Annotated in this window: 50 protein-coding genes, 1 pseudogene and 1 other annotated feature (2 of these 52 cut by a window edge); of the genes and pseudogenes, 13 read left to right on the forward strand and 38 right to left on the reverse strand. The window is 63.5% G+C overall.

The annotated features are described in order from the left end of the window. From LRS11_RS17175 to LRS11_RS17185, 3 genes are all read right to left on the reverse strand, one after another. Positions 1-82, reverse strand: partial view of a L,D-transpeptidase family protein gene (locus LRS11_RS17175; protein WP_260494104.1) — the 5' end (the start) only. It extends 890 nt beyond the left edge of the window; 82 of the gene's 972 nt are visible here — the first part of the coding sequence; its start codon is at positions 80-82; its stop codon lies off the left edge, out of view. A 119-nt stretch (positions 83-201) separates the two neighbouring features. After that, positions 202-486, reverse strand: a complete 285-nt coding sequence (locus tag LRS11_RS17180; RefSeq protein ID WP_182833781.1) for a hypothetical protein — start codon at positions 484-486, stop codon at positions 202-204. Positions 487-541: 55 nt separating this feature from the next. Further along, entirely contained in the window at positions 542-1,162 is a 621-nt protein-coding gene (locus tag LRS11_RS17185) for an arylesterase (protein ID WP_260494105.1), read from the reverse strand. 10 nt (positions 1,163-1,172) lie between these two features. Here LRS11_RS17185 and LRS11_RS17190 point away from each other — a divergent pair, with 10 nt between their 5' ends. Genes LRS11_RS17190 through greB form a run of 3 tightly spaced genes read left to right on the forward strand, consistent with a single transcriptional unit; the run spans position 1,173 to position 4,865 of the window. Then, the gene (locus LRS11_RS17190; RefSeq protein WP_260494106.1) at positions 1,173-1,856 is read left to right on the forward strand and encodes an ABC transporter ATP-binding protein; all 684 of its coding nucleotides are present in this window, start codon (positions 1,173-1,175) and stop codon (positions 1,854-1,856) included. Further along, positions 1,856-4,360, forward strand: coding sequence for an ABC transporter permease (locus LRS11_RS17195; RefSeq protein WP_260494107.1), 2,505 nt, complete (start codon positions 1,856-1,858; stop codon positions 4,358-4,360). Before LRS11_RS17190 ends, LRS11_RS17195 begins: the two co-directional genes overlap by 1 nt. 7 nt (positions 4,361-4,367) lie before the next feature. Next, positions 4,368-4,865 (forward strand): transcription elongation factor GreB, encoded by a 498-nt coding sequence (gene greB, locus LRS11_RS17200; protein ID WP_260494108.1) that lies wholly within the window; start codon positions 4,368-4,370, stop codon positions 4,863-4,865. 49 nt (positions 4,866-4,914) lie between these two features. Here greB and LRS11_RS17205 read toward each other — a convergent pair whose 3' ends face one another. Beyond that, entirely contained in the window at positions 4,915-5,226 is a 312-nt protein-coding gene (locus LRS11_RS17205) for a class I SAM-dependent methyltransferase (protein ID WP_260494109.1), read from the reverse strand. 181 nt (positions 5,227-5,407) lie between these two features. Here LRS11_RS17205 and thpR point away from each other — a divergent pair, with 181 nt between their 5' ends. The 3 genes from thpR (at position 5,408) to LRS11_RS17220 (ending at position 8,211) form a co-directional block, all read left to right on the forward strand. Beyond that, on the forward strand, positions 5,408-5,947 hold the full coding sequence (gene thpR / locus LRS11_RS17210; RefSeq protein WP_260494110.1) for an RNA 2',3'-cyclic phosphodiesterase: 540 nt from the start codon (positions 5,408-5,410) through the stop codon (positions 5,945-5,947). A 244-nt stretch (positions 5,948-6,191) separates the two neighbouring features. Then, a complete protein-coding gene (locus LRS11_RS17215) occupies positions 6,192-7,133 on the forward strand; it encodes a triacylglycerol lipase (RefSeq protein ID WP_260494111.1) in 942 nt (313 codons plus the stop codon). A 52-nt stretch (positions 7,134-7,185) separates the two neighbouring features. Continuing rightward, the gene (locus LRS11_RS17220) at positions 7,186-8,211 is read left to right on the forward strand and encodes a lipase secretion chaperone (protein WP_260494112.1); all 1,026 of its coding nucleotides are present in this window, start codon (positions 7,186-7,188) and stop codon (positions 8,209-8,211) included. Between the two features lie 60 nt (positions 8,212-8,271). On the opposite strand, the gene LRS11_RS17225 is transcribed toward LRS11_RS17220, so the two are convergent. Beyond that, complete coding sequence (locus tag LRS11_RS17225) at positions 8,272-8,706, reverse strand: DoxX family protein (protein ID WP_260494113.1); 435 nt, start codon at positions 8,704-8,706, stop codon at positions 8,272-8,274. Positions 8,707-8,821: 115 nt separating this feature from the next. Then, the gene (locus LRS11_RS17230) at positions 8,822-10,246 is read right to left on the reverse strand and encodes a transglycosylase SLT domain-containing protein (RefSeq protein WP_260494114.1); all 1,425 of its coding nucleotides are present in this window, start codon (positions 10,244-10,246) and stop codon (positions 8,822-8,824) included. Between the two features lie 229 nt (positions 10,247-10,475). On the opposite strand from LRS11_RS17230, the gene LRS11_RS17235 reads away from it, so the two are divergent. Further along, a complete protein-coding gene (locus LRS11_RS17235; protein ID WP_260494115.1) occupies positions 10,476-11,282 on the forward strand; it encodes a TatD family hydrolase in 807 nt (268 codons plus the stop codon). On the opposite strand, the gene LRS11_RS17240 is transcribed toward LRS11_RS17235, so the two are convergent. The 7 genes from LRS11_RS17240 to LRS11_RS17270 form a co-directional block, all read right to left on the reverse strand. Next, complete coding sequence (locus tag LRS11_RS17240) at positions 11,283-12,080, reverse strand: acyl-CoA thioesterase II (protein ID WP_260494116.1); 798 nt, start codon at positions 12,078-12,080, stop codon at positions 11,283-11,285. A 97-nt stretch (positions 12,081-12,177) separates the two neighbouring features. Further along, a complete protein-coding gene (locus tag LRS11_RS17245; protein WP_260494117.1) occupies positions 12,178-12,957 on the reverse strand; it encodes a CHAD domain-containing protein in 780 nt (259 codons plus the stop codon). Positions 12,958-13,047: 90 nt separating this feature from the next. Then, complete coding sequence (locus tag LRS11_RS17250) at positions 13,048-15,036, reverse strand: DUF3488 and transglutaminase-like domain-containing protein (RefSeq protein WP_312026979.1); 1,989 nt, start codon at positions 15,034-15,036, stop codon at positions 13,048-13,050. Continuing rightward, positions 15,033-15,989 (reverse strand): DUF58 domain-containing protein, encoded by a 957-nt coding sequence (locus LRS11_RS17255; protein ID WP_260496943.1) that lies wholly within the window; start codon positions 15,987-15,989, stop codon positions 15,033-15,035. The genes LRS11_RS17250 and LRS11_RS17255 overlap by 4 nt, the downstream gene beginning before the upstream one ends. A gap of 2 nt (positions 15,990-15,991) precedes the next feature. Further along, positions 15,992-16,909, reverse strand: coding sequence for a MoxR family ATPase (locus tag LRS11_RS17260; protein WP_260494118.1), 918 nt, complete (start codon positions 16,907-16,909; stop codon positions 15,992-15,994). A gap of 80 nt (positions 16,910-16,989) precedes the next feature. Next, positions 16,990-17,598, reverse strand: a complete 609-nt coding sequence (locus tag LRS11_RS17265) for a flavin reductase family protein (RefSeq protein WP_260494119.1) — start codon at positions 17,596-17,598, stop codon at positions 16,990-16,992. Positions 17,599-17,602: 4 nt separating this feature from the next. After that, positions 17,603-17,887, reverse strand: coding sequence for a hypothetical protein (locus LRS11_RS17270; RefSeq protein WP_260494120.1), 285 nt, complete (start codon positions 17,885-17,887; stop codon positions 17,603-17,605). 201 nt (positions 17,888-18,088) lie between these two features. Here LRS11_RS17270 and LRS11_RS17275 point away from each other — a divergent pair, with 201 nt between their 5' ends. Then, the gene (locus LRS11_RS17275; RefSeq protein WP_260494121.1) at positions 18,089-19,096 is read left to right on the forward strand and encodes a patatin-like phospholipase family protein; all 1,008 of its coding nucleotides are present in this window, start codon (positions 18,089-18,091) and stop codon (positions 19,094-19,096) included. 48 nt (positions 19,097-19,144) lie between these two features. On the opposite strand, the gene LRS11_RS17280 is transcribed toward LRS11_RS17275, so the two are convergent. From LRS11_RS17280 to kdpF, 6 genes are all read right to left on the reverse strand, one after another. Next, a complete protein-coding gene (locus LRS11_RS17280) occupies positions 19,145-19,837 on the reverse strand; it encodes a response regulator (RefSeq protein ID WP_260494122.1) in 693 nt (230 codons plus the stop codon). 102 nt (positions 19,838-19,939) lie between these two features. Then, positions 19,940-22,591, reverse strand: a complete 2,652-nt coding sequence (locus LRS11_RS17285; RefSeq protein WP_260494123.1) for a sensor histidine kinase KdpD — start codon at positions 22,589-22,591, stop codon at positions 19,940-19,942. Further along, entirely contained in the window at positions 22,588-23,163 is a 576-nt protein-coding gene (gene kdpC / locus LRS11_RS17290) for a potassium-transporting ATPase subunit KdpC (RefSeq protein WP_260494124.1), read from the reverse strand. The genes LRS11_RS17285 and kdpC overlap by 4 nt, the downstream gene beginning before the upstream one ends. A gap of 155 nt (positions 23,164-23,318) precedes the next feature. After that, complete coding sequence (gene kdpB / locus LRS11_RS17295) at positions 23,319-25,379, reverse strand: potassium-transporting ATPase subunit KdpB (protein WP_260496944.1); 2,061 nt, start codon at positions 25,377-25,379, stop codon at positions 23,319-23,321. 12 nt (positions 25,380-25,391) lie between these two features. Then, a complete protein-coding gene (gene kdpA, locus LRS11_RS17300; protein ID WP_260494125.1) occupies positions 25,392-27,092 on the reverse strand; it encodes a potassium-transporting ATPase subunit KdpA in 1,701 nt (566 codons plus the stop codon). A gap of 8 nt (positions 27,093-27,100) precedes the next feature. Beyond that, complete coding sequence (kdpF, locus tag LRS11_RS17305; RefSeq protein ID WP_260494126.1) at positions 27,101-27,190, reverse strand: K(+)-transporting ATPase subunit F; 90 nt, start codon at positions 27,188-27,190, stop codon at positions 27,101-27,103. A 288-nt stretch (positions 27,191-27,478) separates the two neighbouring features. Here kdpF and LRS11_RS17310 point away from each other — a divergent pair, with 288 nt between their 5' ends. From LRS11_RS17310 to xopAW, 3 genes are all read left to right on the forward strand, one after another. Continuing rightward, positions 27,479-28,222, forward strand: coding sequence for a response regulator (locus LRS11_RS17310; RefSeq protein WP_260494127.1), 744 nt, complete (start codon positions 27,479-27,481; stop codon positions 28,220-28,222). Next, positions 28,222-29,247: an ATP-binding protein gene (locus LRS11_RS17315; RefSeq protein ID WP_409519741.1), complete on the forward strand. Its 1,026-nt coding sequence runs from the start codon at positions 28,222-28,224 to the stop codon at positions 29,245-29,247. Before LRS11_RS17310 ends, LRS11_RS17315 begins: the two co-directional genes overlap by 1 nt. A 180-nt stretch (positions 29,248-29,427) precedes the next feature. Beyond that, positions 29,428-30,213: a XopAW family type III secretion system calcium-binding effector gene (gene xopAW / locus LRS11_RS17320; RefSeq protein WP_260494128.1), complete on the forward strand. Its 786-nt coding sequence runs from the start codon at positions 29,428-29,430 to the stop codon at positions 30,211-30,213. A gap of 81 nt (positions 30,214-30,294) precedes the next feature. Here the strand turns inward: xopAW and LRS11_RS17325 are convergent, their stop codons facing one another. The 16 genes from LRS11_RS17325 to sdhC all read right to left on the reverse strand — a co-directional run bounded on the left by LRS11_RS17325 (position 30,295) and on the right by sdhC (position 49,578). Continuing rightward, complete coding sequence (locus LRS11_RS17325) at positions 30,295-31,869, reverse strand: YdgA family protein (RefSeq protein WP_260494129.1); 1,575 nt, start codon at positions 31,867-31,869, stop codon at positions 30,295-30,297. Between the two features lie 257 nt (positions 31,870-32,126). Next, positions 32,127-33,209, reverse strand: coding sequence for an AI-2E family transporter (locus LRS11_RS17330; RefSeq protein WP_260494130.1), 1,083 nt, complete (start codon positions 33,207-33,209; stop codon positions 32,127-32,129). 58 nt (positions 33,210-33,267) lie between these two features. Continuing rightward, positions 33,268-34,071 carry a DUF4892 domain-containing protein gene (locus LRS11_RS17335; protein WP_260494131.1) on the reverse strand — a complete coding sequence of 268 codons (804 nt, stop codon included), beginning with the start codon at positions 34,069-34,071 and terminating at the stop codon, positions 33,268-33,270. Between the two features lie 7 nt (positions 34,072-34,078). Next, complete coding sequence (locus LRS11_RS17340; protein WP_260494132.1) at positions 34,079-34,741, reverse strand: glutathione S-transferase family protein; 663 nt, start codon at positions 34,739-34,741, stop codon at positions 34,079-34,081. Between the two features lie 50 nt (positions 34,742-34,791). Continuing rightward, positions 34,792-35,655 carry an alpha/beta fold hydrolase gene (locus tag LRS11_RS17345; protein WP_260494133.1) on the reverse strand — a complete coding sequence of 288 codons (864 nt, stop codon included), beginning with the start codon at positions 35,653-35,655 and terminating at the stop codon, positions 34,792-34,794. After that, on the reverse strand, positions 35,652-36,458 hold the full coding sequence (locus tag LRS11_RS17350; RefSeq protein ID WP_260494134.1) for an alpha/beta fold hydrolase: 807 nt from the start codon (positions 36,456-36,458) through the stop codon (positions 35,652-35,654). The genes LRS11_RS17345 and LRS11_RS17350 overlap by 4 nt, the downstream gene beginning before the upstream one ends. A 136-nt stretch (positions 36,459-36,594) precedes the next feature. Continuing rightward, entirely contained in the window at positions 36,595-37,908 is a 1,314-nt protein-coding gene (gene brnQ / locus LRS11_RS17355; protein WP_260494135.1) for a branched-chain amino acid transport system II carrier protein, read from the reverse strand. A 289-nt stretch (positions 37,909-38,197) separates the two neighbouring features. After that, a complete protein-coding gene (gene sucD / locus LRS11_RS17360) occupies positions 38,198-39,085 on the reverse strand; it encodes a succinate--CoA ligase subunit alpha (protein ID WP_260494136.1) in 888 nt (295 codons plus the stop codon). After that, the gene (gene sucC, locus LRS11_RS17365; protein ID WP_260494137.1) at positions 39,085-40,251 is read right to left on the reverse strand and encodes an ADP-forming succinate--CoA ligase subunit beta; all 1,167 of its coding nucleotides are present in this window, start codon (positions 40,249-40,251) and stop codon (positions 39,085-39,087) included. Before sucC ends, sucD begins: the two co-directional genes overlap by 1 nt. 202 nt (positions 40,252-40,453) lie before the next feature. Further along, positions 40,454-41,890: a dihydrolipoyl dehydrogenase gene (gene lpdA, locus LRS11_RS17370; protein WP_260494138.1), complete on the reverse strand. Its 1,437-nt coding sequence runs from the start codon at positions 41,888-41,890 to the stop codon at positions 40,454-40,456. A 67-nt stretch (positions 41,891-41,957) separates the two neighbouring features. Then, positions 41,958-43,175: a 2-oxoglutarate dehydrogenase complex dihydrolipoyllysine-residue succinyltransferase gene (odhB, locus tag LRS11_RS17375; protein WP_260494139.1), complete on the reverse strand. Its 1,218-nt coding sequence runs from the start codon at positions 43,173-43,175 to the stop codon at positions 41,958-41,960. A gap of 73 nt (positions 43,176-43,248) precedes the next feature. Continuing rightward, entirely contained in the window at positions 43,249-46,080 is a 2,832-nt protein-coding gene (locus LRS11_RS17380) for a 2-oxoglutarate dehydrogenase E1 component (protein WP_260494140.1), read from the reverse strand. A 242-nt stretch (positions 46,081-46,322) separates the two neighbouring features. Continuing rightward, positions 46,323-47,042: a succinate dehydrogenase iron-sulfur subunit gene (locus tag LRS11_RS17385; protein WP_173206192.1), complete on the reverse strand. Its 720-nt coding sequence runs from the start codon at positions 47,040-47,042 to the stop codon at positions 46,323-46,325. Between the two features lie 11 nt (positions 47,043-47,053). Next, positions 47,054-48,826, reverse strand: coding sequence for a succinate dehydrogenase flavoprotein subunit (gene sdhA, locus LRS11_RS17390; RefSeq protein WP_260494141.1), 1,773 nt, complete (start codon positions 48,824-48,826; stop codon positions 47,054-47,056). A gap of 3 nt (positions 48,827-48,829) precedes the next feature. Then, the gene (gene sdhD / locus LRS11_RS17395; RefSeq protein WP_173206186.1) at positions 48,830-49,198 is read right to left on the reverse strand and encodes a succinate dehydrogenase, hydrophobic membrane anchor protein; all 369 of its coding nucleotides are present in this window, start codon (positions 49,196-49,198) and stop codon (positions 48,830-48,832) included. Then, positions 49,192-49,578, reverse strand: a complete 387-nt coding sequence (sdhC, locus tag LRS11_RS17400; RefSeq protein ID WP_173206183.1) for a succinate dehydrogenase, cytochrome b556 subunit — start codon at positions 49,576-49,578, stop codon at positions 49,192-49,194. The genes sdhD and sdhC overlap by 7 nt, the downstream gene beginning before the upstream one ends. Before the next feature lie 349 nt (positions 49,579-49,927). On the opposite strand from sdhC, the gene gltA reads away from it, so the two are divergent. Together gltA and LRS11_RS17410 are read left to right on the forward strand one after the other, a co-directional pair. After that, complete coding sequence (gltA, locus tag LRS11_RS17405; protein WP_260494142.1) at positions 49,928-51,217, forward strand: citrate synthase; 1,290 nt, start codon at positions 49,928-49,930, stop codon at positions 51,215-51,217. 158 nt (positions 51,218-51,375) lie between these two features. Continuing rightward, positions 51,376-52,598: pseudogene (locus LRS11_RS17410) on the forward strand (IS3 family transposase). Beyond that, positions 51,654-51,770: a sequence feature (AL1L pseudoknot), on the forward strand. It overlaps the preceding pseudogene by 117 nt. Before the next feature lie 212 nt (positions 52,599-52,810). On the opposite strand, the gene LRS11_RS17415 reads toward LRS11_RS17410, so the two are convergent. The 3 genes in view from LRS11_RS17415 to LRS11_RS17425 are tightly spaced (at most 27 nt apart) and all read right to left on the reverse strand, a layout consistent with a single transcriptional unit that may run on beyond the window. Then, positions 52,811-53,716, reverse strand: coding sequence for a tetratricopeptide repeat protein (locus tag LRS11_RS17415; RefSeq protein WP_260494143.1), 906 nt, complete (start codon positions 53,714-53,716; stop codon positions 52,811-52,813). 27 nt (positions 53,717-53,743) lie between these two features. Beyond that, positions 53,744-54,646, reverse strand: coding sequence for a tetratricopeptide repeat protein (locus LRS11_RS17420; RefSeq protein WP_260494144.1), 903 nt, complete (start codon positions 54,644-54,646; stop codon positions 53,744-53,746). After that, positions 54,627-56,640, reverse strand: partial view of a phospholipase D-like domain-containing protein gene (locus LRS11_RS17425; RefSeq protein ID WP_260494145.1) — the 3' portion only. Its footprint extends 206 nt past the window's final position; 2,014 of the gene's 2,220 nt are visible here — the last part of the coding sequence; its start codon lies off the right edge, out of view; it ends in the stop codon at positions 54,627-54,629. Before LRS11_RS17425 ends, LRS11_RS17420 begins: the two co-directional genes overlap by 20 nt.

Here is a 56,640-nt window from a genome sequence, read left to right on the forward strand (position 1 = left end):
GCTCCAGGGCTGCTACGGGGCCCGCCAGGCAAAAACTGGCGAGAGTCAGGTTACGGGCGACGGCAGGAACGCGCGACAACATCCGGAAATCCTTGGCATGAATGGCTGATAAATAGAGTCGGAATTGTACACCGGCAATGCTGGGGCTGGGAGACCCTGCAAACCCGTGAAAAACAATTCGACGAGCTAGCCAAACCCTGCCTACAAGGCTTCAGGCCAGATCGAGCGCTCGCCTCGACGCTGAGCCTCCAGCACGCTCTTGCAAGCCTGGCAGAGGCGCTTGTCGCGCAAGCTGGTCTTGTCCACTGCGCGCATCACCGGCAAGGCAGGTAGCAGACCACCACAGAGCGTGCGATCGGCGAAGCCCTGCAGCTCGAGTTGACGAGCGACCAGGTGTACACGCGCTTCGCGGCAGGCGAACAGGTCGAGCTGTTCGTCCGGCACGATCAATTGATAGGCATGCAGGGACCAGGCAGGGCGCGGCATTGGGAGCTCCGAGAGGGGTCGCCACGATAGCCGAAAGGCTGCGCACGGGGAAGACTCAGAGCAAGGGTTGCAGCTGTGGCCAGACGTTATCCAGCAGGCGTTGCTGGGCGCTCACGGTCGGGTGGATGCCATCGGCCTGCATCATTCCGGCCACACCACCAACGCCCTCGAGGAAGAGCGGTACCAGCGGCACCTGTTTTTCCGCTGCCAGATTGGCGTAGACCGCGGCAAAGGCTCGCGTATAACGCTGCCCGTAATTAGGTGGTAATTGCATGCCTAGCAGCAGCACCTTGGCCCCGGCTGCACGCGAGCGATCGACCATCACCGCAAGATTCTGTTGCAATTGCGCCGGCGCCTGTCCACGCAGTCCATCGTTGCCGCCCAACTCGATAATCACCAGCTCCGGCTGATGCTGTGCAAGCAGCGTGGGCAGGCGCGCGAGGCCGCCAGCACTGGTATCACCGCTGATGGAAGCGTTGACCACTGACTGCGGGAAACCAGCCTCGGCCAGGCGCTTTTCCAGCAGGGCAACCCAGCCCTGACGGGTATCCATGCCAAAAGCGGCGCTGATACTATCGCCCACGACCAGCACGCTGCCGGCCATGGCGCCCTGGGGCCACAACACCTGGGCCAACAACAGTAGTGCAGCAGCACCGCTTACCCACCATGCACGCATCGGACTCTCCATGAGCGCTAGCATTCTTTCTGCGCGGCACCTTAGCAAAGTGGTACCCAGCACGGAAGGCGAGCTGAGCATCCTGCACGACCTCAGCCTTGAGCTGAACCGTGGCGACAGCCTGGCCATCGTCGGCAGCTCCGGCTCGGGCAAGTCCACCCTGCTCGGCCTCCTCGCCGGTCTCGACCTGCCTAGCAGTGGCGACGTGGAACTGGCCGGACACTGCCTGACCCATCTGGATGAAGATCAACGCGCACGCGTTCGCGCCGAACATGTGGGTTTCGTCTTCCAGTCCTTTCAGTTGCTCGACAACCTCAATGCCCTGGAAAACGTCATGCTGCCGCTGGAACTGGACGGCCGCCGCGATGCCCGCGAGCGTGCCCGCGACCTGCTGGAGCGGGTCGGCCTGGGTCAGCGCCTGACTCATTCACCCCGCCAACTGTCCGGCGGCGAACAGCAGCGCGTCGCCATTGCCCGCGCCTTTGCCGCCGAGCCGGCAGTGCTGTTTGCCGACGAACCGACCGGCAACCTCGACAGCCACACGGGCGAACGCATCAGCGACCTGCTGTTCGAGCTGAACCAGGAGCGCGGTGCGACCCTGGTACTGGTCACCCACGATGAACGCCTGGCGCATCGTTGCCGGCGTCTGATTCGCCTGGAAGGCGGCCGTCTGGTCGACACCGTGGAGCCCTGATGCGCGCCCTGCCGCTGTCACGCCTGTTCGCCCTGGCCGTGCGCCAGTTGCTGCGCGATGCCCGTTCCGGCGAGCTGCGCGTGCTGTTCTTCGCCCTGCTGATCGCCGTGGCCTCCAGCACTGCCATCGGTTATTTCAGCGCGCGCCTGAATGGCGCCATGCTGCTGCGTGCCACCGAGTTTCTCGGTGCCGATCTGTTGCTCTCCGGCAGTGCGCCGGCTACGGCCGAACAGATCGAAGCCGGCCGCCAACTGGGCCTGGACCATGCGCAAGTGGTCGAATTCTCCAGCGTGATCGCCACCGATCAGGGCATCCAGCTGGCCAGCGTCAAGGCCGCCAGCGCCGGCTATCCGCTGCGCGGCGAGCTGAAAAGCGCAGCGGCGCCCTATCAGCCCGAACAGCCCGGTACAGGACCGGGGCCCGGCGAAGCCTGGGCGGAGGCCCGGCTGTTTGCCGCGCTGGACCTGAAGATCGGCCAATCGATTGAAGTCGGCAACCTGCCACTGCGCCTGACCCGCGTACTGACCTACGAACCGGATCGCGCCGGCGATTTCTACAGCCTCACCCCGCGGGTACTGATGCACCTGGACGATCTGCCCGCCACCGGCGTTGTGCAGCCCGGCAGCCGAGTGCGCTACCGCGAATTGTGGCGCGGCGACGAGCAAGCCCTGCAGCGCTACCAGGATGGCTTGCAAGCTGGCCTGGCGGCGCACCAAAGCATTGAGGATGCGCGCTCCGGCAACCGCCAGATCGGTGGCGCACTGGGCCGTGCCGAACGCTACCTGAACCTGGCCAGCCTGGCTGCCGTGCTGCTTGCCGGTGTTGCTGTCGCCTTGTCGGCTGCGCGTTTCGCGGCCCGGCGCTTCGATAGCAGCGCACTGTTGCGCTGTCTGGGCTTGTCACGCCGCGAAGCCCTGAGCCTGTTCGCCTTGCAGCTAGCGCTGCTCGGTCTGCTGGCCTGCATCGCTGGCGCAGTGCTCGGCTGGGCTGGCCAACTGATCCTGTTCAAGCTGCTCGCGGGTCTGCTGCCGTCCGGCGTACCGCCTGGTGGCGCCCTGCCCGCCCTGGCCGGCATGGCCACCGGTTTGGTGGCATTGGCCGGTTTTGCCCTGCCGCCGCTGGCCGCCCTGGGGCGCGTGCCGCCATTACGGGTACTACGCCGCGATCTGCTGCCGGTACCACCGAGTTCCTGGCTGGTCTATGGTGCGGCGCTGCTGGCCCTGGGCCTGATCATGTGGCGCCTGAGCCTGGACCTGAAACTGACCCTGGCCCTGCTCGGTGGCGGCTTACTCACCACCCTGCTGCTGGGCGGCCTGTTGCTGCTCACGCTGCGCAGCCTGCGCCGCTTGCTGGCGCGTGCCTCATTGCCCTGGCGTCTGGGTCTGGGCCAGTTGCTGCGTTACCCGCTGGCCGCCGCGGGGCAGGCACTGGCATTCGGCCTGATCCTCCTGGCCATGGCGCTGATCGCCCTGCTGCGTGGCGAGTTGCTGGATACCTGGCAGGACCAGTTGCCCGAACAAGCGCCCAATCACTTCGCCCTCAATGTGCTGCCAGCGGAAAAGGAGGCCTTCGCCGCGCGTTTGGCCGAGATCTCGCCGCAGCCAGCCCCGCTCTATCCAATAATTGCTGGGCGCCTGACCGAGATCAACGGCGCGGCGGTCAAACAGATCGTCAGCAAGGACAGCACCGGCGACCGCGCGGTAAGACGTGACCTGAGCCTGACCTGGTCGGCTGAACTGCCGAGCGGCAACGAACTGGTCGCCGGCCAGTGGTGGACGACTGACACGACCGGGCCAGTGCCGGGCGTCTCGGTGGAGTCCGAGTTGGCCGAAAGCCTGCAACTGCAGCTCGGCGACCTGCTCACCTTCGATGTCGGCGGCCTGCAACGCCAGGCCCGTGTCAGCAGCCTGCGCAAGGTCGAATGGGACAGCTTCCAGCCGAACTTCTACATGATCTTCGAGCCCGGCACCCTGCAGGACCTGCCTGCCACCTACCTGACCAGCTTCTACCTGCCGCCCAACAGCGAGCAGCAACTGGTGGAGCTGGCGCGCGCCTTTCCGGCGGCCACCCTGCTGCAGGTCGAAGCACTCCTGGCGCAACTGCGCAGCATCCTGGCCCAGGTCACCCTGGCCGTGGAGTACGTCTTGCTGTTCGTCCTGGCGGCGGGCCTGACCGTGCTGTTCGCTGGCCTGCAATCCACTCTGGATGAACGCATCCGCCAAGGAGCCCTGCTCCGCGCCCTGGGCGCCGAACGCCGCCTGCTTATCGCCGCGCGGCGCACCGAGTTCGCCCTGCTCGGCGCCACCAGCGGCGTGCTGGCTGCGCTCGGCTGCGAACTGGTGAGCCTGCTGCTGTACCGCTTCGTCCTCGATCTACCCTGGCAGCCACATGCCTGGCTGCTGCTATTGCCGTTGATTGGCGCACTGCTGGTGGGGACTGCCGGTGTACTCGGTACCCGCCGTGCCCTCAACGTCAGCCCTTTGGCCGTACTTCGCGATACATGAGAGCTGCATGAGCCGTTACCGCCCGCCGCGCACCGCCGGCACTGCCCTGATCACCCCGGAAGGTGAAGCGCGCCTGCGTGCAGAACTGCACGAGCTCTGGCATGTGCGTCGTCCCCAGGTGACCCAGTCGGTCAGCGAGGCGGCGGCTCAGGGCGACCGCTCGGAAAATGCCGAGTACACCTACGGCAAGAAGATGCTGCGGGAAATCGACAGTCGCGTGCGCTTCCTGACCAAGCGTCTGGAAAGCCTCAAGGTGGTCGACAGCCGCCCTGCCGACCCGAACAAGGTCTACTTCGGCGCCTGGGTGACCCTGGAAGATGACAATGGCGACGAGACCCGCTATCGCATCGTCGGCCCGGACGAACTGGACCTCAAGCAGGGACTGATCAGCATCGACTCGCCGCTGGCCCGAGCACTGATTGGCAAGGCGCTGGATGCCGAAGTGCGGGTACAGGCACCGGGCGGCGAGCAGACCTTCTATATCACCGCGATCGACTATCCCTAGGGTCTTTTGCCATTTCGTTCACGGCCGCGACGGCAACAGACCCTAGAGCTCAGCGCAGGCTGATCAGGCCCTGGCGGGCGACCCGTACCAGTTGTTCGATCAGCTCGGCATTCACCGGTTGCGCCTCGCCACCGACCACCACCAGATCGAAGCCGTTGCTGGGTAACTGCGCCAATGCTTCGGCGTCTGGCGAGGCGAACTTGATGAGAAAATTACGCGCTCTCGGCCAATGTTTGGGCCAGCCTTCGAGGCTCTTGAGCAGACGCGGTTGATGGCTGCCGACCAGCAGCACATGCGGATGACGGTTGACCGCGGTACGCGGCAGGGAGGAAAAATACAGATGAGGGCGCGGGCAATTCATGGTTACAGTCTCAGCCTCGTAATCCCGCCGGACTGCGGTGAGAGGCGACACCGGCCAGCGCTTTAGCGGTATTTGCCCAACCGGGCGGCGCCCCGCAAGTTGCTCTTAAATCGGCGCCATGGGGTGATGCTAGAAATCCTCGTACCGCTCTGTCAAGCCGCATGCAGACCCGGAGGCCCATGTGTCAGCAGAGATCGAACCGCGCTTGCGACTGTTCTTTGCCCTGCCCCTGCCGCCGGCACTGCGTCTGCAGGTCGAAAACTGGCGCAATGGTCTCGCCATCGAAGGGCATCTGCTGGCCGGCAGCGACCTGCACCTGACCCTGGCTTTTCTGGGCTCCCAGCCGTGCAGCAGCCTTGCACGGCTCAAGCGCCTGGCTGCCGGCTTGCACGCGCAGCAATCCTTCTGTCTGTGCCTCGATCGGCTGCAGTGCTGGCAAGGCGGTCTCTTGCATCTGGCGCCTGGCCAGGTGCCCGCCGCGTTGCTGGTGTTGCAGCAGAACCTGCACGCCGCATTGGCACAGGCCGGTTTTTCGCTCGAAACACGCCCCTATTGCCCGCACCTGAGCCTGGCACGCGGCAGTCGACTGCCTGCGCTTGTCAGCCCTTGTGCATTCTCCTGGCAGGTCGAGCATTTCGCCCTGTTCGTCTCGCACCAACAGGCCGATGGCAGCCGCTACCAGCTCATCGGGCAATGGCCACTGCAGCTACGGACAAGCTGATCGGCCCCGTCTGAGCGCGCGGATTCCCATGGGGCGTTTCCCCAGGTAACAACTGACTTCATGCAGGCAACCCCGGCGAAATAGTGGCCTAAATTTGCAAACGGCCGTTTAGAGCCTTCGCTCTAATAATCTGACTGTTTGGCACATTTCCTGCCCTTCAAGCCGCAGCTGAAGTGCCTACCCAGGATGGATATGGCTGGCTGAACTCAGGGAAAACTGCCACATCACTGTTTGAGAGCACCCAATGAATAATAAGAAGACCCTGCTCGCCCTCTGCATCGGAACCGGAATCCTCCTGTCCGGCCAGGCCGAGGCCGGCCTGTTCGGCTCCACCGGCTACACCAAGACCAAGTACCCGGTCGTCCTGGCTCACGGCATGCTGGGCTTCGACAGCATTCTCGGTATCGACTACTGGTACGGCATCCCCTCGTCGCTGCGCTCCGATGGCGCCAGTGTCTATGTCACCGAAGTCAGCCAGCTGAACACCTCCGAACTGCGTGGCGAAGAGCTGCTGGAACAGGTCGAGGAAATCGCTGCCATCAGTGGCAAGGGCAAGGTCAACCTGATTGGTCACAGCCATGGCGGCCCGACCATTCGCTACGTCGCTGCCGTACGCCCGGATCTGATCGCCTCGGCCACCAGCGTCGGCGCGCCGCACAAAGGCTCCGACACGGCCGACTTCATTCGCCAGATCCCACCAGGTTCGGCCGGTGAAGTGATTGTTGCCGGTATCGTCAACGGCCTCGGTGCACTGATCAATTTCCTCTCGGGCAGCTCCAGCACTTCGCCGCAGAACGCCCTGGGTGCCCTGGAATCGCTGAACAGCCAGGGCGCAGCGGCCTTCAACGCCAAGTACCCGCAAGCCATCCCGACCAGTGCCTGCGGCGAAGGCGCCTACAAGGTCAACGGCGTCAGCTACTACTCCTGGAGCGGCAGCAGCCCGCTGACCAACTTCCTCGACATCAGCGATGTGCTGATGGGCGCTTCCGCACTGACCTTCGACGAAGCCAACGACGGCCTGGTCGGCACCTGCAGCTCGCACATGGGCAAGGTGATCCGCGACAACTACCGGATGAACCACCTCGACGAGGTCAACCAGACCTTCGGCCTCACCAGCCTGTTCGAGACCGATCCGGTCACCGTCTACCGCCAGCACGCCAACCGCCTGAAAAACGCCGGTCTGTAATCAGCCTGCCGGGGCCTTCGGGCCCCTTTGGCGCGCCTCTTCGAGTATCGACGTGAATCGAAAACTGCTATTTGCCGCCCCCCTGGTAGTCGGAGGCAGTATTGCACTGACGCTCTACCTGAACCCCGCCACCGACCTCCCGACACCGGCCAATACACCTGCGACGTCGACAGCCGTTAGCCAACCTGCGGCGACGATCGACAGCAACACGCAAGCTGCGCCAACCAGCACCCAGGACAATGCACCCTATGCCCTGCCCCCTTCCTTCAGCGGCACCACAGTAGACGGCCAGTTTCGCGTCGACAGCGCCGGCAACCTGCTGATCAGCGAGGATATCCGGCGGATATTCGACTACTTCCTCAGTGCCCTGGGTGAAGACTCGCTGCAGCACAGCGTCAAACGCCTGCAGACCTACATCACCAGCCAGCTGGCAATGCCCGCCCGTGAACAGGCGCTGGTCCTCCTGGAACAGTACCTGCAGTACAAGCAGCAACTGGTCCAGCTGGAAAAGGACCTGCCGCAGATGGCCAGCGTGGATGCCATGCGCCAGCGCGAGCAGGCCGTCCAGGCCCTGCGCGCTTCGCTGTTCAGCGCCGAGGCGCATCAGGTGTTCTTCGGCAACGAAGAGGCCTACAACCAGTTCACCCTGCAGCGCCTGGCCATCCGCCATGACCAGAGCCTGAGCGATGACGAGAAAGCTGCAGCCCTCGACCAGTTGCGCAATGGCTTGCCGGAGTCCATGCAGGAGCTGATCGTGCCGCAGTTGCAGACCGAGCTGCGCCAGCAGACGTCAGCCTTGCAGGCGCAAGGTGCCAGCCCGCAGCAGATCCAGCAGCTGCGCCTGCAACTGGTCGGTGCCGAAGCCACCGCACGCCTGGAGGCGCTCGACCAGCGCCGCCAGCAGTGGGCGCAGCGCCTCAACGACTATCGCCGCGAGAAGGCGCTGATCGAAGCCAACAACGGCCTCAGCAGCAGCGACAAGGCGGCAGCCATCGACAGCCTGGCTGCAGAACGCTTCGACGAGCAAGAGCGCCTGCGCCTGGCCGCAGCCGAAGAGCTGGCCAGCGCCCGCGAATAGACACCCTGAGGTAGAAACGACGAGGCCCGCAAACGCGGGCCTCGTTCATTGCAGAAGGACTCAACCGGCGATGCGGCGATCCAGCGACAGCTTGCCGGCCCCTTCGATGACCAGGGTGGCACTGATCAGCGCCAGGATCATCGCGTACTCATAGCCATTGGCGCTCATGAAGAAGCCATTGACCCAGTGCACGCTGAAGATCGCGACCAGCATGGCAACCAGCAGGGAGATCGCGGCCGGGCGTACCAGCAGGCCGACCACCAGGGCCAGGCCACCGAAGAACTCGGCGCTGCCAGCCAGGGCTGCCATCAGGTAGCCGGGGGTGATGCCGATGCTTTCCATCCACTGAGCCACGCCGTCCAGGCCGTAGCCGCCAAACCAACCAAACAGCTTCTGGGCGCCGTGAGCGGCGAAGGTCAGACCGGTGACGATGCGCAGCAGGGTGATGCCGTAACCGGCTTGGGTGGAGAGAGCGGTTTTGATCAGTGCGTTCATGCCAGTGCGTCCTTTAGTGCGAGAAGTGAGAGTTAGCGGTTGCTGAACAACAGATTAGATGAATTTATCGATTTAAATAGTGTAAATTTGCGCTAATTTAAATCGAATAAATTGATCATTTCCGCGTACTCACTTTTTGCCCTTGCGGCTCGATCAGATAGCGCTCGCGGTCATAGGCCAGGTAGTACTTGTTCACGCTGCTCACGTAGCTGACCACGCCCATGCCCAGCTGCTCCATGGCGATACGCTCGACCTGGAAGAACCAGCGATTGGGGTCCAGCCCCCGGCGCCGCGCCTCGGCACGCAGGCTTTGCACCCGCTGCGGGCCCATGTTGTAGGCGGCCAGGACAAAGGCCATGCGCTCTTCCTCGGCGATCTGCCGGCTGGAGAAGAACTCGCGGCGGATGCGCGCCATGTAACGGGTGGCAGCCAGGACATTGCTGTCCAGCGCATGGATATTGCCAACCCCGACGCTGCGCGCCGCTGCCGGGGTGATCTGCATCAGGCCGGTGGCACCTGATGCTCCGCGCGCCGCCGGATTGAGGGTGGACTCCTTGTAGGCCACCGCAGCCAGCCGCAACCAGTCGAGATCCTGCTGCTGGCCGTGTTTCTGCAGCACCTGACGGACCTTCTCCAGACGCTGGCGATCATTACCCGTGAGTGGGTTACGCACTTTGTACATACGGCGGTAGACGCGCTGGAAGGTGGCGTCCTGGTCGGCCGGCTGGCGGTAGCTGGCCAGGAACCGATCGATACTGGCGCGCAGCATCAGAGCATCGCGACGCACGAACCAGCTCATGTCAGCCTTCTGCCCCACCAGCAGATGCCTCTCGATACGCAATCTGGGCAACACCTTGCTCCAGCGCTCGGCAATCGGCAGCTCTACGGCTGTCCAGGGGTAGATGCCGGCCTGGACCATCTCCAGCACATCCTCCACGGCGAGACTGGGATCAGCCCACTCGACCACGATCGGCGGCTGCTTGCGTTCGGCCAGGCGCTGGTTCACCTCGCGCAGGGCTTCGCCAACGGCACTGCCCGCCGGCAGAACCAGGCTGCGCCCGGCCATGTCCTCGAGTTTGCGGTAATGACGATTGCCGCGGTTCCCCACCACCACAATCGCCACATCCTGGCGGATCGGCGCACTGGCAGTGACCCTGCGCCCGGTATGTGGGGCCAGCAATTCTCCCGGCGCAACCAGATCACCCTGGCCCTTCTGCAAGGCTGCGAGCAGTTGATCCTTGGGCAACGGGATGATCTTCAGGCGCAGGTTGCGGCCGTCACGGGCATTGCCATTGAGGTATTGCTCGAAGGCGCGCAGGCGATGGCGCTCGACGCCTATCGCCTGGCCCTTCACCTCACCGGAGCTGTTGCGGCTCTGGTTGACCAGCACGCGCAACTCGCCACTCTTGCGCACCTCGGCCAGATCGCGCAGCGGCAGATCAGTGCCACGCACCTCGGCCGGCGAGCTGGCCAGACGCGCCTGGACAGGCATGGGCAGCCAGACCAGGCAGCAGAACAGAAGCAGTAGCGCGCGGGTCATCCGGCCTCCGGGTTAAGCCAGGCACAGCACACGCCTGGCCGACTGAGAGCGCCCGCATGTCGGCAAGTTCCGGCAAACGGGGGCGCGGAGAGTGTCACAGACACCCGATGCTCGCCACTCGAAGCTGGTAATCAACTTGAAATATCATAAATAACCCAATGAAATTATTGGCTTTATTGATAAATATCGAGCTCTGCTATGCTGCCCGGCGCAGCCCGGAGGTAGCACCATGCAACTCATCGACATCGGCGTCAATCTGACCCACCCCAGCCTGGCCCGGCAACGTGACGAAGTGCTCGCTCGCGCCCAGGCTGCCGGCGTGTGCCAACTGGTCCTGACAGGCACCAGCCTGGAAGAAAGCGAACAGGCCCTGGCCTTCTGTGAAGAACTGGACGGCACTGGCCAGCGCCTGTTCAGCACCGCCGGCGTACACCCGCACGATGCCAGCCAGTGGAACGCCGACAGCAGCCGTCAGTTGCGCGCCTTGCTGGCGCAAGCGCCGGTGCGCGCGGTGGGCGAATGCGGGCTGGATTTCAACCGCGATTTCTCCCCTCGCCCGCTGCAGGAAAAAGCCCTGGAGGAGCAGCTGGCCCTGGCGGTCGAACTGCAGCTGCCGGTGTTCCTCCATGAGCGCGACGCCAGCGAGCGGCTGATCGCCATCCTCCGCGAGTTTCGCGACCGCCTGCCGGCGGCGGTGGTGCACTGCTTCACCGGCGAGAAAACCGCGCTGTACGGCTACCTCGACCTCGACCTGCACATCGGCATCACTGGCTGGATCTGCGACGAACGCCGCGGCACTCACCTGCACCCGCTGGTGCGCGAGATCCCGGCCGGGCGGCTGATGCTGGAGAGCGATGCGCCGTTCCTGCTGCCACGCAGCCTGCGGCCCAAACCGAAGAGCGGGCACAACGAACCGGCGTTTCTAGGCGAGGTGTTGCGTGAGGTCGCCCTGCACAGAGGCGAAAGTCAGGAGGCGCTGGCAGCGCATACTACTGCCAGCGCGCGGGCATTCTTCGATCTGCCGCTAATCGATTGATCAGCCGAACACCGTCACCGTCTGCCGGCTGAGGGCCAGCAGCTCGCCCGAGGGGCTCCACAGGCCGGCGGCGATATGTCCGTAGCCATCGCGAGCATGTTCGATCTCGGCGCGGTACAGGCACCAGTCGTGGGTGGTCAGCTTGGCCACCGGCTGGACGAACTCGATGGTCCAGGTCAGCGAGCTGCCCGGGGTCGGCGTCTTCAGGTGCGATAGCGGGATCGGCGGCCAGGCATCGACCAGGGCCAGCAGGTGGGTCTCGCTGATCTTGTCGTAGGACACATCGCTGCGCAGGCGTACCCAGCCGCCCATCTCGCGCGAGGTGTTGCCGCTGAACGGCATGCCGCCCAGGCCCCAGCGCATAGCCAGGAAACGGGTGAACTCGGGGGTGACGCCGGCGATGTAAGGCAGCTCCTGGCACTCCTCCACGGGCTTCATCGCCGGCGCTGGCACGGCAGGAACATCGATTGCCGACGGGCGCGAGGCACCAAAGCTGCCCTGCATCAGGGCCACCACTTCACCGTTCTGCACCGCGCGGCCCAGCACCTGGCTGACCGCCTTGCCTTCACGCAGTACTTCGACCTCGAACGCCACCGCCTCGCCCATCAGCAGCGGACCGACAAAGGTGATCGACAAGGAACGCACCGGGCGCCCGGCCGGCACCTTGGCGCGCATGGCTTCATAGATCATCGCCGCGACCAGGCCACCGAACGTGGCCCGGCCCTGGCCCCAGAGCGGCGGCACTACAACGTGTTGCGGGCGGTTATGCACCGCCTGGATCAGTTCAGCAAAGGTCATGCAGCAGTCTCCTGTTATCTGTGCAACAGCTTAGGAGAAAAGCGCCCTGCTGCGGGAGGGGCGTTCTAGACAATTCAGCCGCGAAATTGCCGTCTATTCAGTCTTGCTGCGGCACTGCCGGAAAGTGTTCGCACAGTGCCTGCAAGGCCTGGTCGGCCTGTTGTTCGGCTTCATCCAGTTGACGCTGCCAGAGCGCGGCACAAGGTTGCAGGTCAGGCTCACTGGGCAAACGCGCCAGCCATTGCAGGTGATCGTGCCAATCGCCCAGCGCGCCCTGGGCCAGGCGCAGGCCACTCAGTGCGCTGGCCGAGAGGTCGCTACGGCGTGGATAGGCCTCGGCGCAGTAACGCAGACGCTTGATCAGCAGGCGCAGGCGATGGCGGTCATGGGCCGGATCGCGCAATGCCGCCGCCAGTTGTTGCGCCTGGCTCGCCAGGTACTTGCACACGCGCTTTCGGCCCACCTGCCACTCGCCCTTGCCGACGGCCTCGCGACAGTTTTCTGGCCAGTCGTCGAGGAGGATGAACAGGCGCTGCAAGGCCAGACTGTCGAGCAAGCGGACGTAACCTGGCGCCAGCTGGTTGCGCCGCTGCCGCGCCAGGTGGTCATAACCCAGGCGCTGCAGCTCGCCGGCCAGCACTTCGAGGTCGCGCAGCGGCCCGCTGATTTCCCCGAGCGCGGCGGCGGCCTGTTCCAGTTGCGCGCAAAGCGCCTGCCGACGCAGTGGGCGCAACAGGCTGCGCAGCTTGCGCAAGGCGATGCGCAGGTCATGCAGGGCTTCGTCGTCCGTCTGTGCCTGCAAACGAGCACAACAGGCATAAAGCCGCACCTGCAGGCTCAGCACCTGGCTTTGCAGCTTGTTCAGTAATTCCGTCACTCTGCCCTCCCTGAAAGCATTTGCTCGCAGCCGTGGCCATTTTGCCGCTGCTGCCGTGAGCAGCAAGTGGCCAATGGTCGCACGCTTGCTTTAACTAACGTGGCTCCTGCGCCAAGGCAGCACGCGGCGCAACTGGCGCAACGCTGCACGCAACTCGTCAGGCGCACTGGGCTGGCCGGCATAGCGCTGCGCCTCGTAGATCCGCGCAAAGGCCTGGATGGCCTCGGCCTGGACCGGCAACTGGCGCGCCGCACGCAGGGCAAAGGCGCGCATGCCTTCACCGCGCTGGCGGATCACTGCGTGGCGCGCCAGGGCCCGCTCGAAACCGCGTAGCAAACGCTGTTGTGGATCGCGCTCGCGGCGCCAGGGTTTGAACAGCCAAAGCGCTACCAGGCCCAACAGCAGCCCACCACTGCCGACCAGAGCCAACGCCAGACGCTGCCAGTCGAGGGTGCCGAACCAGCGCTGCAACAGGTGCAACTGCTGCTCACCGCGGTAACCGAGTACCCAGCGCTGCCAGCCGTAGTTGATGTTGTCCCAGGTCAGGCGCAAGTCGTTCAGCCAGCCGACATCGCGATAGCGCAGCAGCGACAGTGGCGACTCTTCGAGGAAGCTCTGTTCCTCGGCGAGGGCCTGTTCCAGGCCCAGCTCGATACGTTCGGGCGCCACCTGGAAAGTCGGATCGACGCTGATCCAGCCCTTGCCGTCCTGCCAATATTCGACCCAGGCATGGGCGTCGAACTGGCGCACGGACAGGTAGTTACCGGCCGGATTCAGCTCGCCGCCCTGGTAACCGGCCACCACCCGCGCCGGAATGCCGGCCGCGCGCAGAACGAAGGTCATGGCGCCGGCATAGTGGGCACAGAAGCCCTTGCGCGTGCGAAAGAGGAACTCGTCGATACTGTCGGCGCCTACCGGCGGCGGTTTCAGGGTATAGCCATAGGGTTCGCGGTTGAAATGCTGCAACAAGGCCGCGACCAGCGCCTCGTCCTGCTCGTGCTTGCCGCGCAACTCATCGGCCCAGGCGCGGCTGCGCGGATCGCCCTGCGCGGGCAGTTGCAGGGCACGCCGAGCCACTCCAGGCGGGAGCTCTGCCTGACGCAGCGCCTGCGGCCAGGAAGTGACCTGATAGAGCAGGTTCTGCACCACTGGCTGGCGATTCTCCAGGCGGAAGTCGCTCATCTGGCGCACACCGTCCTGATTGCTCAGGCCGACGTCCAGGGCGAACAGCCAGGGCTTGCCACTGGGCTGCATGACGATGCTGTAGTCCAGCGCCGGGCCTTGCTGGCGCCAGTCGGCACCGCCAATCTGTTTAGCGCCCTCCGATTGCGACCAGCGCCGGCCATCGAAGTGTTCCAGGGTCAGCGCGCGCCAATACAGCTCGCTGCGTTCCGGCATCGGGCTGCTGAAACTGGCGCGGAAGGCCAGGGCATCGGAACGACTGAGTTCGGCGATATCGGCCGGCGCCATGCTGTCGGACAGGCCGGTAAAGGCCTTGTTCGGGTTGGGCAGGCTCCACAGCGGGCCCAGGCGCGGAAAGAACACGAACAACAGCAGCATCAGCGGCAAGGCCTGTAACTGCAGGGTGACGGCCAGCTTCAGGGTGGCCCGCGGCTGCACGGCCACCCCGCTCTGCTGCAGGCCGATCAGCGCGGCCAGCAAGGCGGTGACCGGCAACAGGCTGTACAGCGCGGCGAGCAGGCTGTCATCGAACAGGTAGGCGGTCACCACCACGAAGAAGCCGAGGAAGATCAACACCAGGGCATCGCGCCGGCTGCGCATTTCCAGCAGTTTGAGGATGAAGGTCGCCACCAGCAGCAGGACGCCGGCATCCAGGCCGATCAGGCTGCCGCGCGAGAGGAACACGCCCGCGGCGGTGGCCAGCAACAGACCGACCCGCACCAGGGTGCCTGGATAGGTGGCGCGCATGCGGAACACCTGGATGCGCCAGCCGGCGCAGAACAGCCACAGGCCGATGATCCACGGCGGCAGGTGCAACAGGTGCGGCAGGATCACCAGCACCTGGGCCACCAGCAGCCAGGTCAGGGCAATCCGCGGAATTGGTTGGATGCTGCTCATGCGGCCACCCCGTACAGGGCCAAGGCGCGCAAGCAGGCCTCGCGGTGCGCGTCGCCATAGTCCGGCGCCAACTCGCTACCGGGCAGGCGCAGACCGTAGGGCTGCTGACGATCGTCGAGCTGCAGCACCCAATGGCAGAGCAGCGACAGGCGCGCCTCCGGGTCGCCGCCAATGGCCAGGAAGTCCAGCCACAGGTCGCGCCCGGCCAGGGCGGCGAAATCCTTGACCAGCAGGCCCTGGCCGCGCGAATAGGCCTTCCAGTGCAGGCGCCGCTTGGAGTCGCCAGGCTGGTAGGTTTTCAGCCCCTGGTAATCGTCGGCGCCCTGGCCGCTGGCGCGCGAACCTTCGTCTTCCTCGTCCTGACCGGCACCGGCGGCCAGCGGCAGATCGCCTTCAAGCGGCTTGGGATAAACCAGCACCGCCTGATCCAGATCGACCCAGCTCCAGGCCACCAGCAGGCCGAGCGGGAAGCGGCTCTCCACCCGCAGGCGCCCGGGACGCAACCAGCCACGGCGCAAGGCCGGCAGGCTCAGCTCGCACTCGCGCTGGCCATTCTCCGGCACATCGAGGGTCTGTAGCTCGCCCTGCGGCCAACCCAGGCCGACGGCATGGTGAGGACTGCCAACGCTCTCCAGACGCACGCGAAAGCGCGCCTGCTCGCCGACGAACACCGCACCACTGCTGCCGGCCTTGAGCACAAGGCCGGTGAAATTGCGGTAGGTGTGCAGGATGGCGACGATGAACACTGCCGCCAGGACGAAGGTCAGGCCATAGGCCAGGCTGTTCTCGTAGTTGATCGCGGCCAGCAGCAAGAGGAACAGCATCAGGCCGAACGCCGCGCCGACCCGGTTGGGCATGATGAAAATGCGCCGCTGATTGAGCTGCACCTGAGCCGCCGGCGGAATGCGCCTGGCCACCCAGTTGCGCCAGCGCGCCTGGCCGCGTTCGCGCAGGGTCAAACCGCCGGCACCTCGCGCAGCAGCCACTGCACCAGCGAGCCGCCGCCATGCCCGGCCGGATCGGCGCGCTCACGCAGGCGATGGCCGACCACCGAGGGCAGCACGGCCTGCACATCTTCCGGAATCACGTACTCGCGGTTGGCCAGGAAGGCCCAGGCGCGCGCCGCCGACAGCAGCGCCAGACTGGCCCGCGGCGACAGCCCCCAGGCGAACTGCGGTTCGCTGCGGGTGGCCTCGACCAGACGCAGCACATAGTCGACCAGCGCATCGCTGGCGCGCACCTGAGGAATCAGCGCCTGGATCGCCGCCAGTTCGGCATGATCCAGTACAGCCTCCAGCTTCGGCAGCAGTTCGCGACGCGCCTCGCCCAGCAGCAGGGCTTTTTCCGCAGCCTTGGCCGGATAGCCCAGGGACAGGCGCATGAGAAAACGGTCGAGCTGCGATTCCGGCAAGGCGAAGGTGCCGCCCTGGCTCACCGGATTCTGCGTGGCGATGACGAAAAAGGGTTCCGGCAACGGCCGGGTGGCGCCCTCGATGGTCACCTGGCCCTCCTCCATGGCCTCCAGCAGCGCGCTCTGGCTTTTCGGCGTGGCCCGGTTGATTTCGTCGGCCAGTACCAGCTCGGCGAAGATCGGCCCGGGGTGAAAAGTGAACTGCCCGCTGTCCTTGTCGAACACCGAGGTGCCGAGGATGTCGCCGGGCAGCAGGTCGGAGGTGAACTGGATGCGCTGGAAGCTCAGGCCCAGAACCTTGGCCAAGGCATGGCTGAGGGTGGTCTTGCCCATCCCCGGCAGGTCTTCGATCAGCAAGTGCCCGCGCGCCAGCAGGCAGGTCAGCGCCAGGCGCACCTGAGGTTCCTTGCCCAACAGAATCTGGTTCACTGCGTGCAGTACGGCATCCAGCTTGGTGCGCATCGCTAACTCCTTCTTATCAGGCGCACGATGCTACTGCGCCACGTCGCTATGGCATAGCGGGCTGCAATCTTTGTTGACGATTAGGCCGGGCGTTGCAGGCTGAACAGGTCGCGGGTCCGGCAGTACTGGCTACCGCCCAGACGCCCGACCAGGTCCAGGTGCTGCGGGTCGATCCGCCCCTGCTCGTTGAGCACGCCATCGTCGATATGCGCCAGCAGCACTTCGACGAAGATCAGGTGGCAATTGGGCGTGGCCCGCGGGAACGGCTGCACCTCCAGTAGCCGGCACTCGAAGGCCACCGGCGCGCCCGCTACCCGGGGTGGACGCACCAGCATCGAAGACAGGCTGGCGATGCCGCAGTGGCTGAACTCGCTGATGCCGTGAGGCAGGTGTGCGGCACTGGCATTCATCGCCTCGGCCTGGGCGAAGGACACTAGCTGGATCACCAACTCGCCGGTGTCCTGCACATTGCGCAGGGTGTCCTTGAGCACGCCGTTGTCGCGCGTGCCGACGTTGATCATCAGACTCGGCGGATCGTCGCTGATCACCTGGAAGAAACTGAACGGCGCCAGGTTGCTGACACCCTCACGCGACAGACTGGAAACCCAGGCAATCGGCCGTGGGGTAACGGTGGAGGCCAACCAGCGGTAAGCCTCCAGTGCGCTCAAACGACTGAAATCAAGCTGCATTCAGTTAACGCCCCGCGCGCGACTCGCGGATATAAAAGCGCGCTTTCTGCGCCTTGGCCGAGCAACCTTCGAAGGCTTCGAACTGCTGCTGGGTCTTGGCGCCGGTCAGCAGTGACAACGCCTTGGAGTAGCTGACCGTACCGGCAAAACCTTCGGCCTTGGCAATGTCCAGCTCACGCCAGGCGGCATCCAGCTGGTTGGCACAGCTGTCGCGATACGCCGTCTTGCTCGCACCGGCGCAACCACTGACGAGTACGACGAGCAGCGTCAGCAAGGTGAAATTCTTCATGGGGTAAGGCTCCTGAACAGCGGATTCTTGTATGGGATGTCGTAAGCGGCGAGAAGTGCCCGAGTTTTGCTTTGCCAAGGTGCCGCCTGAGCCAGTGGAGGCTTCCAATGCTGGCTGCGCTGCCGGCAAATTCTAGCAAAGCGTTCCTTGGCGCAAGGTAGCACCAAGCGTATGGTCAGGGCATGTATGGGGGAAATGTAAATGAGCAAGAAAATAGCCCTGGTTCTCGGCTCGGGGGGCGCGCGCGGTTACGCGCATATCGGCGTGATCGAGGAACTGGAAGCCCGCGGCTATGAAATCGGCTGTATCGCCGGTTGCTCCATGGGCGCTGTGGTTGGCGGTATCTATGCGGCCGGCAAGCTCAAGGAATACCGCGAGTGGACCGAGAGCCTGGACTATCTCGATGTGCTGCGCCTGCTCGATGTCAGCTTCCGCCTTGGCGCCATTCGTGGCGAAAAAGTCTTCGGCAAAATCCACGAAATTGTCGGCGAGATCGATATCGAGAACCTCTCGATCCCCTATACGGCAGTGGCCACCGACCTGACCAACCAACAGGAAATCTGGTTCCAGGAAGGCTGCCTGCACAAGGCCATGCGCGCCTCGGCGGCGATCCCCAGCCTGTTCACTCCGGTCACCCAGGGTAATCGCATGCTGGTCGACGGCGGCCTGCTCAACCCGCTGCCGATCGTGCCGGTGGTGGCCAGCCACTGCGACCTGATCGTCGCGGTCAACCTCAACTCGCTCAACCAGAAGCAGTACCACCTGCCGGTGATCGAGCGGCCGCCTGCAATCAAAGGACGCATCGACCAGCTGATGGGCTCGCTCAGTTCTCGCCTGCCTTTCCTCAAGCGTGACAGCGACGAGGAGGAAGAAGGTGATGTGGCCGTGGAGGTCAATCCCTGGCTGGAGATCCGCGCCCCCAAAACCAAAGCGCTGGTGGAGGAAGCTGCGCCGAAATCGGCCAACACCTCCCATGTGCTGGGCAATGTCGGGCCCGCCTCGCTGCTGGAGCTGGTCAACCAGAGCTTCGAAGCCATGCAGTCGTCGCTGACCCAGTACAAGATCGCCGGCTACCCGCCGGACATCCTGATCAACGTGCCCAAGCGCGTGTGCCGCTTCTTCGAGTTCCACAAGGCGCCGGAGCTGATCATGTTGGGCCGGCAGATCGCCAGCGACACCCTGGACAAGTACGAGCGCGACCACCCGTAATCATGTGCCGTAGGGGCGCCGTGCACACCCTACGCTCGCTAGCCGACTTTACAGCTCGAGCAGCCGATAGCCGACGCCGGCTTCGGTGAGAATGAAGCGCGGCGCCGCCGGATCGTCGCCGAGCTTCTGCCGCAGATGACCGACCACCACGCGCAGGTAGTGGCTGTCCTCGACATGGGTCGGCCCCCAGATGTCCTTGAGCAGTTGCTGCTGGGTCACCACGCGACCGAGATGACGGGCGAGCATGGCCAGCACCGCGTATTCCTTGCGCGTCAGCGCGACCTCTACGCCGTCCAAGGTCACCCGCCGATAGGCGAAATCCAGGCTCAGCGGCCCACTGCTGACCACCGCCTCCTGCTGCTCACCCGCACCGGCCTGGCGCAGCAGTACGCGCACCCGGGCAAGAAACTCCTGGATGCCGAACGGCTTGGTCACGTAGTCATTGGCGCCGCCGTCCAGGGCCAACACCTTCTCGCCCTCGCTGGCGCGTACCGAGAGCACCAGCACCGGCACCGTCGACCACTCGCGCAGTTCGCGCAACACCTGCTGGCCGTCCATGTCCGGCAGACCGAGATCCAGTACCACCAGATCCGGTTTGCCCAACGCGGCCTGGGCCAGCCCTTCAGTGCCATTGGCGCCTTCCAGCACCTTGTAACCCTGGGCAGTCAGGCTGATGCGCAGGAACTTGCGGATCTGTGCTTCGTCGTCGATCACCAGGATGGTCGAGGGATTAGCGCTCATGGTCTTGGCTCATCAACGCCCGGGACTTTCCCCGGACTAAAGTCCGGGCTACCGAGCCCGCGCCACACCGTAGCCCGGACTTCAGTCCGGGGTCAGCTCGGCTCATGACTCTTCCTCCAGCAAGGGCTGCGGGTGCAGCGGCAAATGCAGGGTCAGGCTGGCGCCACGACCATCCAGGCCCTCGCCGACCGTGACGCGGCCACCGTGGGCACCCAGCATGCCCTGGCAGATCGCCAGGCCCAGGCCGGTGCCCTGGCCGCCGCGATCACCGCGCGCGGCGGTGTAAAACATGTCGAAAATCTTCTCTCGCTCATGTTCGGGAATCCCCGGCCCCTGGTCGCTGACGGAGAAACGCAGCTCGCTATCGTCCACCTCGACCGCCACGCGCAGGCGGCCCTCGCTCGGTGAAAAGCGCGCGGCATTTTCCAGCACATTGACCAGTGCCTGCTCGATCAGCGCGGCATGCACGTAGAGCAGCGGCAATTCGGCCGGCAACACGGTCTCGACCCGCAGCGGCGCCAGCACCGGGCGCAGGCGCTGCAGGGCGCTGGCGACGATATCGACCGGCGCCACCCAGTCGCGCGACAGTTTGAGGCCACCATGGCCCAGGCGGGTCATGTCCAGCAGGTTCTGAATATAGCGGTCGAGGCGCTCGGCTTCGTCTCGTGTGCCTTCCAGCAGCTCGCGGCGATCCTCCAGGGGAATCTGCTCGCCGAGGGCCAGCAGGCTGTCGATGGAGCCGCGCATGGCGGTCAGCGGCGTGCGCAGATCGTGGGATACCGAGGCCAGCAGCGCGCTGCGCAGCTCTTCGGTCTGACCATGCAGGCGCGCCGCTTCGAGGTCTTCGGCCAGCTGCGCACGCTCCAGGGCCTGGGTCAGCGGCTGGCCCAGAGCAGCGATCAGCCGGCGCTGTTCCGGCGGCAGCGGGCCACCATCCTTGGGGCTGATGCCCAGCAAGGCCAGCGGCCCCTCTTCGCCAGACAGTGGCAGCCACCACCAGCGCCCGCCCGGCAGAGTGCCGGTACCCAGCCCGGCGGGCTGGTCGTGTTGCCAGGACCACTCGGCAGCGGCACGCTCCTGTTCGGCAAGCAGGCGCTGCGCCCCTGCCTCGACCTTCCACACCCCGTCCGTGCTGCGTGCCAGCAGGCTGACTTCAACTTCCGACCACAAAGCGAACTGTTGCATCGCCGCCGTCAGCACCGCCTGGCGGTCGGTGGCGGCAGTCAGTTTGCGCGACAGTTCGAGCAGTGCAGTGGTTTCCGCCTGGGTCTGACGCAGGGCCTGCAACTGGCGGCGCTGGCGGGTGGCCAGGTTACCGGTGAGGGCCGCCATCAGCAGGAAGAACAGCAGGGTCAGCACATCCTCCTGGCGCTCGATGGTCAGGGTGAAGGTCGGCGGGATGAACAGAAAGTTGTAGGCCAGGAACGACAGCCCGGCGCAAGCCAGCGCCGGGCCCAGACTGCTGCGCACCGCCACCACCAACACGGCGGCGAGGAAGATCAGGGAGATATTCGGCAGCTCCAGCACCCGGGAAAGCCCCAGGGCAATGCCCGCGGCGCCGCCGGTGGCCAACAGCGCCAGCAGGTAATCGCGCCAGGCCAGCGGCTGGCTAACCCGCGGCATCGCTGGTGCCTGATCGACCTCGGTATCCAGCACGCTGATTTCCAGGCCCTGGCCCTTGGCCAACAGGCGCTCGGCCAAGCCGCGACCGAGCCAGCGGCGACGCAGGCGCCGCCGGCTGCGGCCGACCAGAATCAGGCTGGCGCGGCGCTCGCGGGCGTGTTCGATGAGGGTGCGGGCGACTTCGCCACCACGCAGGCTGACCACCTCGCCGCCCAGGCGCTCGGCCAGTTGCTGGGCCGCCTGCAGATTAGCCAGGCGCGTTTCATCACGCTCGCCACCGGTGTCGACATGCACCACCGACCAGGGCATATGCCGGCGTTCGGCGACCCGGCTGGCATGCCGCACCAGCCGTTCGGCCTGGGCATCGCCATCGATGCCGAGCAACAGGCGACCGCGCACGGTCGGCGCCTCCTGGCCCTGCAGGCGGTAACGCCGGTTGAGATCGGCGTCGACCCGCGCCGCAGCGGTCTGCATCGCCAGCTCGCGCAGGGCGGTGAGGTTGGTCTGGCTGAAAAAGGCATCGATGGCCGCGCGCGCCTGTTCCGGCACATACACCTTGCCCTCGCGCAGGCGCTCCAGCAGCTCGCGCGGCGGCAGGTCGATCAGCAGGATCTCGTCGGCCTCCTGCAGCACCCAGTCCGGCAGGGTTTCGCGCACCTGCACGCCGGTAATGTCGCGCACCTGGTCGTTCAGCGCTTCCAGATGCTGCACATTGACCGTGGTGTAGACGTCGATGCCGGCGTCGAGCAGCTCCTGCACATCCTGCCAGCGCTTGCTGTGACGACTGCCGGGGGCGTTGCTGTGGGCCAGCTCGTCGACCAGCACCAGCTTCGGTGGGTGGGCGAGAATGCCGTCGAGGTCCATCTCGTTCAGCGCCACGCCGCGGTACTCCAGGTGGCGCGGCGGTTGTTGCGGCAGGCCGGCGAGCATGGCCTCGGTTTCCGCGCGGCCGTGGGTTTCCACCACCCCGACGCGCAGGTCGACACCCTGGCGCAATTGCGCCTGCGCCGCCTGCAGCATTGCGAAGGTCTTGCCCACGCCGGGCGCCGCGCCGAGGAAGACTTTCAGCCGGCCACGGCCCTCACGGGGCATATCGGCCAGCAGAGCATCGGCGCGTTGCGTGTCACTCATGGAGTCGTCTCATGGAAAGCGATGGCGCGATTGTCGGCCAGCGCCAGGTTGAGCGCCAGCACGTTGACCACGGCCGGCCCCACCAGGGGTTGCTCCATGTGCTGCTCGACCAGGCGCTCCAGACTGTCCACCGGCATGCCGCGCGCCTCGGCGATGCGGGCAATCTGGAAGCGTGCCGCGGCCGGCGACAGGTGCGGATCGAGACCGCTGGCGGAGGTGGTCACCAGTTGCATGGGTACCGGCCCCTGCCCTTCGCCAAGCAGGCGCTGGGCATCCTCGGCGATGCGTTCGGCCAGTGCCGGGTTGCTCGGCGCCAGGTTGCTTGCGCCACTGGACACGGTGGCGAAAGCGGCGGCCGACGGACGTGGCTGGAACCACTCGACACCGTCGAAGTTTTGCGCCAGCAGAGCGCTGCCACGCACGGCACCTTTGCCGTCGAGCACCAGGCTGCCATTGGCCTGATCGGGGAATGCCAATTGCGCCACACCAGTAACAGCCAGCGGATAGGCCACGCCGGTCACCAGGGTCATAAAGGCCAGCACACTGAGGGCTGGGCGGATTTGCTTGAGCATGATGGATCTCCGAATTCTCAGGTTTACACCGAATCAGCACCCTCTCCCCCCATTTTTTACAGAGAGTGGGAGAGGGCTAGGGAGAGGGGCGTTGCGTTGCCAATTACCCTCTCCCCCGGCCCCTCTCCCGCAAGCGGGAGAGGGGAGCAAAAGCACTACACCAGTCCTACCGCCACCAGCAGTACATCGATCAGCTTGATCCCGACAAAGGGCGCCAGCAGACCGCCCAGGCCATAGATCAGCAGATTGCGGCGCAGCAGGCTGGCGGCATCGGCGGCCTGCACCCGTACCCCGCGCAAGGCCAGCGGAATCAACGCGACTATGATCAGGGCGTTGAACACGATGGCCGAGAGGATCGCGCTCTGCGGGCTGTGCAGCTGCATCAGGTTGAGCGCACCGAGCTGCGGGTAGATACCGGCGAACAGCGCCGGCAGGATGGCGAAGTACTTGGCCACGTCGTTGGCCACCGAGAAGGTGGTCAGCGCGCCACGGGTCACCAGCAGCTCCTTGCCCACCTGCACCACGTCGAGCAGCTTGGTCGGGTCGGAGTCGAGGTCGACCAGGTTGGCGGCCTCGCGGGCGGCCTGGGTGCCGTCGTTCATCGCCAGGCCAACGTCGGCCTGAGCCAGCGCCGGGGCGTCGTTGGCGCCGTCGCCGCACATGGCGACCATCTTGCCTTCGGCCTGCTCGGAGCGGATGCGTTGCAGCTTCTTCTCCGGCGTGGCTTCGGCGATCAGGTCATCGACGCCGGCTTCGGCGGCAATCGCAGCAGCGGTCAGCGGGTTGTCGCCGGTCACCATCACGGTGCGGATGCCCATGGCGCGCAGTTCGGCGAAACGCTCGCGGATGCCCGGTTTGACCACGTCCTTGAGGTGGATGGCGCCCAGCAGACGCGCATCGCCGGCCACCAGCAACGGCGTACCACCGCTCTGGGCGATCTTCTCGATCTCGCGGGCCAGCGGTGCCGGTACCTCGTCACGGCTCATGCCCAGGTAGTTGAGCACCGCATCCACCGCGCCCTTGCGGTAGCTGTGGCCGTTCCAGTCGGCACCGGACAGGCGCGTCTCTGCACTGAAGGCAATCGACTTGATCGCACTGCGCTCCGGTTCCTGCATCGGGCTCAAGGCCCGCAGGTACTCGACGATCGACTTGCCCTCGGCGGTGTCGTCGGCCAGCGAGGCCAGTAGCCCAGCTTCCGTCAGATCCTTGCCGGATACGCCGGGGGCCTTGATCATCGCGCTGCAACGGCGGTTACCGAAGGTGATGGTGCCGGTCTTGTCCAGCAGCAGCACATGCACGTCACCGGCGGCTTCCACCGCGCGGCCGGACTTGGCGATCACATTGAGGCGCACCAGGCGATCCATGCCGGCGATGCCGATGGCCGAGAGCAGGCCGCCGATGGTGGTCGGAATCAGGGTCACCAGCAGCGCCACCAGGTACACCAGCGGCAGGTCGCCACCGGCATAGCGGGCGAACGGCTGCAGGGTGGCCACCACCAGCAGGAAGATCAGGGTCAGGCCGATCAGCAGGATATCCAGCGCCACTTCGTTGGGCGTCTTCTGCCGCTTGGCGCCTTCGACCAGGGCGATCATCCGGTCCAGGGTCGACTCGCCGGGGTTGGCGGTGATCTGCACCAGCAGCCAGTCGGAGACCACGCGGGTGTTGCCGGTCACGGCCGAACGGTCGCCACCGGACTCGCGGATCACCGGTGCGGATTCGCCGGTGATGGCCGCCTCGTTGACCGCGGCGATGCCTTCGATGACTTCGCCGTCGCCGGGGATCAGCTCGCCGGCCTCGACGCGGACGATATCGCCGCTGCGCAAGCTGCTGGCCAGTACGGTTTCGAACTGCTGGCCCTTCTGCCGGCGCGCATTGAGCCCCTGGCTGCCGGCCTTGAGGCTGTCGGCGCGAGCCTTGCCGCGCCCTTCGGCGAGTGCCTCGGCGAAGTTGGCGAACAGCACGGTGAACCACAACCACAGGGCAATCTGCACGGCCAGGCCGGTAGACACCTGTGGGTTGGGGATAAAGCACAGCACGGTGGTCACCACGGCAGTCAGTTCGACCACCAGCATCACCGGTGAGCGCAGCAGTTGGCGCGGATCGAGCTTGACGAAAGCCTGGCGCAGCGCCGGCTGCCACAGCGCGGCGAGGGAGGTTTTCGGCTGTTGCTTGGCGTCTTTCAGCGCCTGTTTATGCGGTTCGGTACGGGCATTCATCATGGTTCTCCCTTAGAAGCCCTGGAACAGGGTCAGGTGCTCGGCGATCGGGCCCAGGGCCAGTGCCGGCAGGAAGGTCAGGCCGCCGACCAGCAGGATGGTCAGGGTCAGCAGGGTGACGAACAGCGGGCCATGGGTCGGGAAGCTGTTGCTGCCCACCGGTGCGCGCTTCTTCGCCGCCAGGCTGCCAGCGATGGCGAGGATCGGCAGGATGTAGCCGAAGCGGCCGATCAGCATGGCCAGGCCGATCATCAGGTTGTGGTACGGCGTGTTGGCGCCGAAGCCACCGAAGGCCGAGCCGTTGTTGGCCGCGCCGGAGGTGTAGTTGTAGAGAATCTGGCTGAAGCCATGCGCGCCTGGGTTACTGACCGAGGCAGCCGGGCCAGGCAGGCTGGCCGCCAGGGCGCCAAGCACCAATACGCCAACCGGCATTACCAGCAGGGTGGCGACCAGCAGGCGGACTTCGCGAGCTTCCAGCTTCTTGCCGAGGTATTCCGGGGTGCGGCCGATCATCAGGCCGGCGAGGAACACCGCGATCAGGACGAACAGCAGCATGCCGTAGAGGCCGGCGCCGACACCGCCGAAGATCACCTCGCCGAGCATCATGTTGAACATCGGCACCATGCCGCCCAGGGCACTGAAGCTGTCGTGCATGGCGTTGACCGAGCCGTTGGACGCCGCGGTGGTAGTCACCGCCCACAACGCCGAGGCCGTGGTGCCAAAGCGGCTTTCCTTGCCTTCCAAAGAGCCGCTCTGCTCAATCGGCAACGCACTCAGCGCTGGGTTCGGCTGATGCTCGGCATACAGGGTGCCGCCCAGGCCGACGCTGAACAGAATCAGCATGCAGGCCAGCAGCGCGCGGCTCTGGCGCAGGTCCTTGACGTAGTGGCCGAAGGTGAACAGCAGCGCCACCGGGATCAGGATGATCGAAGCCACCTCGAACAGGTTGCTCCAGGCCGTGGGGTTCTCGAACGGGTGCGCCGAGTTGACGCCGAAGAAGCCGCCACCGTTGGTGCCGAGCTGCTTGATGGCAATCTGGCTGGCCGCCGGGCCGAGTGGGATGACCTGATCGGCACCCGACAGGGTGTGCGCCGTGACGTACTCGAGGAAGGTCTGCGGAACCCCCTGCCAGACCAGGAACAGCGCCAACAGCAGACAGAACGGCAGCAAACCGTAGAGCGTGGCGCGAGTCAGGTCGACCCAGAAGTTGCCGACGCTGTTGCTCGAACGCCGCGCGATGCCCCGGCAGAACACCACCAGCACGGCCAGGCCAACCGCCGGGCTGACGAAGTTCTGCACGCCCAGGCCGACCATCTGGCTGAAGTAGCTGAGCGCGGCCTCGCCGCTGTAGGCCTGCCAGTTGGTGTTGGTGACGAAGCTCACCGCGGTGTTGAACGCCAGGGTCCATTCAAGACCCGGCAACCGCTGCGGATTCAGTGGCAACACACCTTGCAGCAGTAGGATGGAGAACAGTGTCAGCAGGCTGGCCAGGGTGAAGGCCAGCAACGCCAGGCTGTAGGTTTTCCAGTCCTGCTCGGCCTGGCTGTCGATGCCAGCCAGGCGGTAGCAGAGGCGTTCGACGGGCTCGAACACGGGGCTCAGCAGGGTCTTCTGCCCTTCCATCACGCGGAACAGGTAGCGCCCGAGAAACGGTGCCGGCAGCAATACCAGCACGAAGAAGGCCAGAATCAGCCAGTAGTCGTGGATTTGCATGGCGCCTCCTAGCTACGTTCGGCGCGCAGCAGCGCGACCAGCAAATAAATGAAAAGTCCCACGGCCATAGCCAGGGACACCCCGTCGAGAATGCTCATGTGTGTGCTCCTTGTTGCGGTGACTACCGCCTTGGACGAATTCTCGGCAGGAAGGCCGTAAAGGAACGAGTGCCGGCCCCGCGGCGCGGCATAAAGAAAGCGTAAAGAAGCGCTTTACGCCGGCCTTACCGGCTTTGTATCGAGCTCGATACAGGCCAGACATGTTGTCGATACGCGGGCCCGCCAGCATGGCGACGGGCGGCGCTGGCCGGCATGGCCGCCAACTGCATGACAGGCTAGGATGCCTCCCCGCCCGCCCCTGTCCTGAAGTCCTTGGAGCCTGTACCGGTGGAAGCCCTGAATGCGCACGAGCTGCGCACCCGATCGACCCGCGCCCTGATCGTCGACGACAACCTCGAACTGCGCGAGCTGCTGGGTGGCTACCTGACCCGCTTCAATATCGACAGCGAGGCGGTCGGCGATGGCAGTGGCATGCGCCGGGCCCTGGCGCAGAGCCATTTCGACGTGATCATCCTCGACCTCATGCTGCCCGGCGAAGACGGCCTGAGCCTGTGCCGCGAGCTGCGCAGCGTTTCCGACATCCCGATCCTGATGCTCACCGCGCGTTGCGAGCCGACCGACCGCATCATCGGCCTGGAGCTGGGCGCCGACGACTACATGGCCAAGCCCTTCGAGCCACGCGAGCTGGTGGCACGCATCCAGAGCATCCTCCGCCGCGTGCGTGACGACCGTGAACCGTCCCGCCAGGAAGCGCGCACCAGCATCCGTTTCGATGACTGGAGCCTGCACAGCGTACTGCGCCAGCTGCAGTCCCCCGAGGGGCTGGTGGTGCCGCTGTCGAACGCCGAATTCCGCCTGCTCTGGGTATTCCTAGAGCGTCCACGTCGAGTGCTTAGCCGCGAGCAGTTGCTGGACGCGGCCCGCGGCCGCTCCATCGAGGCCTTTGACCGCAGCATCGACCTGTTGGTCTCGCGCCTGCGCCAGAAGCTCGGCGAAGACCCGAAAGCCCCGCGCCTGATCAAGACCGTGCGCGGCGAAGGCTACCTGTTCGACGCCCGCGAGATCGCCTGATGCGCCGTGCCGACAGTCTGTTTGCCCGCCTGTTCGGCGTGTTCCTGCTGGCCATCCTGCTGGCCCATGCTTTGGCCTTCGCCTGGTTCAACCAGTACGGCCCGCCGCGCCCGCCACCCCCGCCCCATGCCGATCAACAACAATTCGGCCCACCGCCCCCTCCACCACCCCGCTTCGGCGGGCCCCTGGTGTTGCTGGCCTTCCAGCTGCTAACCCTGATCGCCGCCGCCTGGCTGGGTGCGCGCCTGCTCAGCCGACCGATCCAGCACCTGTCCGATGCCGCCGAACGCCTGAGTGACAATCTCGACAGTCCGCCGCTGCCGGAAACCGGCCCGCGTGAGGCGCGCCAGGCCGCGCATGCCTTCAACCTGATGCAGCAGCGTATCCGCCAGCAGGTGCAGCAGCGCGGACGCATGCTCGCCGCCGTATCCCATGATCTGCGCACGCCCCTGGCGCGCCTCAAGCTGCGCCTGGAACAGATCCCCAACCCGCAACTGCGCGCACGCATGGGCCAGGACCTGGGCGAGATGATCGGCATGCTCGACGCCACCCTGAGCTACCTGCACGAGCAGCGCAGCAGCGAAGCCTTGCAGTGGCTGGATCTGCAGGCACTGGTCGAATCGATGGCCGAGGATGCCCAGGACCGTGGCGCGGCCGTGCAGGTGTCTGGCCACTGCGCGCCGCTGCGGGCGCAACCCATGGCCCTGCGCTCATGCCTGAGCAATCTGTTGGAGAATGCCCTGCGCTACGCCGGACATGCCGAAATCGAGCTGAATGACAGCCGCGCGCAGGTCGAAGTGCGCGTCCGCGACCATGGCCCCGGCATCGCCGCGGAGCAGCGCGAGGCGGTGTTCGAGGCGTTCTTCCGCGTCGAAGGCTCACGCAACCGCAGCTCCGGCGGCGTCGGCCTGGGCCTGACCATCGCCCGCGAAGCGGCACGCCATCAGGGCGGCGATATCAGCCTGGAAGAAACCCCGGGGGGCGGGCTGACCGCCATCCTGCGAGTTCCACGCGGAATCCTGTAGGAGCCAGCTTGCTGGCGATGCTTTGTACGCCAATACAGATCGCCAGCAAGCTGGCTCCTACAAATCCGGCCAGTGCTGTATGGCCGCCGATACAAACACCACATACCGCCGACACAGAGCACGCCGAGGCTGACATCACCGGAGAACCCTCTCCGGTGTGATTAAACAGGAGTGACTCCCATGATCAGTGGTGTCAGCGGTTACTCGAGCTACAGCAGCTATAGCTCGACACTCGCCAGCACCCAGCGCAGCAGCACCGCCAGCAGTGGCAGTGGTGGATGTGCGGGTGGCCCGGCGAAGGTTCAGGAAAAGCTGTTCAGCATCCTCGATGGCAATGGCGACGGCAGCGTGGCCAAGGATGAGCTGGACAGCGTCCTCACGGCGGCCAAGGAAAGCGACAGCAGCCTGACCATCGATATCGACGAGTTGTTCAGCCAGCTCGATGCCAATGGCGACGGCAGCCTGGACAGCGAGGAAACCGCGGCCATGGCACCGCCGCCTCCGCCACCGGGCGGTCCGGGCGGCCCCAATCCGGAGGAAATGTTCTCCCAACTGGATGCCAACGGCGACGGCAGCATCGACCAGGGTGAGCTGGCAGCCCTCTCCGGCTCCGCGGGTAGCGACGTTTCCAGCCTGTTCAGCGAACTGGATGCCGATGGCGATGGCGGCCTGAACATCGACGAGATGGCTGCGCTCGCGCCGCCCCCACCACCGCCACCGCCACCGCCACCGCAGGGCCAGGGCAACAGCGAGGAACTGTTCAGTCAACTGGATGCCGACAGCAGTGGCAGCATCAGCCAGGACGAGCTGAGCAGCCTGCTGGAAAGCGTCGGCCAGGGCTCGAGTGCCTCCAGCAGCAGCGAGGAAGAGAACTACTCGGGGCTGATTGCCAAGCTGCTCAAGGAGTACCAGAGCAGTGCCAGCTATCAGTCGAGTATCGGCAGCCAGCTGAATATCTCGGCCTGAAACAAAACGGCCAACCGACCTGCGGCTACAGGTGGGTTGGCCGTTATTCAAACTGCGGGCGGCAAAGCTGCCCGGCAGTGCTTATTGCTCGAGTGCGGTTTCCTCGGCGGCACCTTCACCTTCCATCAGCGCCGGGTCTTCGATAACCGGAGCCTCTTCCGACATATCCCCGCCCATGCCAGCACCCAGGCCACCACCAGTGGCGAAGGCCATGGCAACGAACTCTTCGACACTCATCTGCTTGCCGTTGAAGTTCACCTGATTGTTGGCGTAATGCAGGCTGGAGACGATGTTCTCGCCTTCCACGGTGGCCAGTTCGGTGGCCACCGCCATGCCGCTGGCCATCTCGCTCATCATCGTGGCCTGCTGGGCAATGGCTTCCTTGTCGGTCTCGCCACCGATGGCCGCTTGCACGCCCACCACATCACCGATCATGGCCTTGGACACCAGCAATTTGGCGTCGAGCTGGCCGATCAGCTGCTTGGCCAGTTCCGGTGCCGGCAGTTCGAAGGACTCGGGCTTGTTCAGGTCCAGGGCCAGGCTGAAGCTGCTCTCACCGTTGGCGGTCTTGAACGAGAGTTTTTCCAGGGCCAGGCTCGGCTTGCCGGCCAGCAGCGTCTCGATGTCAGCCTTGAACAGTTCGGTCTGCTCTGCGCTCAGCTCGGGCATGCCGGTTTCGCTGTCGACCTGGCCAGCCTGGAGCAGCTCGCCGTAAAGCTCGACCAGCGATTGCAGCGCCGTGGCATCGAGGTTCTTCACGCCCCAGATCATCTGCGAGCCGCCGATGTCGTTGCCCTGATAGCTGATCATGCCGATGTCGTAGCTGTAGCGAGCAGACAGCTTGTTGTCGTTCTCGGTGGTTTCGTCGCGCTGGACGAAATCCTTGAGCAGGATCGGCTGGCTTTCACCCAGCAGCAGCTCGATGCTCTGCAGGCGCACTTCGTTGTTGCCCAGGTAGAAGTCGCTGCTGCCCTTGTGCGCCTCGCTATCGAGGGTCAGGCCCTTGAACTGCAGGGTCATGTTCTGCGCGTTATCCAGCGTGGACGTGATCACCAGGCTGTCCATCAGGCCATTGGCACTGATTTCCTGGGCATCGGCGCTGCTGTCGAAGTCGATATTGAAACCGCTGAACTCGAGAGCGCTTTGTTCGTCGATGGCCGCTTTCAGCGGCTGCAGTTGCAGGTTGCCGTCGAAGGAACGGTCATAACCCAGGCTGACCTGGCCATTGAGCGGCGACACACCGTTGCTGGCGGCAAACCATTTCTCCAGTGCCGGGCTCTGTTCCAGCGCGTAGTTGCTGGTGGCCATGACCGGCATCAGCTTGAAGGCCTGCAGGCGCGACAGCGGGAACGGGCCGTGCTCGATGCGATCGGTGACCACCCACTCCAGGTTGCTCGGCGACTCGCCATCCAGCGAACCGGAGAACTTGACGCGGTAGCGCGCGTTGCTGCTGAAGAACTGGCGCTCCAGCGACAACAGCTCGATCGAAACGTTGATACCAACGGCTGGAAGGGTCTTGGCCATTTCCGCGTTGGCCTGCTTGATCGAGGTGTCGAGCACCGCGGGAAGTTGTTGGCCGGTGTACCAGGCCCCGGCCGTGCCCAATGCACCAATGGCCAGGATGACGCCTACCGCAATGCCTGCAGATTTTTTCATGGGATGACTCGCGATTGTCCGTTGTGTGGTGTTGGTTCTTCCCTGCGCCCGCAAAAGCTTCTAACGAGCTGTTGCGCGGGCTGAGGCGAGGCAGCTGCCCCGGCTTGAACTGCCTGAGGCAGCGACAAAGCGCTGCAAGGCTAACACCGGACAAAGCCTGCGACCAAGGCTGGGCTGGCAAGAAATTGCGCAGGATGCCAACCCGGTCGAACAACCCAAGAGGCCAACAGGCGCGAGCAGATGCCCGTGCGACGGGATCAGTCGCGCTTGTCTTCGCTGATCATGGAAACGGCCTGCACGGACTCCTTCGGCTCACTGCTGACCCAGTCGCCAAGCAGGCTGAACGCCACGGCCAGCAGGGTCGGACCGAGAAACAGGCCCATGAAGCCGAAGGCCAGGATGCCGCCGAACACACCGAGCAGCACCACCACCAGCGGCAGGTTGCCACCGCGGCTGATCAGGTAGGGCTTGAGCACGTTGTCCACACCGCTGATGACGAACATACCCCAGAGACCGAGGAACACCGCAAAGCCGTACTGGCCCTGGCTGACCAGCCAGGCCGTGGCCGGTATCCACACCAGCGGCGGGCCCATGGGGATCAGGCTGAGCACGAAGGTGATGATGGCCAGCACCAGGGCACCGGGTACCCCAGCGATATAGAAACCGATCAATCCCAGCAGCGCCTGGGCCGCTGCGGTGCCAATCACCCCGTTGACCACCCGCTGCACGGTACCGGCAACCAGCTCCTGGTAATGATCGGCACGATCACCGATCAGGCGCTGCAGCATGCTTTTCACGAAAGCCGCCATGCGCGGGCCATCGCGATAGAAAAAAAACACCAGCACCAGGCTCAGTGCCAGCTCGAGCATGCCGCCACCGACCTGCGCGCTGCGCGCCAGCAGCCAGTTGCCGACCTGGCCCAGGTAGGGGCGGATGGCAGTGAACAGGGCCACGCCCTCCTCGTCGATGCGGTTCCACACCCCGACCAGGCGCTCGCCCACCAGCGGCAGATTGCCCAGCCATTGTGGCGGGTCCGGCAGGCCATCGACCTGGAAGCCTTTGAACAGCTCAGTTGCATCACGGATATGGTCGGCCAGGTTGAAGCCCAGCCAGACCAGCGGCACCGCCACCAGCACCATCCAGCAGGCGGTGAGAATGGCGGCGGCGGTGTTTTCCCGGCCATTCAGCGCCCGCGTCAGCAGCCGCATCAGCGGCCAGCTGGCGAAGGCCAGTACGGCAGCCCAGAACAGCGCCGAGAAGAACGGTGCCAACACCCAGGCGCAGGCACCGAGCAACACCAGCAGGAGGATCTGTACCAGCAGGCGATCATTGTTGAGCATTGCAAAAGTCCTGCAAAAATATCTCGGTGAACCGCCAGGCGGTCCGACTGCACATTATTCAGCGTAATTGTTGCAGCAGCAGGCCATCGGCCGTAGCCATACCCAGTTCCAGGCGGGTGGCACGCACGCCTTGCTCCTGCAGGGCCTTGATCCATGCTGCGGCGCTCGCCCCGGACAAACTGACTCGCAAGGTGCTGTCCAGGTTCAGGGTCCGCCCCAGCAATTCGCTCCAGATCTGATCCGGGGCACTCAGGTGCGGCAAGGCCAGCTCGCCATGCTCACGCAACTGGCGCAGTAAGGTAGCCGCCACCGGCAGCACGGCCGGCAATGGCGTGCTGGCATCCAGTTGTTCGGCATGCAGATAGCTGCGTCGATTACCGCGCGTAATACCGTACAAGGCCAGCAGGCTGTCCTGCTGCGGAGCGACCAGACGCAGCAGCAGATAGCTCTGGCGTTCTTCCGGGCCATACAGCTTGGCGTTATCGAAGATGTTGTTGGCCCAGAGGCTGCTGGAGCCGCACTCGCGGCCTTCGCACCAATACAGCAGCTGTGCGCCCTGCTCGAGCAAGGCATGGCGCGCCGCTGCGAGGGCCTCACGCGGCGGATGCTCGTCCGGCAAACGGTAGGTCAGCGCACGCAGGCGCCCTTCGGCCAGCACCTCGCGCTCCAGACGCAACTGGCTGCTGATGCGCTGCACCGCGCCCAGCGGGTAGCGCCTCTCCAGGCTGGCAACATCCTGATAGTCGACTATTTCGCTGCGCGCTGCGCGTGGCAGCACCTCGAGATCCTGGCTGCCCGGCATATCGGCGGCCAACGCGGAGCCGCTCAGGCACAGCAGGTAAAAAGACAGTCTGGAAAGCATCCGGCCCTCAGCGTATCAGCATGGTCTGCGCAGTTTTCACCACAGATTCTTCGTCACTTGCCCGCACGGGAACTTGCAGCCCGCGCTGCACTGCCGGGCGCGCCTCGATGGCCGCCATCCAGCGCTGCACGTGCGGCAGGCCATCGACGGCAACCCCGGCCCAGTCGTGCACCCGTACCCACGGATAGGTGGCGATATCGGCAATGCTGTAGTCACCGGCCAGGTATTCGGCTTCGCCCAAACGGGTGTCGAGCACTTCGTAGAGGCGCCGGGTTTCGTGCTGGTAGCGGTCGATGGCGCCTTGCAGTTTCTCCGGAAAATAGCGGAAGAATACGTTGGCCTGGCCCTGCATCGGCCCGATCCCGCCCATCTGCAACATCAGCCACTGGAGCACCCGCGAGCGGCCCTTGGCATCACTGGGCAGCAGTTGACCCGTCTTCTCGGCGAGGTAAATCAGGATGGCGCCGGACTCGAACACGGCAAAGTCATCGTTGCCTCTGTCGACAATCGCCGGGATGCGTCCGTTGGGGTTGATGGCAAGGAACTCGGGGGCCTTCTGCTCCTTCTTGTCGAAGGATAAGGCATGCACCCGGTAGGCCAGGCCCAGCTCCTCGAGGGCGATGGAGGCCTTGTGGCCATTGGGTGTCGCAGCGGTGTAGAGATCGATCATGCGCACTTCCCTGAACAATCTGCCCAGCCTCGGCAGTTGCAGGGGTCAAGTCAAGTCGCAGCGAAGAATCGATTGAAACAGTCTGCAACTTGCTGCGCACCCTCCTCGTCGTTCAGGTGCAGGTGATGGCCGCCAGGCAAGGTATGCACATCAAAATCACGCCCTTCGAGCAGGCTGGCAATCCGCGGCTCGACCGCCATTTGTCCCTGCGCGGCCAACACCAGGCTGACCGGGCACTGCACGCTACGCACGAACTCCTCGACATGGGCGAAGGTCAGGCGCATCACCGAGGGCAAGGTCAGGCGGATATCGGTACGCCAGGTATAACCGCCCGGCACCGGCTCCAGACCACGCTGAGCGAGCAGTTCGGCGGCGTCACGGCTCACCGCGACCACGCCCTGCATGCGCGCCTGTACTGCGCGGTCCAGATCGACGTACACCGGCTTGCGTTTGTTGCGTACCGCCAGGCGCGCACGCAACGCATCGCCCAGGCGCTTGGGCGCGCCATCTGCCTCGCCAGTGAAGGGAATCAGGCCGTCGATCAATGCCAGGCGTTCGATGCGCTCCGGCACCGCGGCAGCCAGCAGGGTCGAGATGATGCCGCCGAGGGAATGGCCCATCAGGCTGAAACGCTGCCAGCCGAGCTGCTCGGCCACCAGCAGTACATCCTCCAGGTACTCCCACATGCTGTAGCTGGAGTTGCTGGCGTAGTGCCCGGAGTGGCCGTGACCGGGGAAGTCCAGGGCGACGATGCGCAGCCCGTGCAGCTTGGGCGCCAGGCGCGCATAGGTCATGGCGTTGTCCAGCCAGCCATGCAGGGCGATCACCGGGATGCCGTCCTCGGGGCCGAACAGGTGTGCGGCCAGGTCGACATGCGGCAGGCTGAAACGGGTTTCCTCGACGCTGAAGGTCATGCGCTGCGCTCCATAGTCTGGCCCTGCCAGCGGCTGAACAGTTCGCGCAGCAGGCGTGCAGTGTCCTGCGGGCGTTCCAGGGGGAACATGTGCCCGCCCGGCATGTTGTGGTACTCACCCTGCGGCACGCGGTTGACCAATCGTGCATGGTGCGCCAGCACCACCCTGCTCTGCCGACCGCGCACCAGGGCCAGCGGCACCTGCAACTGCTGCGGGCGGCCCGGACTGGTGTGCGGCACGCTGCGGTAGATGCTGATCTCGGTGGCCGGGTCGAAGCGCAGGCGCAGGCCGCTCTGGTCAGTGCGCAGGCCATGCTGCACATAGGCATCCAGGCATTCCGGATCGAAACGGCTGAACAGCGTCTTGCCGGCAAAGTAGCTGTGCGCCTCGGCGCTATCCTCGAATACCTCGCGGCGGCCCACGGTGCGCCCGGCCGGGGTGATCCGGTCGATGAAGCCGAAGCGTTTGGCGGCGCGGATCACCAGTTGGTCGACACGGGTCAGCAACGGTGAGTCGAGCATCACCACGCCGCGATACAGATCCGGCCGGCGCAGCGCCGCATGGTAGTGCAGCACCCCGCCGAGGGAATGGCCGACACCCCAGACCGGTTGCTGCTGGGCTTCGAGGTGCGCGATCAATTCATCGACCAGGTTCTGCCAGTTGTCATCCACCGGAAAGCGCGGATCGTGGCCGTGCTGTTCCAGATACTGCACCTGGTAATCCGGCGCCAGAGCGGCGAACAGTTTGCCGTAGGTGGCGGAGGGAAAACCGTTAGCGTGGGCGAAGAACACGGATTGCGACATGACGGCGGGCTGCACGGGAAACATGCCTGAATTGTCCGGCAGTGCAGGCCAGGCAGCAATCGGCGATCCGTCGTAGATGGGTGGCACAACGGCCAAAAAACAGCAGCGACGCGCCAGAAGGCGCGTCGCAGAGAGGTTAGCAGGCTTCTGGCTGCGCTTCGCCGCGCATCCTGTCTGCAACCGCCGCCAGCAGCAGAGTCAGCGCTACCGGCACCACCCAGCCCAGCCCCTGCGCCGCCAACGGCAGCTGGGCGAGGAAGCCCGGCAGCAGCGCCTTGAAGCCGGCGGCACTGATTGCATCCGCCAGGCCGAACAGCAGGGTCACCAGCATCACCGGGATGAACACCCGCGGCGCCGAGTTCCAGAAGCGGCTGAGCAGACTCAGGCCGATCAGCACAATGGCCAGCGGATACAGACCGACCAGCACCGGTACCGACACGCTGATCAGTTGCGACAGCCCCTGGTTGGACACCAGTAGGCTGAACAGACCGAACGCCAGTACCACCTTGCGATAAGACACCGGCAGCAGCTCGCTGAAGTACTCGCCACAGGCGGTCAGCAGGCCCACGGCAGTGGTCAGGCAGGCCAGGGTGATGACCACGGCCAGCAGCAGGCTGCCCGGCGTGCCGAAGGTGAACTGCACATAGGCGGTGAGAATCTGCACACCGTTCTGCGCATCGCCGGCAATGCCCTGGCTGGTGGCGCCGAGGTAGAACAGCGACAGGTAGACCAGCGACAGACCGGTAGCGGCGATCAGGCCGGCGATCACCGAGTAGCGCGTGACCAGGCGGCTGTCGGTCACTCCGCGGCCGCGGATCGCAGTGGCGATGACGATGCCGAACACCAGCGCGCCGAGGGTATCCATGGTCAGGTAGCCCTGCAGGAAGCCCTGCACCAGTGGCATCGCCTGATAGTCGGCATTGCTCTGGCCGATCGCACCGGCCGGCGCCAGCAGCGCCGCACCACCGAGGACCAGCAATGCAGCGAGCAACACCGGGGTAATGTATTTGCCGATGCGGTCGACCAGTTGCCCGGGGTTCAGCGAGAGGAACAGCACCACGGCGAAATAGGCGGCGCTGTAGATCATCAGCGCCAGTTCACTGTTGCCACTGAACGGCGCCACGCCCATTTCGAACGAGACCACGGCGGTACGTGGCGTGGCGAACAGCGGGCCGATGGCCAGATAGACCGCCACAGCGAACAGCGTGCCGGCCTTGCGTCCGAGTGGCGCAGTGAGGTTGGCCATGCCACCGCCGACGCGGGCCAGGGCGACCACGGTGAGCAGCGGCAAGCCGACGCCGGTCAGCAGGAAACCGAGGGCGGCGGACCAGAGGTTCTCCCCAGCGGCCATACCAGCGCTGGGTGGGAAGATGATGTTGCCGGCCCCGAGGAACAGGGCAAACGTCATGAAGCCAAGGGCCAGGAGATCGGGGCCTTTCAAACGGGTCATAGCGGGAAGTACCAAGCTGGAAAACAGGGAGAAAACGCAGGTTTCCTTTGAGTTCAGGAAGCGTGCAGCGCCCGGTTCAGGCGATTCACAGGTACCCGCCGCCAGCCCTTGTGGAGCCTCGCCGGGATATATAGTTGCAAGCCTAACGATTTTAACGATAGACCGCGTCTGGCAACGGTCGGGCTGTCGATCGGACGCAACAATCTGTCGCCCCGACACAAATTTCTGATCGAATCGACAGCAATAAAAAAGGCCACCCGAAGGTGGCCTCTTTTAGATCAAGAACGCCTTAGGCGTTCTTGGCCTGCCAGCCGGTCAGCTCGGCCAGGGCCTTGCCGATGTCAGCCAGGGAACGCACGGTTTTCACACCAGCGTCCTGCAGGGCGGCGAACTTCTCGTCCGCAGTACCTTTACCACCGGAGATGATGGCGCCGGCGTGGCCCATGCGCTTGCCGGGCGGCGCGGTGACGCCAGCGATGTAGGACACCACCGGCTTGGTCACGTTGGCCTTGATGAAGGCAGCGGCTTCTTCTTCAGCGGAACCGCCGATCTCGCCGATCATCACGATCGCTTCGGTCTTCGGGTCTTCCTGGAACAGCTTCAGGATGTCGATGAAGTTGGAGCCCGGGATCGGGTCGCCACCGATGCCGACGCAGGTGGACTGACCGAAACCGGCGTCAGTGGTCTGCTTAACGGCCTCATAGGTCAGGGTGCCGGAACGCGAGACGATGCCGACTTTGCCTGGCAGGTGAATGTGACCGGGCATGATGCCGATCTTGCACTCGCCGGGGGTGATCACGCCTGGGCAGTTCGGGCCGATCAGGGTAATGCCCAGCTCGTCGCAAGTAACCTTGGCATCCAGCATGTCCAGGGTAGGAATGCCTTCGGTGATGCAGACGATCAGCTTGATGCCGCCGAAAGCCGCTTCCAGGATCGAATCTTTGCAGAAAGGAGCCGGAACGTAGATCACGCTGGCGGTGGCGCCAGTGGCAGCTACAGCATCTTTCACGGTGTTGAACACTGGCAGGCCCAGGTGCTCGGTGCCGCCTTTGCCTGGAGTTACACCACCAACCATCTTGGTGCCGTACTCGATGGCTTGCTGGGTGTGGAAACTACCTTGCGAACCGGTAATACCCTGGCAGATAACTTTGGTGTCTTTATTGATCAGGACGCTCATTACTTGCCCTCCGCAGCTTTGACGACTTGCTGAGCAGCGTCGGTCAGGCTGGTTGCCGCGATGATGTTCAGGCCGCTTTCGGCCAGGACCTTGGCGCCCAGCTCAGCGTTGTTACCTTCCAGACGAACCACGACCGGAATCTTCACGCCGACTTCTTTCACTGCACCGATGATGCCTTCGGCAATCATGTCGCAACGAACGATACCGCCGAAGATGTTCACCAGTACGGCCGCGACGTTGCTGTCGGACAGGATGATCTTGAAGGCTTCGGTCACGCGCTCTTTGGTCGCGCCGCCACCTACGTCGAGGAAGTTGGCTGGCTTGCCGCCGTGCAGGTTGACGATGTCCATGGTACCCATGGCCAGGCCGGCACCGTTGACCATGCAGCCAATGTTGCCTTCCAGGGCTACGTAGTTCAGTTCGAACTTGGCAGCATGAGCTTCACGCGGATCGTCTTGCGACGGGTCGTGGAAGGTCTTCAGCTTCGGCTGACGGTACATGGCGTTAGCGTCGATGTTGATCTTCGCGTCCAGGCAATGCAGGTCGCCGTCGGCCTTGATCACCAGCGGGTTCACTTCCAACAGTGCCAGATCGTGATCTTTGAACAGCTTGGCCAGACCGACGAAGATCTTGGCGAACTGAGCAACTTGCTTGCCTTCCAGACCCAGCTGGAAAGCCAGCTCGCGACCCTGGAACGGCTGAGCGCCGACCAGCGGATCGATAGTGGCCTTGAGGATCTTCTCGGGAGTGTCGTGAGCGACTTTCTCGATGTCCACGCCACCTTCGGTGGAAGCCATGAACACGATACGGCGGCTGGAACGGTCTACAACGGCGCCCAGGTACAGCTCCTTGGCGATGTCGGTGCACGACTCGACCAGGATCTTGGTCACCGGCTGACCGTTGGCGTCAGTCTGGTAGGTCACCAGACGCTTGCCCAGCCACTGAGCGGCGAACGCCTTGGCGTCTTCCTTGTTACGCACCAGCTTTACACCGCCCGCTTTACCGCGGCCACCGGCGTGCACCTGGGCTTTGACAACCCACTCGCTGCCACCGATCTTTTCGCAGGCCGCAGCCGCTTCTTCCGGGGTGTCAACGGCGTAGCCAGTGGAAACCGGCAGGCCGTACTCAGCGAACAGCTGCTTACCCTGATACTCGTGAAGATTCATGCTTATCTACCGTTCTTCGTTTAGGTATTGCGCATTCGGCGCTGCGCTCGAAGGCGCCGCGCCACCTGTGACTGCTCTGGTTAGCAGTCCTGGCGGACATTCCTGCAACACACCGTGTGGGGCTGCCGCGGGCCGTACGCCATGGTTCTTTCCTGCGTTTGAGCGTCTGGCCAAGGCCAGACGCCGCATGCTCTGGTGGTACTTAGCGCTTCTTGCGGTTGGCGATGTGGATGGCGTGGCCATTCACCGCCAGGGCCGCTTCGTGCAGCGCTTCGGACAGAGTCGGGTGCGAGAACACCATCATGCCCAGGTCTTCGGCACTGGTGCCGAATTCCATGCCGATGGCGCCCTGCTGCACCAGTTCGGCGGCGCTTGGGCCGATCACATGCACGCCCAGTACGCGGTCGGTCTTGGCATCGGCGATGACTTTGACCAGGCCGGCGGTGTCGTTGGCAGCCATGGCGCGGCCGCTGGCGGCGAACGGGAAGGTGCCGACGTTGATTTCAACGCCCTCGCCTTTCAGCTGCTGCTCGGTCTTGCCGACCCAGGCGATTTCCGGGTGGGTGTAGATCACCGACGGGATCAGGTCGTAGTTCATCTGGGCTTTGTGGCCCTTGATGCGCTCGGCAACCATCACGCCCTCTTCCGAGGCCTTGTGCGCGAGCATCGCGCCGCGCACCACGTCACCGATGGCGTAGACGCCCGGCACGCTGGTTTCACACTGGTCGTTGACGAAGATGAAACCGCGCTCATCCAGGGTCACGCCGCTATCGGCAGCCAGCAGGTTGGTAGTCACCGGACGACGGCCAACGGCGACGATCAGTTTGTCGAAGGTCAGCTTCTGCTCGCCGGTGGCGTCGGTGAAGGTCACAGTCACCTGCTTCTTCTTCACTTCGCTGCCGGTCACGCGGGCACCCAGACGGATGTCCAGGCCCTGCTTGCCGAGGATTTTCAGCGCTTCTTTACCAATCTGGTCGTCGGCGGCGGCGAGGAACTTGTCCATGGCTTCCAGCACGGTGACTTCGGCGCCCAGGCGAGCCCAGACCGAGCCCAGCTCGAGGCCGATAACACCGGCACCGATCACGCCCAATTTCTTCGGCACGGCCTGGAATTCCAGGGCACCGGTGGAGTCGACGATCACATCCTGGTCGACCGGAGCCGGCGGGATGTCGACCGGCTTGGAGCCGGACGCGAGGATCACGTTCTCGGCTTCGACGATCTCAACCTTGCCGTCAGTCCCGGTAACTTCAACCTTCTTGCCAGCCAGCAGTTTGCCGTGGCCTTCCAGCAGGGTCACACCGTTGGCCTTGAACAGGCCGGCAACGCCGCCAGTCAGGTTCTTGATGATGGTGTTCTTGCGCGCGACCATCGCCGGCACGTCCATGGTGACGCCTTTGACGTCGATACCATGGACTTTGAAGCCTTCGTGGGCCTCGTGATACTTGTAGGAGCTGTCCAGCAGCGCCTTGGATGGAATGCAGCCGACGTTCAGGCAGGTGCCGCCGAGGGCGACCTTGCCGTCCTTGTCCTGATACTTCTCGATGCAGGCGGTCTTCAGACCGAGTTGTGCGGCCTTGATGGCGGCCACGTAGCCCCCAGGGCCGGCACCAATCACTACCACGTCGAATTTCTGGGTCATAACTCATTCCTTCTCGGATAAAACCGGGCAGTCCCTTGTGAGGACTGCCGCGTGCACAGCAGCGGGATCAGATGTCCAGCAGCAGACGAGCCGGGTCTTCCAGCAGGTTCTTGATGGTCACCAGGAAGCTCACCGCTTCCTTGCCGTCGATCAGACGGTGATCGTAGGACAGCGCCAGGTACATCATCGGGCGGATGACTACCTGGCCATTGACGGCCATCGGGCGCTGGAGAATGTTGTGCATGCCGAGGATCGCGGCCTGCGGCGGGTTGACGATCGGGGTCGACATCATCGAACCGAAAGTACCGCCGTTGGTGATGGTGAAGGTGCCACCGGTCATTTCGTCGATCGAAAGTTTGCCGTCACGGGCCTTCTTGCCGAAGGTGGCGATGCCGCCTTCGACTTCGGCCAGGTTCATCAGCTCGGCGTTACGCAGCACCGGAACCACCAGGCCACGGTCGCTGGACACGGCAACGCCGATGTCCTGGTAGCCGTGGTAGACGATGTCGGTGCCGTCGATCGAGGCGTTGACGGCCGGGAAGCGCTTCAGCGCCTCGACGGAAGCCTTGACGAAGAACGACATGAAACCCAGGCGCACGCCGTTGTGGGTCTTCTCGAACAGGTCCTTGTACTTCGAACGCAAGGCCATGACTTCGGTCATGTCGACTTCGTTGAAGGTGGTCAGCATGGCCATGTTCGACTGGGCTTCGACCAGACGCTTGGCCACGGTGGCACGTACACGGGTCATCGGCACGCGCTTCTCGGTGCGATCGCCCCCGGCGAACACCGGTGCTTCGGCAGCCGGAGCGGCCGGCTTGGCAGCCGGGGCCGGAGCGGCTTTCTTGGCGGCAACAGCAGCCACGGCGTCTTCCTTGGTCACACGACCACCTTTGCCGGTGCCGGTGATGCTGTTCGGATCGATACCACCTTCTTCGGCGATCTTGCGCGCGGCCGGCGAAAGGATCGCATCATCATCACCAGCGGCCGGGGCTGCAGCAGAAGCGGCAACCGCAGCGGCAGCAGCCGGTGCAGCGGCTACGGCTGCGCCAGCGGCACCCAGCTTGCCCAGCAGTTCGCCGGAGAGCACGGTGTCACCTTCGTTCTTGACGATTTCGGCGAGTACGCCGTCGGCCTCGGCGAGTACTTCCAACACCACCTTGTCGGTCTCGATGTCGACGATCAGCTCATCACGCTTGACCGCGTCACCCGGCTTCTTGTGCCAGGTAGCCACGGTGCCGTCGGCAACCGATTCCGGGAAGGTTGGGGCTTTGATCTCGATAGCCATTCTGAGTGTTTCCTTAAATTCGTTTTCTTCAAGGAGGCGACGGCCCGTGCCGTCGCCTCGCTACGCGAAGGCGTTAAACAGTAAAGGCGTCCTGCAGCAGTTTTTCCTGCTGCTCGGCGTGCAACGAGGCATAACCGCAAGCCGGCGCAGCCGAGGCTTCGCGACCTGCGTACTCGAGGAACAGGGCCTTCTTGTGCGCAGAGGCAACACGACGCATGTGGTGCTGGCTGCAATACCAGGCGCCCTGGTTCATCGGCTCTTCCTGACACCAGACGATATGCTTGAGGTTCTTGTACGGCGCCAGAACCTCGGCCAGATCGTCTTCCGGGAACGGATAGAGCTGCTCGATGCGCACGATGGCGATCTCTTCGCGCCCTTCGGCACGGCGCTTGGCCAGCAGGTCGTAGTAGACCTTGCCGCTGCACAGCACGAGACGCTCGACCTTCTTCGGATCGATCGTGTCGGTCTCTGGAATGACGGTCTGGAACGAGCCTTCGGCCAGATCTTCCAGGGTCGAGATGGCCAGCGGGTGGCGCAGCAGCGACTTGGGAGTCAGCACTACCAGCGGCTTGCGCAGCGGACGGATCACCTGGCGACGCAGCAGATGGTAGATCTGCGCCGGGGTGGTCGGTACGCAGACCTGCATGTTGTGCTCGGCGCACAGCTGCAGGTAACGCTCCAGGCGTGCAGAGCTGTGTTCCGGACCCTGCCCTTCATAACCGTGCGGCAGCAACATGGTCAGGCCGCACAGACGGCCCCACTTGTGCTCGCCACTGGAAATGAACTGGTCGAACACCACCTGAGCGCCGTTGGCGAAGTCGCCGAACTGCGCTTCCCAGATCACCAGTGCGTTGGGCACGGTGGTCGAGTAGCCGTATTCGAAGGCCAGTACCGCCTCTTCGGAGAGGAAGGAGTCGTACAGGTCGAACTTCGGCTGGCCTTCGAACAGGTTCTGCAGCGGCAGGTAGGTGGTCGCGTCCTTCTGGTTGTGCAGCGCCGCATGGCGGTGCGAGAAGGTGCCGCGGCCAACGTCCTGACCGGTGATGCGCACCGGGTGACCGGCTTGCAGCAGCGTGGCGTAGGCCAGGTTCTCGGCGTAACCCCAGTTGATCGGCATGGCGCCGGCGGTCATCTTGACCCGGTCTTCCAGAACCTTGGCCACCTGGCGCTGCAGAACCAGGCCTTCCGGCAGCTCGAGCAGTTTGCCGGCCAGATCCTGCAGGGTCTTCAGATCGCAGCGGGTGTCGTGACGGGCAGTCCAGGCATGGCCCAGGTACGGGCGCCAGTCGACGAACAGCTCTTTGTTCGGCTCCTTGACCAGGCTCTTGACCACGTGCTGGCCATTGTCCAGCGCATTGCGGTACTCGTCGATTTTGGTCTGCACGCGCTCGAGGTCGAGGCGGCCGCCGTTGATCAGGCTTTCCGCATACAGCTCACGGGTAGTGCGCTGCTTGGCGATCTGCTGGTACATCAGCGGCTGGGTGCCGCTCGGCTCGTCGGCTTCGTTGTGGCCACGACGGCGGTAGCAGACCAGGTCGATGACCACGTCACGCTTGAACTGCATGCGGTAGTCGACGGCCAGCTGGGTGACGAACAGCACGGCTTCCGGATCATCGCCATTCACATGGAAGATCGGCGCCTGGATCATCTTCGCCACGTCGGTGCAGTACTCGGTGGAGCGCGAGTCTTCCGGACGGCTGGTGGTGAAGCCGACCTGGTTGTTGATCACCAGGTGGATGGTGCCGCCAGTCTTGTAGCCGCGGGTCTGCGACATCTGGAAGGTTTCCATGACCACGCCCTGACCGGCAAAAGCCGCGTCACCGTGGATGGAAATCGGCAGTACGCTGTCGCCGTTCGGGTCGCTGCGGCGATCCTGACGGGCACGCACGGAACCCTCGACCACCGGAGAGACGATCTCCAGGTGCGACGGGTTGAACGCCAGTGCCAGGTGCACTTCGCCGCCCGGGGTCATGACGTTGGAGGAGAAACCCTGGTGGTACTTCACGTCACCGGAGGACAGACCATCGACCTTCTTGCCTTCGAACTCGTCGAACAGGTCGCGCGGGTTCTTGCCGAAGGTGTTGACCAGTACGTTGAGACGGCCGCGGTGGGCCATGCCGATGACGATTTCCTTGGTGCCGTAGGAACCGCTGCGCTGGATGATTTCGTCCAGCAGCGGAATCAGGCTCTCACCGCCTTCCAGACCGAAACGCTTGGTGCCCGGGTACTTGGTGCCCAGGTATTTTTCCAGGCCTTCGGCGGCGGTCAGCCGCTCAAGCAGGTGACCCTGCACTTCCACGGAGAATGCCGGGCGGCCGCGCACGCTTTCCAGACGCTGCTGGAACCACTTGCGCTGCTCGGAATCGACGATGTGGGTGAACTCGGCGCCAATGGTGCGGCAATATGTCTGCTGCAACGCCTCGAAGATTTCCCGTAGAGTCGCCTCTTCCTTGCCGATATAAAGCTCACCAGTACGGAAGGTGGTGTCGAGGTCGGCGTTGGTCAGACCATAGTGGTTGACCGCCAGGTCAGCCGGAGCCGGACGCTGCCACAGACCCAACGGGTCGAGCGTCGCAGCCTGATGGCCACGCATGCGGTACGCCTGAATCAGACGCAGGACTTCGACCTGCTTCTTCTCGTGCTCGCTGCTGACACTGCCGGCGGAAACCGGTTGTGCGCGGCGCTGGTTCTTGGCCAGCAGCACGAAATGATCACGGACGGTCGAGTGCGAAACGTCGGTGGCGGCATTGCCGTCAGTCGGCAATTTCTGGAAATAGGTGCGCCACTCTTCTGGCACAGCGTTGGGATCGTGCAGGTAGAGCTCATAGAGCTCTTCCACGTAGGCAGCGTTACCACCGGATAGGTGGGCACTGTCCCACATGCGCTGCATCACGCTTTCTTGCATGCTTGGTCACCCTCGGTAAGGGGACACCACCGGCGTGGAGGCCGTAATTGAGGCTCAAAGTCCTGAAGCAGCGACGGGTAAGCCACTACGGATCCCGCAGATAGTCCGGGCACCAGCCCGGATGCCCCTGCTGGTCATCAAATTCTTTTCAAGTAAGAACCGCGGCTTTGTGAGCTGCGGTTCTGGTTTTACTGCGGCAGCGGAGTTACGCCGCCGCCGCAGGTATTACGGGTAAAACTGAATCAGGTACCGCTCTGCAGCAGCATGTTGCGTACGTGGCCGATTGCCTTGGTCGGATTGAGACCTTTCGGGCAAACGTTCACGCAGTTCATGATGCCGCGGCAACGGAACACGCTGAACGGATCGTCCAGCGAGGCCAGACGCTCTGCGGTCTTGGTGTCACGGCTGTCGGCAAGGAAACGATAAGCCTGCAGCAGTGCAGCGGGACCGAGGAACTTGTCCGGGTTCCACCAGAAGGACGGGCAGCTGGTGGAGCAGCACGCGCACAGGATGCACTCGTACAGACCGTCCAGCTTCTCGCGCTCTTCCGGCGACTGCAGACGCTCGATGGCCGGAGCCGGCGTGTCGTTCTGCAGGAAAGGCTGCACCTTCTCGTATTGCTTGTAGAAGATGCTCATATCGACCACCAGGTCACGAATGACCGGCAGGCCAGGCAGCGGGCGAATCACCAGCTTGTTGCCCTTGACCACGGAGGAGATCGGCGTGACGCAGGCCAGGCCGTTCTTGCCGCTGATGTTCATGCCGTCGGAACCGCACACGCCTTCACGGCAGGAGCGACGGTAGGAGAAGCCTTCGTCCTGTTCCTTGATCAGGGCCAGTACGTCGAGCACCATCAGGTCCTTGCCGTCGATATCGACGGTGAAGTCCTGCATGAACGGCGCGGCATCTTTTTCCGGGTTGTAGCGATAAACGCTGACTTGCAAAGTTTTACCAAGAGACATGATGACCACCCTTAATAAGTACGTACTTTGGGTTCAAAAGCAGGAACGGTCTTCGGCGCGAAGTTCACAGCGCGCTTGGCGACACGTTTCTCACCCGGGAAGTACAGGGAGTGGCACAGCCAGTTCTCATCATCGCGATCCTCGTAGTCTTCGCGGGCATGCGCGCCACGGGACTCGGTACGGGTATCGGCGGCGATGGCAGTGGCTTCGGCCACTTCCAGCAGGTTTTGCAGTTCCAGTGCTTCGATACGCGCAGTGTTGAAGGCCTGGCTCTTGTCCGCGATCTTGACGCTCGCGATCCGCTCACGCAGGTCGGCCAGTTGGGTAATACCCTTTTGCATGTACTCGCCGGTGCGGAATACACCGAAGTAGTTTTGCATGCACTGCTGCAGTTCTTTACGCAGCGGTGCGACATCTTCGCCGGTGCTGCGCTCGTTGACGCCAGCCAGACGCTTGAGCGACTGTTCGATGTCGGTTTCGCTGGCACCGCGGACTTCCACGCCTTCTTTCAGCGCTTTTTCCAGGTGCAGACCAGCGGCACGGCCAAATACCACCAGGTCGAGCAGCGAGTTGCCGCCCAGACGGTTAGCACCGTGTACCGACACGCACGCCACTTCGCCTACGGCGAACAGGCCTTCGATGATTTTGTCGTTGCCGTTGGCATCTTGGGTGATGGCCTGACCATGAATGTTGGTCGGCACGCCGCCCATCATGTAGTGGCAGGTCGGAATCACCGGAACCGGAGCGACGACCGGATCGACGTGAGCGAAAGTCTTCGACAGCTCACAGATACCTGGCAGGCGGCTGTGCAGCACTTCTTCGCCGAGGTGATCGAGCTTCAGCAGCACGTGATCCTTGTCCGGGCCACAGCCGTTGCCGGCGATGACTTCCTTGACCATGGAACGTGCAACCACGTCGCGGCCGGCCAGGTCTTTGGCGTTCGGCGCATAACGCTCCATGAAACGCTCGCCATGGGCGTTGATCAGGTAACCACCCTCGCCACGGCAGCCTTCAGTAACCAGTACACCAGCGCCGGCGATACCGGTCGGGTGGAACTGCCACATCTCGATGTCCTGCACCGGCACGCCGGCACGCAGGGCCATGCCCACGCCGTCACCGGTGTTGATCAGGGCGTTGGTAGTAGAGGCGTAGATACGACCCGCACCGCCAGTGGCCAGAACCACAGCCTTGGAGCGGATGTAAACGGTTTCGCCGGTTTCGATGCAGATGGCAATGGTGCCGACAATGGCGCCATCCTGGTTCTTCACCAGATCGACCGCGTACCACTCGTTGAGGAACGAGGTGCCAGCCTTGAGGTTGGCCTGGTACAGGGTGTGCAGCAGGGCGTGACCGGTACGGTCAGCCGCGGCGCAGGTACGTGCAGCCTGAGTCGGGTTGTTCGGGCCTTTGGACTGACCACCGAACGGACGCTGATAAATGCGGCCTTGTTCGGTACGGGAGAACGGCAGCCCCATGTGCTCCAGCTCAAACACGGCTTCCGGGCCTACGGAACACATGTACTCGATCGCGTCCTGGTCACCGATGTAGTCGGAGCCCTTGACGGTGTCGTACATGTGCCAGCGCCAATCGTCGTTCGGATCGGCCGAAGCGATGGCGCAGGTAATGCCACCCTGGGCGGATACGGTGTGCGAACGAGTCGGGAAAACCTTGGTGACTACAGCGGTCTTGTGGCCGCCCTGAGCCAGTTGCAGCGCGGCACGCATGCCGGCACCGCCACCACCAATAATGATGGCGTCATAGGAAAGAGTACGAATGCTAGACATTAATCAGACACCCCAGAGAATCTGTACGCCCCAGACGAAGAACGCGAACATGGCAATGCCGCAGAACGCCTGGAACAGGAAACGCACGACAGTCGCCCACTTGCCCAGCGCCATTGGCGTCAGGTAGTCAGTGGAGATGGTCCACATGCCGACCCAGGCGTGTACGCCCAGGGCCACCAGGGCCAGCAGACTGAAGATGCGCATCGCCGTGTGAGCGAACAGACCGTGCCATTCGGCGTAGCCGAGGCCCGGATTCACCACGAGGAAGCCGATCAGGAAGAGGAAATAAGCCGCGAGAACAACCGCAGACACGCGCTGGGCCATCCAGTCGTAGAGGCCCGAGCGAGAGAAGTTCGTTACGTTGGTTACCATATCCACACCCCTGCCAGCAGGATCACCACCACGGAAACCACGATGACGATTTTCGAGCCCAGCTTGCCGCCTTCCAGCGACTCGCCGACACCCATGTCCATGATCAGATGGCGTACACCGGCCACCAGGTGATACAGCAGAGCGGACAACAGGCCCCAGACAATCAGCTTGGCCAGCGGACTGGTCAGACACGCCTTGACTTCTGCAAAGCCTTCCTCGGAGCTCAGCGACTTGTCGAGTGCGAACAGCAGCACGGCAAGGCCGACAAAGAGAATGACACCGGAAACACGGTGCAGAATGGACGTATAAGCGGTGATCGGGAGTTTGATAGTCCTGAGATCTAGGTTTACAGGTCGTTGGCTATTCACGGCTTTTTTCACACTAGAGGCCCCTAACAAACAGGGCAAGTTGTCGGGAAGTGCACTGGTCAGGTACCCCTCACCAAGGGAGTGCCAACCGCCAAAACGCAGGCCCTAAAGCCCCTGACGGCCGGGCGCAGAGTATAGACAGTTAGGTAACTAATGACAACGTAAAGACCCTCGCTAAAAGCGGATTGCGCCACCTTAATAAATGGCGTATTAGCGGCACTTATTGCGCCCCAAAACAGGGCTGGAAGCCGTCTGCCATCTGGCTTAGGGCAAATTGACATTAAAATTTATGTCTCTATAGTGTCCCGGGCCCTGCGTGGGGGGCCGTCTGATGATTTCAAGCATAAACAGGAGGCCGAACATGGCTGACAAAAAAGCGCAGTTGATCATCGAGGGCAATGCCCCCGTAGAGCTGCCCGTTCTGACCGGCACCGTTGGTCCCGATGTAGTTGACGTGCGGGGCCTAACCGCCACGGGTCGCTTCACATTTGATCCTGGCTTTATGTCGACCGCCTCTTGCGAGTCGAAAATCACCTATATCGATGGCGACCAGGGCATCCTGCTGCATCGCGGCTACCCGATCGAGCAACTGGCCGAGAAATCCGACTACCTGGAAACCTGCTACCTGCTGCTGAACGGCGAACTGCCGAGCGCAGAGGAAAAGGCCAAGTTCGTCAGCACCATCAAGAACCACACCATGGTTCACGAGCAGTTGAAGAGCTTCTTCAACGGCTTCCGCCGCGATGCCCACCCGATGGCCATCATGTGCGGCGTGGTCGGCGCCCTCTCCGCCTTCTACCACGACTCCCTGGACATCAATAACCCGCAGCATCGTGAAGTATCGGCCATGCGCCTGATCGCCAAGATGCCGACCATCGCTGCCATGGCCTACAAGTACTCCATGGGCCAGCCGATGATGTATCCGCGTAACGACCTGAACTACGCGGAAAACTTCCTGCACATGATGTTCAACACCCCGTGCGAGATCAAACCGATCAGCCCGGTACTGGCCAAGGCGATGGACCGCATCTTCGTCCTGCACGCCGACCATGAGCAGAACGCCTCCACCTCCACCGTACGCCTGGCCGGTTCGTCCGGCGCCAACCCGTTCGCCTGTATCGCTGCCGGCATCGCCGCGCTGTGGGGCCCGGCACACGGCGGCGCCAACGAAGCCGTACTGACCATGCTGGACGAGATCGGCAGCGTCGAGAACATCGACAAGTTCATCGCCAAGGCCAAGGACAAGAACGATCCGTTCAAGCTGATGGGCTTCGGTCACCGCGTTTACAAGAACCGCGACCCGCGCGCCACCGTGATGAAGAAGACCTGCGACGAAGTGCTCGGCGAACTGGGCATCACCAACGACCCGCAGCTGCAACTGGCCATGCGCCTGGAAGAGATCGCCCTGACCGATCCGTACTTCAAGGAACGCAACCTGTACCCGAACGTCGACTTCTACTCGGGGATCATCCTCAAGGCGATCGGCATTCCGACCAGCATGTTCACCGTGATCTTCGCCCTCGCGCGCACCGTCGGCTGGATCTCGCACTGGAAGGAAATGCTCTCCAGCCCGTACAAGATCGGTCGTCCGCGTCAGCTGTACACCGGCTACGCGCAGCGTGACATCGTGCCGCTGGACCAGCGCAAGTAAGCATCGCCGCAACAAGAAAAAAGGCTGCCATCTGGCAGCCTTTTTCGTTTCGGTGTCCCGCCCCAACATCCCAAAACGGTCAAAGCGCGAAACGGCGATCCGGATGTTTGAATCGTACCGGCTTTCGTGGAGGCCCCAACTCTTGAGAAGATGAGGCTATGAAAAAGACCATTACCTACTCCCCTGAAGTCCGTGAACGTGCCGTGCGCATGGTTCTGGAGCACCTGAACGACTATCCGTCCGAGTGGGCGGCCATTGAGGCCATTGCCCCGAAGATTGGCTGTGCAGCGCAAACTCTGCATGGCTGGATTCGTCGCCATCAAACTGATGCCGGTCAGCGTCCTGGGCCGACCACCGAAGAGCGCAAGCGCATCAAGGCCTTGGAGCGAGAGAATCGCGAGCTGCGCAAGGCCAACGAGATCCTGCGCCTGGCCAGTGCGTATTTTGCCCAGGCGGAGCTCGACCGCCGCACCAAGTCCTGAGGGCATTTGTCGATCAGCATCGTGACCGTCTCGGGGTCGAGTCGATCTGCCGCGTCTTGCAGATCGCCCCGTCCGGTTACCGTAGGCACGCGGCCCGACTTCGTAACCCGGCACTGCGCTCCTGCCGTGCACGGCGTGACGACACATTGATCCCGGAAATCCAGCGCGTGTGGGACGCCAACATGCAGTGCTATGGCGCGGTGAAGGTCTAGAGGCAGCTCCGGCGAGAGGGTATCGAGGCAGCCAGATGCACGGTGGAGCGGTTGATGCGTCGGGCTGGATTGCAGGGCATAAGGCGCGGCCAGGTTGTGCGGACAACGGTGGCGGGCGACAAGTCCCACTGCCCGCTGGATCGTGTCCAGCGGCAGTTCCATGCCGACCGCCCCAACCAGCTGTGGGTATCGGACTTCACCTACGTGTCGACCTGGCAGGGCTGGCTGTATGTGGCGTTCGTGATTGACGTTTATGCGCGGCGCATCGTCGGCTGGCGAGTCAGTACCAGCATGAAGACCGACTTCGTGCTGGATGCCCTGGAACAGGCGCTGTATGCCCGTCAGCCGCATCGCACGGGGAGCCTGATCCATCACAGCGACCGTGGCAGCCAGTACGTCTCGATCCGCTACACCGAGCGACTGGCCGAGGCCGGCATCGAGCCCTCGGTGGGTAGCAAGGGTGATAGCTACGACAACGCCTTGGCCGAAACCATCAACGGGCTATACAAAGCCGAGCTGATACACCGCCAATCATGGAAGAGCCGCGAGGCCGTCGAGATGGCAACCTTGAAATGGGTGCACTGGTACAACCACCAACGCTTGCTGAGTTCAATCGGATATATCCCGCCGGCGGAGGCTGAGGCAAACTTCCACCAGCAACAAGCCGGTCAGGCCATGGCGGCCTGACTTAAACGAAACAGCCTCCACAAAAACCGGTGCGATTCAACCAGGCATCGGCGGCGGCGTCCAATGGCGGGTTATGGTCTTTTTCGTAGGCGTGAATGCCGGATAAGCCATGGCAGGCACTCCACCCAGACACAGCAAAAGAAAGAAAAGGCTTCGCACCAAGGCTTTAATCGGCGGCAGTTGCATAGGGCGTCCCAGCATCCCCAAACGGGTCAAAGCGCGAAACGGCGATCCGGATGCTCGGCATCGAGGCCCTGCTCTGGATGAGGAGGAAGAGGATGTTCCTTGGCCAAATTGGGGAAACGCAGATCCGGGTTTTCATCAACTTGATACATGTGCGCCTTGTAAAAGTCGGCGAGCTGCTTGTCGGATTTGTAGCCCCTAGTAAAAGCAGGTCCCGATTCTGGACTGAAGACTTCATAAAGCTCCATGAACCCTGCTGTGCTCCCAAGCGAAGCGGCCCGCTGGTAGTAGAAAAGGGCTCTCGGTTGATTGTGCTTGCGGATTTCATAGAACTGCGCGGCTTCGATGATTGCTTCTGGCACGTCTTGGGCGCCCGCACATTGGAAATACTGCTCAGCCATCGGATCATCCTGTTTCTCCCGCGGCAGAGAAAAAGCAAAGTAATTACCTAGTGCGACCTGGGCCTGCGGACTGCCCAGCTGCGCTGCCTGGAACATATAGGAACTGGCCATGCGATCGTCGCGCAGCATGCCTTTACCGCGCTCGGCAGCGACCGCCCAGTTGTAGTAGCCCAGCGGCACCTTGAGTTCGACCATTTGCTCGTAAAGGTCGAGCATTTTCTGGGTGTCTTTCTCCACCCCTGGCCTGCCCGGCCAGCCTGTTCGGTATAGGCGTGCCAGGTTGTGCATGGCCTTCCAGTGATTTTTGCCGATGGCCTTTTCATAGAGCTCGACAACGCGAGGCCAGTCTCGAAGATCTTTCTCCAGGCTCCTGGCTTCCTGAAACCATGTATCGGCCTCTGCATCCAGCGGCGGGTTATGGTCTTTTTCGTGAGCGCAGGTGAATTCTGGGTAAGCCATGGCAGGCACCCCACCCAGGAACAGCAAAAGAAAGAAAAGGCCTCGCATCAGGACTTTAATCGGCAGTAGTTGCATAGAGCGTCCCACCATCCCCACACCGGGTCAAAGCGCGAAACGACGATCCGGATGCTCGGCATCAAGGCCCTGCTCCGGATGAGGCGGCAGAGGGTGTTCCTTGGCCAGATCGGGGAAGCGCAGATCCGGGTTATTGCGTACTTGCGCATAGAATTTTTCGTAGACGTCATGCAGTTCATTGTTGGCTTTGTAGCCAAGCGTGAAGCCTGGTGAACTGTCTGGGTTGAACACGCTGCTCAATGTGCTGACTGCGGAGGCGTCACCGAATGACGCTGCACGCTGGTAGTAGAACAAAGCGCGTGGATAGTTCCTCTTGGCCGTGTCATAGAACCCAGCCACTTCTAGGAGCGCCTCAGGATTATCTTGGGCGCCGGCGCAGCGAAAGTAGGCCTCAGCCATTACATCGTCTTGTTTCTCGCTAGGTAATGCGAAGGCGAAAAAGTTGCCAAGGGCAACCTGGGCTTGGGGGCTGCCTAGCTGCGCCGCCTGGAACATATAGGAACTGGCCATGCGATCGTCGCGCAGCATGCCTTTACCGCGCTCGGCAGCGACGGCCCAGTTGTAGTAACCCAGCGGCACTTTGAGCTCAACCATTTGCTCGTAAAGGTCGAGCATTTTCTGGGTGTCTTTCTCCACCCCCGGCCTGCCCGGCCAGCCTGTTCGGTATAGGCGTGCCAGGTTGTGCATGGCCTTCCAGTGATCCTTGGCGATGGCCTTTTCATAGAGCTCGACAACTCGGGGCCAGTCGCGGAGATCTTTCTCCAGACTTCTGGCTTCCTGAAACCAGGTATCGGCCTCGGAATCCAGCGGCGGGTTATGGTCTTTTTCGTAGACACAGGTGAATGTGGGATAGGCCATGGCCGGTACTCCATGTATGGCAGCGAGGATGAAGAAGACTGTCGTTAGCGTTTTAATCAGCCGCAGTCGCATAAGGCGTCTCCACATCCCAGAAACGGGTCAGATGTGCAACTAGGGGTCTATTTTTGCTCCTTTCCTTCCAGTTCTTGTCCATTACCTTGTTCCAGTTCTCGAAGTTTCGCAGGGCATCGCATAGACCTTGCCCGTCATTGAAATTGGCCTTGGTATGGAGCCCCCAAAGCTCTTCACGAAAATATCTGGCCAGCTTGGGATCAGGCGAGCACACGCCAAGTTCCGAATCACTATGCATGCTACGGGCATTGATATTGGCGGAGCTGACCAGGCTGAACACGTCGTCCACCACCAGTAGCTTGGAGTGGATATAGATATCGCGGAAACGTGCCTGCTGGCCTTGCGGCAGTTGGCTTCCCGGTTCCGGTGAGCAGGCGGTAAGGGTTCCGATCACGACTTTCAGCCCCGGAAGCTCCTCAAGCTCATAGGGTTTGGCATCCTCGTCTTCGCCCTCTTTCGGTTTGGCCAGTTCTGGAATGTCGGTTTCTTTCAATCCACCCAGGCGCTCCTCCACTTCGGGGGTGACGCCCTGGGCCTCCAGCTCAGCGATCTCGCGTTCCAACTGAGGAATACGCGCCTGTGCATCGGTGCGGCCGCTGGTGTCGGCCTTAAGGGCAGCCAGGCGCCGGCGTTTGCGTATCAGTTTTTCGGCCAGGTCGCGCTGGGCCTGGGGCATCAGCTGCTCCTGGCCGAGCTCCTGCATCATGCTGTAGGTGGAGCTGGAGTAGAAACCGCCATTGGGATTGTTGGTGGCTACGAACAGGTAGAGATCATCCTTGCGCCCGCGCTCCTTGTAAGCGGTTGCCAGAGTGCGCAGCTGCCGGGCGAACTGCGGGTAGCGAAAGTACTGGTTCTCCATGTAGATGTAATTGCGCGCGTTACCGATGGCCTTGTGATAGGCCTCGAGAATCGAGGTTTCGCCATTCTCTTGCGGCTGGGTACGGATAATCTGCGCCATGTTGGCGCCTTGCGGTGCGAACACATCCGGACGGATGGCTTTGCGCTGCTCCTTCAGACCGTCGCTGAACCAACGCTTGATCCAGAAGGTTTCCCTATCCCAGGCACTGCTGAAGTTGTCGTTCAGATCATGCAGCAACGGCCCGCGAACCCGGGTGGAGATATCCTGCCAGGGGCCGAAGCCTGGAGTGCGTTGGGCGGCACGGTCATCGAACAGGTGGGCATTGGTGTCCCAGTAGTTGCGATGCATGTTGTGACCCATGACAAAGCCGACAGCGCTGGCTGGGTCTTCGTAGTCCACCAGTACCATCTTCTGGTGGTGGCTGGCGAAGAAAGTCAGGGCCAAAATCTGCTTGTAGTTGAGGTCCGGAGCCTCGCCTGATAGCAGTCGCGTAAGGATGCTGAAGCGATCCGATTCCAGGCGGAAGGCTGCGCCGCCAAAGAGGGGAATCAGGTCTTCGACGAAGCTGAAGTCGCGGGTACGAAACTCGACGTTCTGCATCCAGCCCTTGTGTACGCGACGAAACCAGTTGCGGGTGAATTCCTGGTCCTGCGGGTCGAGCTTGGGGCCGCCGGATCCTGACATGCCGCCATAACCCGTAGTGGCTTCGGTGACTTCTTCGATACGCTTGTCGATGGCCCTGTTTTCCCCCTCCAGCTGCGCGATACGCCCCTGGGTATCGCGCTCCATGGCGGAGTCGTAACTGGACAACTCACCCCGTTGGCGGCGTTGCCGAGAGCTCTCCAGCGTGGCCTGGAGGCGATCGATGGTGGCCTGGTTGTGCTGGTGCTGCATCTGCAGCCGGGTTATTTCCTCCGGCTGTTTGGCCGGCCTTCCTGATGTCACCCCCGAGCCAGCTGCCGTACCTCCTGAGCCCATCAGGCCATCACCGATCACAGTGTTTTCCATGATGTTGGCCAGCGGGTTCTTCCAGATCAGGACCCGACTCTTGACGCCAGAGCGGCCACGTAGATCCAGCAGTTCGCCGATGCGATCGCCGCCGGGTTTGAAACGCATGGCCGGGTCGAAGCCCCAG

It is taken from the genome of Pseudomonas sp. J452 (assembly GCF_024666525.1).
GTDB lineage: Bacteria > Pseudomonadota > Gammaproteobacteria > Pseudomonadales > Pseudomonadaceae > Aquipseudomonas.

What these genes read in the sequence shown, in the direction of transcription:
- LRS11_RS17385 (WP_173206192.1), bottom strand. Translation starts at nt 47,042, where the DNA reads ATGTCTCTTGGTAAAACTTTGCAAGTCAGCGTTTATCGCTACAACCCG.
- odhB (WP_260494139.1), bottom strand. Translation starts at nt 43,175, where the DNA reads ATGGCTATCGAGATCAAAGCCCCAACCTTCCCGGAATCGGTTGCCGAC.
- LRS11_RS17335 (WP_260494131.1), bottom strand. Translation starts at nt 34,071, where the DNA reads ATGCTTTCCAGACTGTCTTTTTACCTGCTGTGCCTGAGCGGCTCCGCG.
- LRS11_RS17265 (WP_260494119.1), bottom strand. Translation starts at nt 17,598, where the DNA reads ATGCAGCTTGATTTCAGTCGTTTGAGCGCACTGGAGGCTTACCGCTGG.
- LRS11_RS17180 (WP_182833781.1), bottom strand. Translation starts at nt 486, where the DNA reads ATGCCGCGCCCTGCCTGGTCCCTGCATGCCTATCAATTGATCGTGCCG.
- LRS11_RS17325 (WP_260494129.1), bottom strand. Translation starts at nt 31,869, where the DNA reads ATGAAAAAATCTGCAGGCATTGCGGTAGGCGTCATCCTGGCCATTGGT.
- LRS11_RS17345 (WP_260494133.1), bottom strand. Translation starts at nt 35,655, where the DNA reads ATGACCTTCAGCGTCGAGGAAACCCGTTTCAGCCTGCCGCATGTCGAC.
- LRS11_RS17415 (WP_260494143.1), bottom strand. Translation starts at nt 53,716, where the DNA reads ATGCAACTACTGCCGATTAAAGTCCTGATGCGAGGCCTTTTCTTTCTT.
- greB (WP_260494108.1), top strand. Translation starts at nt 4,368, where the DNA reads ATGAGCCGTTACCGCCCGCCGCGCACCGCCGGCACTGCCCTGATCACC.
- LRS11_RS17315 (WP_409519741.1), top strand. Translation starts at nt 28,222, where the DNA reads ATGCGCCGTGCCGACAGTCTGTTTGCCCGCCTGTTCGGCGTGTTCCTG.
- LRS11_RS17225 (WP_260494113.1), bottom strand. Translation starts at nt 8,706, where the DNA reads ATGAACGCACTGATCAAAACCGCTCTCTCCACCCAAGCCGGTTACGGC.
- LRS11_RS17195 (WP_260494107.1), top strand. Translation starts at nt 1,856, where the DNA reads ATGCGCGCCCTGCCGCTGTCACGCCTGTTCGCCCTGGCCGTGCGCCAG.
- sucD (WP_260494136.1), bottom strand. Translation starts at nt 39,085, where the DNA reads ATGAGCGTCCTGATCAATAAAGACACCAAAGTTATCTGCCAGGGTATT.
- LRS11_RS17185 (WP_260494105.1), bottom strand. Translation starts at nt 1,162, where the DNA reads ATGCGTGCATGGTGGGTAAGCGGTGCTGCTGCACTACTGTTGTTGGCC.
- LRS11_RS17275 (WP_260494121.1), top strand. Translation starts at nt 18,089, where the DNA reads ATGAGCAAGAAAATAGCCCTGGTTCTCGGCTCGGGGGGCGCGCGCGGT.
- sdhD (WP_173206186.1), bottom strand. Translation starts at nt 49,198, where the DNA reads ATGGTAACCAACGTAACGAACTTCTCTCGCTCGGGCCTCTACGACTGG.
- LRS11_RS17330 (WP_260494130.1), bottom strand. Translation starts at nt 33,209, where the DNA reads ATGCTCAACAATGATCGCCTGCTGGTACAGATCCTCCTGCTGGTGTTG.
- LRS11_RS17250 (WP_312026979.1), bottom strand. Translation starts at nt 15,036, where the DNA reads ATGAGCAGCATCCAACCAATTCCGCGGATTGCCCTGACCTGGCTGCTG.
- sdhA (WP_260494141.1), bottom strand. Translation starts at nt 48,826, where the DNA reads ATGTCTAGCATTCGTACTCTTTCCTATGACGCCATCATTATTGGTGGT.
- sucC (WP_260494137.1), bottom strand. Translation starts at nt 40,251, where the DNA reads ATGAATCTTCACGAGTATCAGGGTAAGCAGCTGTTCGCTGAGTACGGC.
- LRS11_RS17235 (WP_260494115.1), top strand. Translation starts at nt 10,476, where the DNA reads ATGCAACTCATCGACATCGGCGTCAATCTGACCCACCCCAGCCTGGCC.
- LRS11_RS17380 (WP_260494140.1), bottom strand. Translation starts at nt 46,080, where the DNA reads ATGCAAGAAAGCGTGATGCAGCGCATGTGGGACAGTGCCCACCTATCC.
- gltA (WP_260494142.1), top strand. Translation starts at nt 49,928, where the DNA reads ATGGCTGACAAAAAAGCGCAGTTGATCATCGAGGGCAATGCCCCCGTA.
- LRS11_RS17420 (WP_260494144.1), bottom strand. Translation starts at nt 54,646, where the DNA reads ATGCGACTGCGGCTGATTAAAACGCTAACGACAGTCTTCTTCATCCTC.
- LRS11_RS17240 (WP_260494116.1), bottom strand. Translation starts at nt 12,080, where the DNA reads ATGACCTTTGCTGAACTGATCCAGGCGGTGCATAACCGCCCGCAACAC.
- LRS11_RS17205 (WP_260494109.1), bottom strand. Translation starts at nt 5,226, where the DNA reads ATGAATTGCCCGCGCCCTCATCTGTATTTTTCCTCCCTGCCGCGTACC.
- lpdA (WP_260494138.1), bottom strand. Translation starts at nt 41,890, where the DNA reads ATGACCCAGAAATTCGACGTGGTAGTGATTGGTGCCGGCCCTGGGGGC.
- LRS11_RS17230 (WP_260494114.1), bottom strand. Translation starts at nt 10,246, where the DNA reads ATGACCCGCGCGCTACTGCTTCTGTTCTGCTGCCTGGTCTGGCTGCCC.
- brnQ (WP_260494135.1), bottom strand. Translation starts at nt 37,908, where the DNA reads ATGACCCGTTTGAAAGGCCCCGATCTCCTGGCCCTTGGCTTCATGACG.
- kdpA (WP_260494125.1), bottom strand. Translation starts at nt 27,092, where the DNA reads ATGCAAATCCACGACTACTGGCTGATTCTGGCCTTCTTCGTGCTGGTA.
- kdpC (WP_260494124.1), bottom strand. Translation starts at nt 23,163, where the DNA reads ATGCTCAAGCAAATCCGCCCAGCCCTCAGTGTGCTGGCCTTTATGACC.
- kdpB (WP_260496944.1), bottom strand. Translation starts at nt 25,379, where the DNA reads ATGAATGCCCGTACCGAACCGCATAAACAGGCGCTGAAAGACGCCAAG.
- kdpF (WP_260494126.1), bottom strand. Translation starts at nt 27,190, where the DNA reads ATGAGCATTCTCGACGGGGTGTCCCTGGCTATGGCCGTGGGACTTTTC.
- LRS11_RS17190 (WP_260494106.1), top strand. Translation starts at nt 1,173, where the DNA reads ATGAGCGCTAGCATTCTTTCTGCGCGGCACCTTAGCAAAGTGGTACCC.
- xopAW (WP_260494128.1), top strand. Translation starts at nt 29,428, where the DNA reads ATGATCAGTGGTGTCAGCGGTTACTCGAGCTACAGCAGCTATAGCTCG.
- LRS11_RS17260 (WP_260494118.1), bottom strand. Translation starts at nt 16,909, where the DNA reads ATGCGCACCAAGCTGGATGCCGTACTGCACGCAGTGAACCAGATTCTG.
- LRS11_RS17285 (WP_260494123.1), bottom strand. Translation starts at nt 22,591, where the DNA reads ATGAGTGACACGCAACGCGCCGATGCTCTGCTGGCCGATATGCCCCGT.
- LRS11_RS17270 (WP_260494120.1), bottom strand. Translation starts at nt 17,887, where the DNA reads ATGAAGAATTTCACCTTGCTGACGCTGCTCGTCGTACTCGTCAGTGGT.
- LRS11_RS17215 (WP_260494111.1), top strand. Translation starts at nt 6,192, where the DNA reads ATGAATAATAAGAAGACCCTGCTCGCCCTCTGCATCGGAACCGGAATC.
- LRS11_RS17350 (WP_260494134.1), bottom strand. Translation starts at nt 36,458, where the DNA reads ATGTCGCAATCCGTGTTCTTCGCCCACGCTAACGGTTTTCCCTCCGCC.
- LRS11_RS17280 (WP_260494122.1), bottom strand. Translation starts at nt 19,837, where the DNA reads ATGAGCGCTAATCCCTCGACCATCCTGGTGATCGACGACGAAGCACAG.
- LRS11_RS17340 (WP_260494132.1), bottom strand. Translation starts at nt 34,741, where the DNA reads ATGATCGATCTCTACACCGCTGCGACACCCAATGGCCACAAGGCCTCC.